This is a genomic window from Steroidobacter gossypii, from assembly GCF_016801985.1.
Classification (GTDB): Bacteria; Pseudomonadota; Gammaproteobacteria; order Steroidobacterales; family Steroidobacteraceae; genus Steroidobacter; species Steroidobacter gossypii.
Genome location: NZ_JAEVLS010000010.1, coordinates 1 through 57340 on the forward strand (window position 1 = coordinate 1; position 57340 = coordinate 57340).

The window sequence follows — 57340 nt, forward strand, 5'->3', positions numbered from 1 at the left end:
TTGCCTAGATCGATCCCCACTACGGTAATCTTGTTCATGGTCTGCTCCGCTTCCGATTGAGACGTAGGAATCCCAATCATTGGCCTTATCCGCCAAGTTGAGAAGCGGGGCGGACCATCCCATTAGCAGAAACGTCGAATGTTAAATGGCGCAGCCGTCCCTCGGATTGCACATCGACTGCCGCACGGCCGCGACTCGCTGGGATGGCGAGAGTTACGACCACGCAAGGGCGATCGAGTCGCTACTACACCGCTTGCGTAGCTGAGCTCGGGCGACCGAGGGGTGCGGGGCTTTCGACCGCCGCACCTTCTGGTCGTTGCGCAGTACTGCAAGCGATCTCCGATGGCTGCGCTTCAGCGACACACACTGCGCCGGGCGCTCGAACCTGGCGGCGGACTTACGACATGGGCTCCGGTTTCGGTGGCGGAGGATCTTCCGGCAACGGGATGAACTCCTGATCGTCGCCTACCGGCAGCTTGATCCGTCCCGCGCGCCAATCCGACTTGGCCTGCTCGATGCGCTCCTTGCTCGATGAAACGAAGTTCCACCAGATATGGCGCGGGCCGAGCGCCTCGCCACCGAGCAGCATCACGATGGCCGGCTCGATCGCAGTGATCGCAGGCATCGCGCCCGGCGACAGCACCGCCATCTGTCCCGTCTCATACTGCTCGCCATTGATGCGCACCGAACCTTTTGCGACATAGATGGCCCGTTCGCTGTAGCCGCCGCACACCTCGGTCGTGCGCCCGGCCGCCAGTTCGACATGCGCGTAGAACAGCGGCGAATGCGTCTGCACCGGGCTGGTCAATCCGTATGCAGAACCGGCGATCACCTTGACGCTCAAGCCCTGTTCCGAGTGTGAGGGCAAATCGGCCGCATCGAAATGCACGAAGCTCGGGGCCGTCTCCTCCTCGGATTCCGGCAGCGCGACCCACGCTTGGATGCCATGCAGAGGGCCACCGTGCTCGCGGATCGTATCGAAACGTTCCGAGTGGCTGATGCCGCTGCCGGCCGTCATCCAGTTGACCTCGCCGGGGCGAATCGTCTGATGAAAGCCGACGCTGTCCCGATGCACGATCTCGCCATCGTAGAGATAGGTGATGGTGGAGAGACCGATGTGAGGATGCGGCCTCACATCGGTTTTGCGCGACACATTGGCCGGGAAGTCCACCGGCCCCATGTGGTCGAAAAAGATAAACGGCCCAACCATGCGCCGCTTGGTCCAGGGCAGGACCCGGCCGACTTCGAAGCCGCCCAGGTCCTTGCGCCGCGATGGAATCATCAGCTCGATCATGACAGCCTCGCGCTCGTCGCTTTGAGATCGAACACTATCACTTCCGCACCCTGACCTTTACTCAGAGACAAGGACGGTGTGTCCGTCAGCGCGAGCGCGTCGCCGGCGTTGAGCACGTTGCCATTCGCCGTCACCGTGCCGCGCGCCACGTGCAAATACACCTGACGATCGGCAGCGATCGCGAGCTCGGCCTGCTCGTCACCGTCGAACAGCCCGGCATACACCTTCGCGTCCTGGTGGATGCGCACCGAGCCGTCGGCGCCATCGCGCGAAGCGATGAGGCGCAACTTGCCGCGCTTCTCCTCGGCCGGGAAGTTCTTCTGCTCGTAGCTCGGCTCCACGCCCCGCTGGTCCGGCTGGATCCAGATCTGCAGGAAATGCGCCGGCTTCTCGCTCGACGGATTGAACTCACTGTGCATCACACCGCGGCCCGCGCTCATGCGCTGGACATCGCCCGGGCGAATGGTCGCGCCCGTGCCCATCGAGTCCTTGTGGGCCAATTCGCCCTCGAGCACATAGCTGATGATTTCCATGTCCCGATGGCCGTGCGTACCGAAGCCAGCGCCGGCGGCGACGCGATCCTCGTTGATCACGCGCAAGGCGCCGAACTCGATGTGCCTCGGGTCGTAATAGTCGGCGAACGAGAACGTGTGGTACGACTTCAGCCAGCCGTGATCGGCGTACCCGCGTTCGTTACTGCGTCGGATGTTGAGCATGTTGCCTCCTTTTGGATGGAGCCAAGGTACGCCTCGCCGCCCGGCGGAAATAGCACGCGCGAGCCATAAATCTTATGCTCATAACCGCCAACGCCAGGACGACGCTGGCTTTTTGGCGTACGGGGGCAGATTTTCGCCCCCGGCCCGTCATAGACACTTGGATTCACCAGGACACCGCTCTCTTATGCCCTCGCCCGGCCGCAGTCAGCGTATCGCCGAATGGGCCCGCAGCTGGAATGCGGGCCTGACGCGTTACCTGCGCCGCCGCCTGCCCGGCCGCATCGACCCCGAAGACCTGGCGCAGGAGGTTTATGTCCGCCTGCTGCGGGTCGAGCAGCTGGAGCAGATCAAGGAGCCGCAGGCCTATCTGTACCGGGTCGCGAGCAATGTCGCGGCCGAGTGGCGCATGCGGGCGGTGAACGCCAAGCCTCACAGCGACGCCGAGCTGGATCACCTGGTGGCCTCGGCCACGCCGGACTCGTTACTGAACGACGCGCAGTTCGCGGCTCAGCTGGACGCGGCCCTGCAGACCATGACGCCCATGGTGCGGGCGGTGGTCTACCTGAAACTGCGTGAGGACCTGTCGCACGATGAAATCGCCGGCCATCTCGGCATCACGCCACGGATGGTGCGCCGATATCTGACCACTGGCTACGCGCATCTGCGCGAGCGCATCGAGCTCGATTGATCACTGTCATGGAATTCGATCACGACATCGCACGAGACCCTGCCACGACGCACGCCCGGCAATGCGCTGCGCATTGGTTGGCGGTGCTGTCCGATGAGAAATGCACGGAGGCGGAGCGGCGGCAATTCTTCGTTTGGTTGCGTGCGTCCGGGCAACATGTCCAGGAGTTTCTGCGCCTCAGCCGGCTCAATGGTCAGCTGAACAATCGGCAGCTGTGGCCGGATCGCAGCGTCGCTGAGCTCGTGGCTGCGGCCCGGGCCAGCAGTGAGGGGAACATTGCGACGCTGGATCGTCCGTTGGCTGTCGATCGCACGTCGCGAAAAACGGTTCGGTGGCCGTTGGCGGCAGTTGTGGCCTGCGCGTTTGTGGCTACAGGGTTGATTGCTGGTCGATCGCAGATCGAAGGTTGGCTGACGCCCGAGTACGTGACTGCGGTTGGGGAACAGCGTTCCATCACTTTGGAAGATGGCTCGGTGGTCGAACTCAACAGCCGCTCGCGGTTGCGGGCGCATCTCGAGGATGACCTGCGCGCGATTGAGTTGCTCGAGGGAGAAGCAATTTTCCGCGTGGCCAAGGATCCGGATCGGCCGTTTCGAGTTCGCACTGGCGTGACTGACATCGTTGCCGTTGGCACGGCGTTCAATGTGAAGGCCAGCGATTCGCGCACGGTCGTCACTGTGTTGGAAGGTCGGGTACGCGTGAACCAGCGCGCCGCCGCTGAACGCTCGGCCGCGCAGGCGGCGAAGGCAGTCAGCGAGTTCGAGCTGGCGATGGGCGATCAATTGATTCTCGCGAAAGCACAGCCGGCGATTCGGGTGTCGCTGCGAGATACCGAGAAAGTCACATCGTGGACCGAGCGGCGTCTGATTTTCGAAGACACCCCCCTGTCTTCCGCTGCGGCGGAGTTCGCTCGCTACAGCTCACGCACGATCCGCATCGAAGACCCCTCGGTCGGCGCCCGCAAAATCACCGGCGTCTTCGACGCCACCGACCCCGCCTCGCTCGCAGAATTCCTCAGCGGCGACGAAACCCTCCATGTCCGCTCGGACTCGGAGGGGTGGAGTGTGAGCTCTCGCTGAGATCTTTGCTCGCTCGCTCCAAGAGGTGTCGGTTGGTGTAAGCCTGCCTTTGCGGCGCTCGTTAGGTCACGCCGGAGGCGTCGGTGGTTAGCGCCGGCTGGGTGCAGCGGAGCCGGGAGGACACACCTGACCCTCCCGCTGCGAGCCACCAAGGCTTCTTCCTCGGTAAGCCACCGAGGCCTCTTCCTCAGTAAGCCATCGACGACTCTGACTCCGAGAAACGAAGCTTACTCGGCGAGCTTGGGATACATCGCCAACAGCTTCCGCAGAACGCCGTTGGTCCAGCCGAAGCCATCTTGGAGGGGATATTCACCGCCACCGCCGGCGCTATCTCCGACAACGTCGTATTTCTCTACCAGCTTGCCGGTGGCCTTGAAGACCTGGAGGTTCTTGCCGACCCATCGCTGAGCGATAGTGGACGCGAGTTGATCTTCGCCGTAGTTCTGGAAGCCCTTGATGGCGAGCCACTGCAGCGGCGCCCAACCATTGGGAGCATCCCACTGTTCGCCAGTGGCGAGCGTGGTGGTCGCCAACCCGTGGGGCTTCAGCAAAGTTGAGCGCACGGTGGCTGCGATGATCTTGCTTTGCTCTTTGCTCGCCACATTGAAGTACAGCGGGTAAACCGTCGCCGCCGTCACCTGCGCATTCAGCTGCTTCTTGCGCCAGTCAAAGTCGGTGAACGCGCCAGCCTTGGCATTCCAAAGATAACGAGTGATCGCCGCCTTCCGCGCCTCCGCCTTGGCGTTCATGTTCTTGGCGCAGGTAGCATCGGCTGTAACCGTGCAGCCTTTGGCAATGGTCAGCTCCAGCTGATAAAGCAAGCTATTCAGATCTGGCGGAATCAAGTCCGTCGTATGAATGGTCGCGAGCGTCTCCCCCGCGAACCAACGTGAGCTGAAATCCCAGCCACTCTCCGCGGCCGCCCGCAGATGCCGATAGATCTCGGGCGAGGCCGCGCCGGCCTGCCGAGCAGTGGCGACATCCTCCTTGTAAGCCTCCTCGCGAGGAACATTCCGATCGTCGTAATAACGATTCAACACCGTGCCGTCCGCGAGCTTCACAACGCGCCGATGCGCAGCCCCCGGCTTCAGCGCCTCGGCGCCATCCATCCAGAACTGATATTCCTTGACTAGCTGCGGCAGATATTTCTTATAGACGGAATCGCCTTCCTGGGACGCCGCCAACTCGATCATGGCCGCAAAGAACGGCGGCTGCGACCGGCTCAAGAAGTAGGAGCGATTGCCGTTGGGAATATGACCGTAGCGGTCGATCAGCCACGCGAAGTTGGCGATCATGTCCATGGTCAGATCGTGCCGCCCGCTCTCCTCCAGCCCCTGCATGGTGAAGTACGAGTCCCAGTAATAGATCTCGTTGAAGCGCCCGCCCGGCACGATGTACCGATACGGTAACGCCAGACGCGAGGTGTGCGGCCGCTGATCCTCGGGCTTGCGCTCGAGCACCTTCCACAACGCGTCGATGTGTTGCCTCACGTCCTGGCCGGCCACCGTCCGAAAATCGGCGGCCACATTCGGCGGCGCCTCGAAACGCTCCGCGACGAACTTCTTCAGGTCGAAGCCGGGCTGCTGCCGCAGCTGTCGGTACTCCTCGAGGATTTGCTCGGGAGCCCGTTTCGGCAAGGCGTCGACAAACGCCTTGCTGTCCGGGAATACCGCCTCGAGCTGCACCTGCTTGAACAGCTCGCCGTACACATCAGCCGGTGTAGGCACGGCTTCGTCGGCCGACGCGATCGCCGCGCCGGCCAGCAACACAGTCATGCAAACGACTCTGGAGATCCGCTGGAACATGGTGCGCAGGCTACCACCGATACGTCACGGATCCCATGAACGATCGCCCGAACAACGGTCGCACCATATAGATGTTGCCAATGCCGCCCGAACCCACGTCGGTGCGCGGGTTGCCTTCGGTCAGGCCGACCTCGTCGGTGAGGTTGTCGCCGGAGATCTGGAAGGTCCAGGCGTCGACATCGAACATCACGCCCGCGTCCAGCTTGTGATACTTGGGCAGCACGATGGAGTTCTCGTCGTTCGCATACCGCTTACCCGCATACGTGTATGTGAAGTACGCGCGAGCGGCGCCATCCATGAACTCATATGTCGGCGTGATGCGCGCCATGGTTTTCGGAATGCGCCGGATCACGTTGCCCGTGTTGCCGGCCGCCGAGCCCGAGAACCCTTCGTACGTCGGATCCTGCTGAGTGATGCTGAAGCGAATATTCAGCGCGTCGATGGGCTGGTACTCGCCTTCCAGCTCGATGCCGCGCGTCTTGGTCTCAGCACGACGCACAATGGTGTCGCCGCTGGACAGGATGTCCTGAAACGGCACATTGTCGAACTCGGTTTGGAACAAGGTCGCGAACACCACCAGCGATTCCAGCGAGGCTTTGTAGCCCACCTCGATATTGGTCACCTGGTCCTTCTGCAGCACGCCGTTACGGACATCGTCGAAGTGCGGCAGCTTGGCCGAGTCGGTGTAGTGACCGAAGATCGCTTGTTGCGGCGTGAACTCGTAGTTGAAGCCGATCGAGAACGCGGTGTTGTCGAAGTCCTCGTCGACGGTGCTGCGATTGGCGCCGATCACCGAAACCTCGTTGTCATAGGGAGTGGCGGGATTGCCGTCCAGATCGGTGGGATCGCCGTTGGGCAATTCGTCCGAGCCGGCGCGAACCGTGCCTTCGATGTCCTGCTTGTCGAAGCGCACGCCGAAGTCCAGGCGCAACGCATCCGTCACCTGCCATTCGTCCGCTGCGTACAGCGAGTACGTTTTCGCGTCGTAATCCGTGAGCAGGTTGAACGTCGAGTACTTGGTGAAGCCGCTCGCATCGGTCACGCCCGGCAGGAACAAGCGCCGCGGCCGGTCGCTCACATCCATCAACAGAAGATTGCCCAGGCTCCAGGCGTCTTTCATCGAGTAATCGGCGACATAGGCGCCAAACGTCACCGCGTGCGAGTCGAGCTCCAGGTTCAGGCGCAGATCGTCCTGGATGGCGTCGTACTCCTTGTTAACCACCCAGTGGCCATGGTTCTGCACCAGCTGATCGGCGCCGTACGCCGCCCCCGTAGAGATCACGCTGTAGTTCGCGGCAACGCCACGATCAGCGGCAAACTCCGTGCCCGACCTCGGCGGGGCATCGGAGAAGATGCCGTCGAAGCGCACTTCACCATCGGTGAAGCGCAACAGATTGGTCAGCGAGACCACGTCGTTGAATTCCCAATTGAGCTTGCCGCCGATGGTGGCGAGTTGCGGATGAATGCCGTCTTCCAAGTTCGAGCCGCGCAGCCCGACCTCGTCCGCGGTCACGGGCAGGCCGGCGCGGGCCAGATCTCTGCTGTGTAAAGAGTAAGTGCCGGGGTCGGCGCCGTTCACACCGCGAGGGTCGGAAGGATTGCCGGTCAACGGAATCGGCACCACGAACATGGAACGATCGTCGATGTACTTGCCGAAGAATTCGATGCTGCCGTTGTCGAACTTGCGACCGAGCTTGGCGCGGAACTGTCCGCCCTCGTCGGCGGTGTAGCCCGGATCGCGAATGCCATCGGATGTTCGGTAATAACCGCCGAGCGCGATGCCCCATTCATCGCCGATTGGCGCGCTCCAGGCGACGTCGCCGCGATACATGCCGTAGTCGCTGATCCCCAATTTCACAGCGCCACGCGGAGTGGCGCCGGCCGACTGAGTGACGAAATTCACCGTGCCGCCGACTGCGCCAGCGGTGAAGATGGGTGCGGTGCCACCGCGCAACGCTTCCACGCGATCGATGGTCTCGTCGACGCGCACGAATTGATCGGGGTTGTAGAACGACAGTTCGAACACGGGATAGATGGGAATGCCGTCTTCCATCAAGCCCACGTAGCGATAGCCGCCGTCTTGAATGATGCCGCGAGCAAACACGTTGCCCTGGGTGGTGCCGGCAGTGGATTCCACCCAGAAGCCGGGCACCGCCGAGATCAGATCGGCGGAGCTTGCGGGTGCTTGTTGGGCGATGTCCTCGGCATTGAAGGTAGAGATCGCCACGCTCGACTCGAATTTGGTTCGTTCCGCCACAGCGGTGCCGGTGACGATGACTTCTTCCACACCGAACAGGGAATCGCTGGCGGGTTGTTCAGTGCGGCCGCCGCCCTGCTCCTGCGCCTGTGCACGTGGAGCCGGTGGCGTGTCGGTCGCTTGCGCGAGGCGCAACGGCGCAGCCATCGATGTCCGTTGCAACGACGCTTGGGGCCGAGCGGGTGCATCGGCGCTGATGGCAACGGTTTTAGAATTGACGCGGCGATATTTTAGGCCAGTGTTTTCGAGCAGGCGGCGCAATGCTTCCTGTCGCGTGTAGGAACCGGCGACCGCCGGCGCTTCACGACCCTTGCCGATGTCGGAATAGAACACAACCTGGTCGCCGCTCTGTTGCGCATATTCGCGCAAGGCTTGCGACAGCGGTTGAGCGGCAATATTGAATTCCTGCAATGCCTGATCGGCGCTGGCAGTTTTGTTGGTGGTTGGTGTGGCGCTGTCCTGAGCCTGGGCCAGCGCAGAGCCGGCCGCAATGGCCAGCAGCGATGCAATCGTTGCACGCAGCATGGAATCCCCCGATTTTTTTCAGTGCCCGCCCGCATTGGCCGGCCAGTGCCAGCTATGAGGGGGTGACTGCCCAAACCTGCCCCTTGTTCCATTGAGGCCGGATCCGGGCAGCCTGCCCGGCCCCGCGTGACGATCCGCGCAAAAGGCCTCTCGTCCGCCGCTACGCGGCGGCTACATCCATGTACCTGGGGCGGCGCCGTGCAGGCATCAGCTCAATAGTGAGGTGGCTTTTCCTGCTCGGGCGTGTATACCGTCGCTTCGGTCATTGCGGCTTCCATTTTGCCGTTCAACACGGACAGCTCCGCCCGCAGCGCGTCGATCTGCTGTTGCTGGCGGTACACCACTTCGCTCAGATCGTTGTTGGCGCGCTCCAGGTAGGCGATCTTCAATTCGATACGTTCGACGACTTCATCATTCATGACTGCATCCTGGCGCGTCAGCCCACCGCCCGCAGCACTGGCTTGGGCAGCGAGAAGCTGAACGTGGCGCCTTTGTTGGGCTCGGCATGCGCCCACACTTCGCCGCCGTGCCGAGTAACGATTCGTTGCACGATGGCGAGCCCGACGCCCGAGCCCGGATACTCACGCGCGCCGTGCAGGCGGCGGAACACGCCGAACAAGTTGGAACTGAACGCGCTATCGAAACCGACGCCATTGTCGCGAATCTCATAAACCAGTCGTTCGGCTTCTTCTCGACCGGTCACGATGATGTGCGGACTCTCGACTTTGCTCGTGTATTTCACGGCGTTGTCGAGCAGGTTGATCCACACCTGCCGGATCAACGCTTCGTCGCCTCGCGCCAGCGGCAAACTGCCAATCTCGATGATCGGTGTCTTCGCCTCGTTCAAACTGGCAGAGCGCGCCTCCTCGGCGGCGTTGCGCGCCAGTTGTTCCATGTCGAGCCGGCCAAGATCCAGCGACTGACGCCCGCAGCGTGCAAACTCCAGCAGATCGTCGATGAGGGTCGCCATGTGCGACACGTTGGCGCGAATGCGTTGCAGATGATGACGAGTCTCGGCGCTGATCGACTGGTTCTTGTCGTCCATCAGCAATTGCGAGAACCCGTCGATCGCACGCAAGGGCGCGCGCAGATCATGCGATACCGAATATGAGAAACCTTCGAGGTCGCCGTTGGCCGTGCGCAGCTCGTGCGCCTGACGCTCCAGCTCGGTATTGAGATCGCGAATCCGCTGGGTCGAGCGCTTCTGTTCTTCGAGCTGCACTTCCAGCTCCAGGCGCGCCTGGTTGGCGCGATCGCGCTCCTGGCGCAACTGCTCGGCCAGCGATTCATTCTCGATGGCCAGGCGAATCTGACGTTCGAACGACTTGGTCTGCCGGCCGGCGATCACCAGCATCACCGGGATATAAAGCATGAACGCGAGCGCCACCACGACGCGATCGCCGCCAAGCAACAGCTGCGTCACGATGTACGGCGTCGCGAAAGGAATCAGCAAACACGCATAGGCGTGACGCACCGGCGCCTGGGAACCCATGCCCGAGGCCGTGCAGCCGATGAAGAACACTGACATCACGATCTCTCGGGTCGGATCCTGCGGGAGCAGGAATGAGCCGGCGATGGACCACACCGAGCCGCCGAGAATGGCGCCGCCCAACATGGCGGCACGCCAGCGCTTGGTCTCGGCCAGATCGCGCGGCTTGCGCAGATAGCCCGCCGCAATTCGCCAGCGCAGTAACAACACCAACAACAGCGCGATGTACCAGGTGAGCGAGGCGGTCCAGCCGTAATCGGGCGCGGTCAGCCAAGCCATCATGGCGCCGATGACCACGCTTGCCGTGAGCGGCGAAGTGGTAAGCCGGCACATCAGCGCGACCTGTTCACTCAGGACTCGCGCCTCGATGTGCTCGCGGTGGGCTTCGCGCTGCTCGATATTGACGGCCTCGGTCATTCGGACAGCTCCCTGGCCGCTCCTGTATTTAACCTTGCCTATTATCAGTGGGCGCAGCGGCAAGACAACTGGCCAGGCATCCGGATTAACCCCGGCCCCATTCCGAGTAAAATGCGCCACGGACAGCGCAGGGGATCGGCCCGGGCCGCCCGGAACCTTGGCCTCACCGCGCCATTGTCTAGTGTGTCTTGGCTACGATATCGAAGGAAGCAACATGACCCGATTCTCCCGCATCACCGCGCCCGCGCTGCTGGCCAGCCTCGGCCTCATGGCGACTGGCGCCGCGCTGGCCCAAGGCAAACCCAGCTTCGAGTCGCTCGACAAGAACGGCGACGGCAAGATCAGCCTGAACGAGGCCTCCACCGACGATGCGCTGTTCGTGGCCTTCAAGAACCTGGACACGAACAAGGATGGCGAGCTGACTCGCGAAGAATTCGCTAAATACAAATAATCTCCAACACGACGCGGCGGCCCCTGATCGCCCAGTGGGCCGCCTGCGCCGCACGGCCGGACACGGACGAGTTCGCGGCATGTCCTGGTGCTTGGCTCCCTCCTGTCCTGCCCCGCCTACCGCTGTCGGGTAGTATTTTTTGTCGTTCAACTCGGGGGATCGCACATGAAGAATGCTGATTTGAGTCCCGGTCGTGCGCGTGCCTGGTCGGTCCTGGCGTGTCTGCTGCTGGCAGGCGCACTCGCCGGCTGCGCCAAAGAGCCGCCTCCGGCGCCCAAGCCGCCGCCGACACCGGAAGAAAAATCCAAGAACACCATCAGCAAGGCGCCGTTCGGCACGCTGCCGGATGGCACCGCCGTTGACTTGTTCACCATGGTCAACGCCAACGGCATGGAGGTCCGCGCCACCAACTACGGCGGCATCATCACCGCGCTGCTGGTGCCCGACGGCTCCGGCAAAGTCAGCGATATCACTTTGGGCTTGCAATCGTTCGAGGACTATCTGAAGAACCCGCCGTACTTCGGCGCCATCATCGGCCGCTACGGCAATCGCATCGCCAAGGGCCAGTTCAAGATCGACGGCCAGACCTACAAGCTGCCCAAGAACGACGGCCCGAACACTCTGCACGGCGGCGTGAAAGGCTTCGACAAGGTGGTGTGGCAGGCCGAGCCGTTCGAAAAGGAAGATGCGGTGGGCGTGATCTTCACCTACACCAGCAAGGACGGCGAGGAAGGCTTCCCTGGCAACCTCCAGACGCGCGTGACCTACACGCTCACCGACAAGAACGAGCTGTCGTTCGACTATCACGCGACCACCGACAAACCGACCGTGGTCAATCTCACCCAGCACGCCTATTTCAATCTCGCCGGCGATGGCAACGGCGATGTGCTGGGCCACGAGTTCACGCTGTATGCGAACGAATATACGCCGGTCAATAAACAACTCATTCCCACCGGCAAGCTCGCGCCGGTCACCGACACGCCGTTCGACTTCCGCAACAAAGTCAAACTCGCCGACCGCGTCAACGCCGATCACGAACAGATCAAGTTCGCCGGCGGCATCGATCACAACTTCGTGCTGAACCGCAAACAGCCCGGCTTGATGCTCGCCGCTCGCGTGTCGGAGCCGACCACGCGTCGCGTGATGGAAGTGCACACCACTGAACCCGGCGTGCAGTTCTACACGGGCAATTTCCTGGACGACAAACTGGCCGCCAAACCCGGCAAGCCCTACGCCAAGCACAGCGGCTTCTGCCTGGAAACGCAGCACTACCCCGACTCCCCGAATCAGCCGGAATTTCCCAGCACGGTGCTGCGGCCAGGCGAGGAGTACAACAGCAAGACGGTCTATACATTCAGCGTGCGCTGAATGCACATCTCGCCCGGGCGCTGCCCGGGCGAGATCCCAACGTACCGAAGCGACATTTCCCCGCGGGACTCACCTTTTACTTCGGGCATTACCCCCACAGAGGGTAAAAAAATGATTCTTTTCTTCGCGAGGTAGCCCGCAGGGCGTACGAGCGCAGTCGCGCACAGCAGAACCTTCCGCGCCGATTTTTCTTGACACGGCGTTCATTGACACACCCCAGTGGCCCATTGTTTTATCGCTCGCGATAAACGATCCATCGGGGGATGCTTAGGATGACAAGCGTTTTGTCGCGCGCGATAGCAACGGCTCTCGCTGTCTGCGTTGCTACCGCCGCCGTCGCGGCCGAAAAGGGCCCGCGCACCAAGGACGGCAAGCCCGATCTGAACGGCATCTGGCAGGCCATGAACTCCGCGAACTACGATCTCGAACCACACGCCGCACGCGCCGCGATGGCGATGGTGCCTGGTCAGTTCGTTCCCGTGCCGGCACCGCAGGTCGTGGCGCTCGGTGCAGTGGGCTCGGTGCCCGCCGGCCTCGGCGTCGTCGAAGGCGACGCCATTCCATACACCCCCGCGGCGCTCGCCAAGAAACAAGAAAACCAGAAGAACTGGCTGGAGCTCGATCCGGAGATCAAGTGTTATCTGCCCGGCGTGCCGCGCGCCAACTACATGCCGTATCCGTTCCAGATCTTCCACAGCAAGAGCGCGGACGGCACGGAACACCTGTTCTTCGCTTACGAATACGCCGGCGCAGTTCGGAACATTTATATGAAAGATCCCGGCCCGCCGCCGGCCGATTCGTGGATGGGCCAGTCCGTGGGCAAGTGGGACGGCGACACGCTGGTGGTGGAAGTCACCGGCTTCAACGGCCAGACCTGGTTCGATCGCTCCGGCAATCACCACAGCGACAAGTTGAAAGTGACCGAGCGCTACTCCCAGCGCGGTCCGGATCACCTGTGGTACGAAGCGACCATCGAAGATCCCGAGACCTTCACCCGCCCGTGGAAGATCGCCATGCCGCTGTATCGCCGCGTGGACCCGAACGCCCAGCTGATGCAGTTCAAGTGCGTGGAGTTCGTCGAGGAGCTGATGTACGGCCATCTGCGCAAGAAGCCCGGGACCGAAGGCGCGCCGCCTGCGGTGAAGAAGTAGCTTCAGGCTCACTGGTTTTTAGAGGACAAACACTATGCGTACCAAACTTCTCATCGTCGCCGGCGCCGCGGCCTTCAGCACGCTGCTCGGTAGCGCCGTCGCCCTCGCCCATCACGCCTTCGCCGCCGAGTTCGACGCCAATCGCCCCGTCAATCTTCGCGGCCCCGTGACGCGCGTCGAATGGATCAATCCGCACGCGTGGATTCACATCGATCACAAGAAGGAAGACGGCACGACCGAGGCCTGGATGGTCGAAGGCGGCACGCCCAACACGCTGCTACGTCGTGGCATCACCAAGGACTCTTTGAAGATCGGCACGGAAATCGTGGTGCGCGGCTATCAGTCGAAAGATGCCCTCTGCAAACCCAAGTGCCGCGCCAACGGTCGCGACGTGACGTTCCCTGACGGCCGCAAACTGTTCATGGGGTCGTCGGGGACGGGTGCGCCGAAGGATGGCTCGGATGAGACTGAAAAGTGAGCTCGGCTGCTACTGCCCCGGTTGGTTCTTGAGCACTCGTGAAAAAATCGCGCTGGTCGTGTCTGGCGCGATTGTGCTTGCGTCCGTTGTTTATTGGGTCGTTCAGGTCGGCGACGTCATCGAGACGTTGCGGCTGGCGTACGGCTGATTTGTCTGCTTCGCGGCCTGCACTTCATTTGCATGCCGCGCTTTCGGAGCGTCGGTGGCTTGCGGAGGGCGGCGGGGGATCCTCCGCGCGAAAGGTCCACTGCACAGCAAAGAGATGCCGCGGAGGAAAAAACACGTTGCGCTTTCAGTTTGCCGCTCTTCGCACGTCGAAAGCGAGTTTAAGCTTTCGGCGGTGATGCTCGGGGGTATGTTCTCCCGGCAAATGGGACCGACAGGGATGTCGGCCCTTTAGCGCTACATGGATGTACAGGCAGCGCGCGAGCGATAGCGACGCGCGGCGGGTGCAGCGGTGCCGGGAGGACATACCCCCGAGCGTCACCGCGAGCCAACGAGGCCTCCGGCTCTTAGCGCACCAACCGAAGCACTCAGCCAGAGAATCCGATCCACCGCCCCGACGCGGCCACAAGAAACCACACCGACATCGACGCAACGGCCATCGACTTCAAGGTCACAGGCTTGAGCAAGGAGTGGTCACCCCGAAGCAAAGGCTGCTTCAGGGTAAATACAAACAACACGCCAACCAAGAGAGCAATCATCTTCGTCCAGTAGAACGGGTTGTGATAACACTTGGTAGCGACGCCAGCGAGCATCGGCACCCCGGTGAGCAGCAAAATCCACAGCCCCACCTTGAACCAGCGATGCCCCTGCTCCGTCACCACATTCGACGGCACATCCCGCAAGATCACATTGAGCAATCGCAAGTCCTGAGCGAGGACCGTGCCGCCGAGCAGGGCCAACCCCATCAGGTGCACCGCCTCGACGATGGCAAACGTCGCCGGCAGGTCTTTCATGAAGACGCCGAGCGCGGATGCTTCCAGCCATTCGAACAATGAGAGCAACATGGCCGATCCCCCGGATTATTCGCTGACGCAGCCGGCCGCCCAGTCGATGAAGGCGGGATTGTCGCCGCCGCAGTCGAACCAGTCGTACGCGATGAATCGGCCCGTGACGATGACGCCCGCCCACAACGTCAGTGACAACGCCGCCGCCACCCGCGCGCGGCGGGGGGCGACCGCGTCCAGGTCCCACGACTTCTTCGCCGCCAGCATGTAGCCACGAAACAGCCATGCATTGATCGCGGCAGCGATCAGCAGCAGTACCTTGATGCGGAACCAGATGCTCTGAGTGGTGCGCACCGGAATGGCGGTGTACAGCAGCAGGCCCGTGATGAACATGATCGTGAAGCCGATCAGCATCGGCCTATCCAGCCGCTCGGCAATGGTCGACGCGGGCACGTTGGCGAACGCCACGCCGAGCATGCGCAAGTCGATCACCGCCAGCATGCCGAGGCTGAGCATCAGCGTCATGACATGCGTGGTCTCGATCCAGTTGTAGAGATAAAAGGACTCGTGCAGCCCGATGCTGAAAGAGCTCGCGGCCAGCCACTCAGCGAATTGCAATAGCGCCGAATTCACTCGGTTGAACCCCCCCGATGAGGTCTGCATTCTAATCGGACGGGATCGGCGCAGGCAGACAAGAAGTATCAACACTGCAGGGGTTGACTGACAGGGGTTGCGGGTCGGCCAGGGTCACCTGACGCAACTTGTGCCACCCATACGCCGGCTGCATACCAGCGGTCCCCTGCAGTTCTTTGCGTCGATCTTGCACAGTGGATACAAACACGGCATCGTCCCCTTCATGAGCGCCTACGACACCCAGGCTCTGGAAGAACTGCGGCACTGGCAGCACGAGATGCAGCGCGGGCCCGGCCTCTGGAATCGCGCGACAAGCGGCGTTCAGCGCAAGATCAACAGTTATATTCCGGAGAAGGTCCACGCCAGCATCACGGCGGTGATCAAACAAATGACACAGGCCGTGCTGGGGGGCTCGAACTTCACCGCCTCGCCGCCCCTGACGGAAGGCGGCCTCGAAGATCGCGAAGCGCGCGTGCGCGCCACCATCGATAGGTATCGAAAAACGGCGGCGGTGGAAGGAGGCATTACTGGGGCAGGCGGATTTCTGCTCGGCCTAGCCGATTTTCCGCTGCTCCTGAGCATCAAGCTCAAGCTGCTGTTCGAGATCGCCGCGTTATACGGCTTCTCTGGCGACGATTACCGCGAACGTTTGTACCTGCTCTACATCTTCCAGCTCGCCTTCTCCAGCGATGAGCATCGCGCGGATGTGTATTGGAAGATGCAGCGCTGGCACGAGCAGAGTTCGGAACTGCCGAATTCTCTGGACGGCTTCGACTGGCGCAAGTTCCAGCAGCAATATCGCGACTACATCGATCTGGCGAAGCTGGCGCAGCTACTGCCTATCGTCGGCGCACCGGTGGGCGTGATTGTGAACAACCGGCTGCTGAAGAAACTCGGCCTCACCGCCATGAACGCGTATCGAATGCGCTGGTTCGAGCGACCAGCGCTCAGCAACGGTTCAAGCGTGCGCGAACAGGCGACACCATCGCACACCCCAAGCGGCACATAGCGCTGCCCTCAAAGTCGCACGCCCTCGAGCACGATCTCAGTCATCGCCCTCGCCTTCGCGCGCGCTTCATCGATGCTCGCGCCAAGGGCGAGCGACACACCCATGCGGCGATGGCCGTGAACTTCCGGTTTGCCGAACAAACGTAGCGCGGTATCCGGCTGGGTCAGCGCGCGATCCACATTCTCGAAACGCACATTGTTCGACTCGCCGTCGACCAGCAACGCGCACGACGCCGACGGCCCTCTCTGCCGAATGACCGGGATTGGCAATCCAAGAATCGCGCGCGCGTGCAGGGCGAACTCGGACAGATCCTGCGAGATCAGCGTGACCAGACCCGTGTCGTGCGGACGCGGAGATACCTCACTGAAATAAATCTCATCGCCGGCCACAAACAACTCGACACCGAAGATGCCGTTGCCCCCGAGATTCTCGGTCACGAGATGCGCAATGCGCTGTGACTCCTTCAAAGCCGTGTCGGTCATCGGCTGCGGCTGCCACGACTCGCGATAGTCGCCGTCGATCTGCAGATGACCGATAGGCGCGCAGAAGCTGGTCTGCCCGTTGTGACGCACCGTCAGCAGCGTGATCTCGAAATCGAACTTGACGAATCCCTCGACGATGATGCGCCCGCCGCCGGCACGGCCACCCTGCTGGGAATACTTCCAAGCGTGCGGAACATCCGCTTCGGTGCGCACCGTGCTCTGGCCTTTGCCGGAGGAGCTCATGACCGGCTTCACCACGCAAGGCATGCCGATGTCACGTACAGCTTGGAGATACTCCTGCTCCGTATCGGCGAATCGATACGGCGAGGTGCGGATCTGCAGCTGCTCGGCGGCAAGTCGCCGGATGCCTTCGCGATCCATGGTGAGCCGCGCCGCGCGCGCGGTCGGCACGACGGTGAAGCCTTCCTTCTCCAGCTCCAGCAACGCCGGCGTGGCGATCGCTTCGATCTCGGGCACGATGAGTTGCGGCCGCTCACGCTCCACCACCTGCCGCAGGGCTGCAGGATCGAGCATGTTGATCACATGGGAGCGATGCGCGACCTGCATCGCCGGCGCATTGGGATAGCGATCCACGGCGATGACTTCGCAGCCAAAGCGCTGCAGCTCGAGCACCACTTCCTTACCCAGCTCGCCGGAGCCGAGCAGCATGACGCGAGTGGCCGAGGGCGACAGGGGCGTACCTAAGGTAGTCACGGTGGCAGCTCGAAAAGCGAAATGGGAGGCCCGCCAGTATCGAACGGATGCGGATTGCATACAACCGTTGGCGCGACGACCCTTGCCGGTCGAAGCCTCGTCGCTGGCGATTCGATGATCATCCATCCCCCCGCTCCGCGGGGGATGAGACATGGTTGTCGAAGCTCGTTGCGGTCGATTCGATGATCATCCATCCCCCGCTCCGCGGGGGGATGAGACATGGTTGTCGAAGCTCGTTGCGGTCGAGTTATGATCATCCATCCCCCCGCTCCGCGGGGAGACATGGTTGTCGAAGCTCGTTGCGGTCGATTCATGATCATCCATCCCCCGCTCCGCGGGGGAATGAGACATGGTTGTCGAAGCTCACTGCGGTCGATTTGATGATCATTCATCCCCCGCGGAGCGGGGGAATGAGACGTGGTTGTCGAAGCTCATTGCGGCGGTGGCGGCAGCTCATTAGGCTTGCCTGTTTCGTCAGCAAAGGGATGATCATGTCTCGTTCACGCATACTGCTGGGAGCGTTGCTCGCCACGCTCGCGGCTGCCGCCAACGCGGCGGAACAAGCCAAGAAAACCTGGGACGTGAACGCGCCGCCCGGCGAGCGCCGCGAAATCCCCATCGATGTCCGCTCGGGCACCTGGATCAGTGTCGACGTGAGCCCCGATGGCAGCCACGTGCTGTTCGATCTGCTGGGCGATCTCTACGAGCTGCCGATCGCCGGCGGGGAGGCGAAGTCGCTCACCTCAGGTCTGGCTTGGGACATGCAGCCGCGCTACTCGCCCGACGGCAACACGATCGTGTTCACGTCCGATCGCGGCGGCGGCGACAACCTGTGGCTGATGGACCGCAACGGCAATGCGCTCCGCCAGCTCACCAAGGAAGATTTTCGCCTGTTGAACGACCCGGCCTGGCATCCGAACGGCCGCTACATCGCCGGCCGCAAACACTTCACCACGCGCCGCTCGCTGGGGACCGGAGAGATCTGGCTCTACAACCTCGATGGCGGCGACGGCGTGCAGCTGGTGAAGCGACCCAGCGAGGATTATCAGAAGGAGCTCGGCGAGCCGACCTTTTCGCCGGACGGCAAGTTTTTGTACTACACGCAAAACGCCACGCCGGGCGATCGTTTCATCTACGCCCAGGATGTGAATAGCGAGGTGTTCGCCATCAAGCGAGTCGAACTCGCGAGCGGCGAGACTTCTTCAGCCGTCACCGGCGCTGGAGGCGCCGTGCGGCCGACACCTTCGCCCGATGGACGTTACCTTGCGTTCATTCGTCGCCTGCGCACGCCGGAAGCACTGAAGACCGCGCTCTACACTCAGGACCTTCGTTCCGGTGAAATCCAACTGCGGTACGCCGATCTGGATCGGGACATGCAGGAAACATGGGCGGTGAACGGTTTGTATCCGCGCATGGACTGGACGCCGGACAGCAAATCCATCGTGTTCTGGGCCGGCGGCGGCATCAAGCGCCTGGACATCGCCACCCAAGCGGTGCAGGACATTCCGTTTCATGTCACGGGTTCGCGTGCGTCGATCGCTCCGCCTCGCTTTCAGGTCGAGGTCGCGCCGGATCAGGTGGAGGCGCGCATGGTTCGCTTCGCCACCGTATCGCCGAACGGTCAGCGCGTGGTCTATGAATCATTCGGTCGGCTCTGGATTCGCGACGTGAACGGCGGCACACCGCGGCAGCTCACCAGCGACGCCGGCGACGCATTCGAGTTGTTTCCTTCCTGGTCACGCGACGGCAAGCAGATCGTGTTCGTGCGCTGGACCGACGCGACGTTGGGTGCGATTCATGTTGTGGGCGCAGGCGGCGGCAAGTCACGCGCGGTGACCAAGCAACCCGGCCACTACTATCAGCCGCGCTTCACCCCGAGGGGAGACGCCATCGTCGTGCAGCGCTCCGCCGGCGGGGATCTCACCTCCCCGACCTGGACCAAGGAGCCTGGCCTCTATCGCGTGCCCTCAAGTGGTGGTGAGCTCGAGAAACTCACGGACAAAGGCCGCAACCCACACTTCGTCGACGGTTCGGACCGCATCTATTTCACGGAAGACGCCGATCAGGCGAAAGAAGCCGAGCCCGCGCACCAGTTCGTGAGCGTCGACGCTCGAGGCAAGGACCGCCGCGTGCATGCGCGTTCGAACTACGCCAGCCGCATCGAGATCTCGCCCAACGGCGAGTACCTCGCGTTCCGTGAAAACTTCAATGTTTACGTCGTGCCGATGCCGCCGGGCGGACAGTTGGATCTGTCGCCGAAGACCAAGTCGGTGCGCGTGCTGCGTGCATCTGAAATCGGCGGTGAATATTTGAACTGGACCGACGGCGACACGCTCACGTACACCCTCGGCCCCGATCTGTATCGCAGCGAGATGTCCGCGCTGTTCGCCAAACCGGCCGCCGCCAATGGCGAAGCAGCGCCGGTCTATGGTCAGCGCATCGCCAACCTCGGCAGCTCGCGTCCGGCAGACAAGCCGAGTGGAGTCGTTGCGCTCACTGGCGCTCGCATCGTCACCATGCAAGGCGATCAGGTCATCGACAATGGCGTGATCATCATTCGTGACAACCGCATCACGGCAGTGGGCGCCGCGAATTCAGTGCAGATTCCAGCCGAGGCAAAGAAGCTCGATCTCGCCGGGAAGACGGTGATGCCGGGATTGATAGACATTCACGCGCACGGCCCACAAGGCGTGGATGACATCATTCCTCAACAGAACTGGTCGGCCATCGCGCACCTCGGCCTGGGCGTCACCACCGTGCACGATCCATCCAACAACGCTACCGAGATTTTTGCGGCGGCCGAGTATCAACGCGCAGGACTCGTGTTTGCGCCGCGCACGTTCTCGACAGGCGACGTCGTATACGGCGCGCGATCGGAAGGACTGGCGCACATCGACACCATCGAGGATGCGCGTCATCACATCAAACGACTGAAAGCGCAAGGCGCGATCTCGGTCAAGAACTACAACCAGCCCCGTCGCGACCAGCGCCAGATGGTGGTCACCGCCGCGCGCGAGAACGGCATGATGGTGGTCGCCGAAGGCGGCTCGTTGTACCCGATGGACATGAACCTCATCGCCGATGGCAACACCGGCCTGGAGCACAACAATCCGCCGCAACGTTTCTATGACGACGTGTTGCAGTACTGGCCGCGCACAGGCGTAGCCTACACGCCGACGCTGGTGGTGACTTACGGCGGCCCAGGCGCCGAGTTCCTGTTTTATCAGGAGTCGGAGGTGTGGGCGCATCCGTTGCTGTCCAGGTACGTGCCGCCGCAGGTTGTGCAGCCTCGCTCGGTGCGTCGACAGATGGCGCCGAAGACGGATTACCAACCGGTATTCGACTCGGCCGCCAATGCCAAACGACTGATGGAACTGGGCGTGTCTGTGCACATCGGCGCGCATGGCCAGCGCGAAGGCCTGGGCTCGCACTGGGAGATGTGGGCCTTCGTGATGGGCGGCATGTCGCCGATGCAGGCGTTGCAGACGGCGACCATCAATCCGGCGCGCTACATGGGCATGGACAAGGATCTCGGCAGCATCGAACCCGGCAAGCTCGCCGATTTGCTGATTCTCGACGGCAACCCGCTCCAGGACATTCGCGTCACGGACGATATCGCTTACGTGATATTGAACGGCCGGATTTACGAGGGTGGCACGCTCGCGGAGCAACTCACCGGCAACCGTAAACTCGCACCGCTGTACTGGCAGAAATAACGTCGAACTGACCCGGTCGCAGCGCTCGCTGCGGCCGGGCCTTCGATGCGATCAACGAGGGCCCTTCTGTGGCACGTATGCGATGCATTCGAGCTCGACGCGCGCATTCATCGCCAGGCCGCTCGCGGCCAGCGCGCTGCGCGCCGGAAAAGGCTTCTTGAAAAACTCGCGATACACAGTGTTGAACGCCGGCCACTCGGCGATGTCCGCCAGGAACACGGTGCACTTCACCACGTCGTCCAGGCTCGCGCCGTTCGCTTCCAACACGCTTTTGACGTTTTTGAGAGTCTGACGCGCTTCGGGCTGGATGCCGCCGGCGGGCAGCTTGCCAGTAGCGGGATCCTCGCCGATGGCTCCGGAAAGAAACAGGAAATCGCCGGCGCGCACCGCTTCGGAGAACGGCCGATCGAGCTCCAGCGCGCGCGGCGAATTCAGGAACTGCGGCTTGTCGGCCGCTGCGCTACTCGCGGCAGCCAACACGGCCAGCACACCGACGACGGTTCGAAACCCCACCCGAGCTCGACTCAGCATACGTGTCCCCTGCAGGTCATCGTTGGAGAGGTCACAGCTTAGCCGATAAAATCCGCGCATGACGTCGGCCGCATTGAACAACCCCATCTGGTCCGCCCTGAGCTCGGCGCAAGCACATTTCGCCATCGGAGGGCCGCTCGCCAAACGCTATCCCGCGGAAGTGGCGCCGTTCATCGCCGTGCCCGAGCCGAGCGACGCTGCCGCTCGCGCCTCGACCGAACTGGTGGCGCCGGGCGAGATCGTGAACTTCGTCAGCATTGCGCCCGAACTCAAAGCAGGTTGGGAAGTGCTCGCCACCGGCAACATTGTGCAGATGGTGTGGCGGTCCGACGCCCGCGCACCCGAACCGGACATGACCGGCATCGTGCCGCTCACCGACGCCGACACGCCGGACATGCTCGCGCTTACCTCGCTGGTATTCCCGGGATACTTCCGGCCGCGCACGCCCGAGATGGGCGCGTACTTCGGTATTCGTCAGAACTCTCAGTTCGCCGCCATGGCCGGCGAGCGCATGAAGCTCGACGGCTTCGAAGAGATCAGCGCCGTCTGCACTCATCCGAACTTCACCGGCCGGGGTCTCGCCGCTCGCCTGATCAATCTGCTCGTCGCGAAACAACTCGAGCGCGGCATCACGCCGTTCCTGCACGTCAACGAAACGAACGCTCGCGCTCGGGCTTTGTATGCAAGACTGGGCTTCGAAGATCGAGCGACGCTGCCGCTGTGGCTGTTGAAGCGCACGTAAGTAACGTCGGCCGTTGTACACGGCGACCGAACGATCCGGCCGAACCATGCAGCGTTTCCCTTAAGCGCTCCACGAAGCCCACTGGCGGAAAGTTTTACACGCCTTACTTTCGGGATTCCGCAGATACTCCGGGGATCAAAGAGTTAACTCATCGGGCATGAGCCTTGCCTGCCTCCAGTGCGGATCGATCACTGGAGTTTCAATGACTGTCAAACCAACGAGTCTCGGCGCACTGTCCCTTGCGCTAGCGGCGTTTTCTTTTGCGGGATCGGCGGCAGCGGTGCCGCTTCTGTGCGAGGACGCGGCGGTCAATCACATGTACGTGGATACTTCGCAGGTATCCGAGTGCCTGGCCGGCGGCATCGGCAACATCAACGGCAATCCAGGGACGGACGCCTTCCTGACCGGCGACGGCGCGGCTTCGGGATTGGTCGGCATCGGCGCGGCGCACTTCACCCAAAGCGGCACGACCGGGACCTTCTCGCTGGACGCCGGCCTGTGGCAAGCCTGGGACGAGATCGCCATCGGCTTCAAGTTCGGCACCGGCAATCAGCCCGACGCGTGGTTCGTGTATCTGCTCAATCCGCAGGTCGCCAGCGGCAACTGGCAGTTCGTGAACGTGTTCGGTCGGGGCGGCGGCCTGTCGCACCTGCAGCTGTATGGCCGCTCGGCCGTCAGCAGCGTGCCCGAGCCCGGCACGCTGGCGCTGCTCGGCATCGGCCTGCTCGGCGCCGGCATCGCGCGTCGTCGCAAGGCCGTCTAAGACAACCCAACTGTTCGACCGATACAAGCCTCGCCCGCACCGTGGGCGGGGCTTTTTTATGTTCGGCTTTTTGCCGCAACCGATGCCGCTTTGTGTGGTCGCCGTCGCAGCCTGGGGTTGGCGCGCCGGCTAGTCTTCGCACCGCGCCGCTGGCGGGTATCGCGGCCGAACCATAACTCACAAAACAGGGACATCTCCATGCTTCGTAGATTTGGGGCGCGAAGCGCCATGCTGTGTTCGTTGCTGATGCTGGGCGGTCTGCCGCTGGCCCATGCCGAGCACGAGGGTTTCGGTTTCACCTTCGAAGCCGATCTGGAATACGGCGGCGACGATCTGGCCACCTTCGAGTTCACCGACGGCTCCACGCAAGACATCAAGACCGGCCAGGGCATCACGGCGGCGCTGGGCGGCCACTATCGCGCCACTGGGTCGCCGTTCTCGGTGCGTGGCACGGTCGGATACAAATATGTGACGACCAAGGCCAGCAACGCCGACATCAGCATCGGCCGCACCGTGCTCGAGTTGGCCGGCAACTATCTTTGGGACAACGGCTGGTGGGTGGGCGCCGGCATCACCCATCACAGCGGCATCAAGTACGACGCCGACGGCTTCGGCCCGGATGTCGATTTCGATGACGCCACCGGCCCGACCCTGGAAGTGGGCTGGCGCTGGATCGCGCTGACCTACACCGATCTGGATTACAAGGACGAGTTCGGCGGCGAGTGGGACGCGAGCAGCGTGGGCTTGAAGCTCACCACCAAGTTCTAACTTTCGCTTTGCGCTTACCGGCGCGCACGAAAACGCGCCGGTGAGCTTCGATGTTTCTTCCCAACTGACGCCGACGTTGTAAAAAACGCGCTGCTGGCGATTAGCACTTCGTAACTTTTGCAAGAGCACATTTTGCAGCGTGGCGAAGCGCTTTACAGATCGATGCTGTTCCCTGCAGCTTGTCTCCGCGGATCAAACAGTTATTTTTCCGGCATGGCGTTTGCCTGTCTCCAGAGGTACCAATGGCCACTGGAGAACTCCATGAATTTGATATCCAGGACTGTGGGCGCGGCACTCGGGCTCATGGCGTTTTGCTTCATCTCGGCGGCGAGCGCCGTGCCTCTGCTGTGCAAGGAAGCCGCGGCCAACCATGCCTTGACCGATGCTTCTCATGTCCGTTCCTGCCTGGCGGCGGATCTGGGCGACGTCGGCGAGCGAATCTTCTCGATCGACGCGGATCGCAACGAGCTCAGCATCGCGGTTCAACCCGTCGGCAGCGATAAGCTCGATCACTGGTTCGTGCAGTTCCTGAACCCCATGCTCGACAGCGGCGACTGGCGTTTCGCCAAAGTGCTCGATCACGACGGTCGTGTAACGCACATCAAGCTGTACGGCCGCGCCCCGGCGCAGAATGTGCCGGAGCCCGGTGCGCTGGCTTTGTTGAGCGTTGGCTTGCTTGGCGCTGCATTGCTGGGTCGTCGCAAACGGAGCCGAACTGCGTAACGCTTGCGACGCCGAGAACCACGTCACAAAAGTTGTAACTGCTTAGGCACGGTGGCTCTGGGCGCCGAGCCATTGCCATCTCAACGTCGCCCGATTCGGCGAATGGCGACAGCATCGCCGCATCGTTCCGACTGATAAAATTCGCCCCGTTCTTTTCATACCCCCTGGGGCGTCCATGTTCACCCGTCTGTTCAAGTCTGTTTGTGGCGCGCTGCTGTGCGCCTGCATCCTCGCCAGCGCGCCGGCGCTGAGCGATCCGCCCGATCATGCGAAGGCGCACGGTTGGCGCAAGAAACATGACCCGCGTTACATCGGCTACACCGGCCGCGAATGGGATCGTGACTACGGCGTGCTCGAAGGCTCCTGTCATCGCAAAGAGATCGGCACCGTGGTGGGCGCCGTCGCCGGCGGCGTGATCGGATCACAGATCGGCGATGGTAGCGGCCGCACTGTGGCCATCATCGCGGGCACAGTGCTCGGCGGCCTCATCGGCCGCGAGATCGGCAAAGAGCTGGACGAAGCGGATCGCGGTTGTTTCGGTCACGCATTGGAGCTGGTCGAACCCGGCCGCAGCGTGCGCTGGGTCAACGATCACACCCACGTGTCCTACGTGCTCACTCCGCTAGCCCTGAGCAGCAAGGATTCGAAGAACTGCCGGCGCTTCAAACTCAAGGCCAGCGAAGGCAAGAAGAGCAAGAGCTCCGAAGGCCGCGCCTGCCGCGACAGCAGCGGCGTGTGGCGCCTCGACTGAGTCGATTCGGATCGATCAATGGGAACGTTCCGCCGACGCGGGCATCTGTACCCAGGAATGTTTCCTCTCCTCGTAGACCGAGAACTTGGGCTCGGGAAAACTTGGATCCGCGAACGCACCAACGGGCACGGCGAACACATCGGGCGCCGTGCTCACTTGGTAGTACACCGTCGAGCCGCACTCCGGACAGAAATGCTGGATGCACTGATTGCCTGAATCGGTGATGCGCACCCACTGCTTGGCGGTGCCTTCGATTCTGACATTGGGCCGCTCGAACCGAGCCTGCATCGCGAACACGCTGCCGCTGCGACGCTGACACGCCAGGCAGTGGCACACGGAGATCCGGATCGGTTCGCCGGTGGCGTGCACCTTGAGCTGACCGCAGTTGCAGGTCGCGAGGCGAGTTGTCATGGCGGCTCCTGTGCAGTATCAATAGCGCTTACCGGGAGAATCCGCATGTCATGCGAACACATCGGCGGCGTCAAGCCACTGCCGCCGAAAGCACAGGGCTGTGAGGAATGTCTGAAGGTGGGCGGCCGATGGGTGCATCTGCGGCTGTGCTTGAGCTGCGGTCATGTCGGCTGCTGCGACAGCTCGCCCGGTCGACATGCGACCAAACACTTTCATGACACTCGACATCCAGTCATCGCATCGTTCGAGCCGGACGAGCGCTGGGCGTGGTGCTTCGTCGACGAAGAGGCGGTAGACCTGCCGCGCGCAGTGCTACCTTACCTGCGCTGATTCAAGCAGCGCGCAGCTCGGCGATCAGTCGATCCTTCTCACCCCAAAGTTCGTTCAGCCAGGCCTGCATCCGTTCGCGGAACGCCGGATCGTTCTGATAATTGCCACCGAGCAGTTCGGCCGGAATCGGTCGCTCGCGAATATTCACGCGCACTTCCCGCACGCGGTTGGCGAACAGATCGAGCATCGATGGACGACCGTCGGGATAAACGATGGTCACGTCCAGAATCGAATGCAAAGCGCCGCCCATCGCGTCGAGCACGAACGCGACGCCACCCGCCTTGGGCTTGAGCAAATGAGCAAACGGCGATGCCTGGTGCGCATGCTTGGCCGCCGTGAAGCGCGTGCCTTCCACGAAGTTCATGACCGCCACCGGAATGTGCATGAACTTGGCGCAGGCGCGCCGGGTGGCCGCGATGTCACGCCCGGCCAGCTCCGGCCGTTGCTCGAGTTGCTGCCGCGAATAGCGTTTCATGAACGGAAAATCCAGCGCCCACCACGCCAGCCCCAGCAGCGGCACCCAGAACAGCTGGCTTTTCAAGAAGAAACGCAGCAGTGGCACACGCCGGTTCAAGGCCGCCTGCAGCACCGGGATGTCCACCCAGGTCTGGTGATTGGCCAGCACGAGATAATGACCGTCCGGCCGCAAGCGGGCATCGATGTCCACCGTGAAGCGGGTGCGGGTGAACCAGCGAATCAAGGTGGTATTGATGCCGATCCAGTTCGCGGCGATCCCCATCAGCAGCGAGTCGCAACCCCGGCGGATCGCTCGCAGCGGCGCAATCGGCCGTAGTGGCGCAATCGCCTTGACCAGCGCCACCAGCAGCAGCGGCGGGACGTGTAAAAGCGTGTTCGTCGTCAGGAGCAGCGTACCGAATGCGATTCTTAACCAGCTCATCGCCAGACTCTTTTCGCCCCGTTGCAAGGCGCGCGCAGCATACAGAGCGACCCAGGATGTCGCCAATGTGGCGATTTTCCCGGCGCGCCCGCGCCCATCGCGATGCGTACTCATTGCCCCCCATTGCCAAGAGCGGGCGGTTGATGCCATGGTGCTTCGCATGAGCCGCCCTCCGCCGCCTCCCTGGTATCGGCGAGTTTTCCGGGCCTTCACCGGCCGGGATGCCGCCTGGCGGCTGCTCGCATTGATCGCTATTCCGGTGGTCGCGCTGAGCTCGGACTCCAGCCCCACCGAGGCGCTGCGCCCGCACGCCGAGTTCCAGTTCGTCCGTATGCAGTACATCGGCACCACGCTGTTCGGCGGCCGCGAGCGCTGGCTGACCGATTGGCCCGAAGCCGAACAGCACTTGATCCGCGGCATCAAGCGCCTGACGCGCATCGATACCGCCGAGGACGGCCATTATCTGGGCATCATGGACGAGTCGCTGTTCGACTATCCCTGGATCTACGCCGTCGAAGTCGGCCACTGGGCGCTGACCGATGAAGAGATCGCGCGCCTGCGTGAGTACCTGTTACGCGGCGGCTTTCTGATGGTGGACGATTTTCACGGCAGCCTCGAATGGGCCGGCTTCATCGAAGGCATGCACCGCATTTTCCCGGACCGCGCCATCGTCGACGTGCCGCCCGACGACGCCATCTTCCACGTGGCTTACGATCTGGACGAGCACGTGCAGGTTCCGGGCATTCAATCTTTGTATAGCGGCCGCAATTACGAGCGAGACGGTTTCACGCCTCACTGGCGCGGCATTTACGACGACGACGGCCGGCTGATGGTGATGATCAACTTCAACATGGACCTCGGCGATGCCTGGGAACACGCCGACGTGCCGGAGTACTCGCTGCTGTACACGACGCGAGCTTACAAATACGCCATCAACTATATCTTGTACGCGATGACGCACTAGCCCGCGCGAAGCGGCGCGGTTCAGTTCTCGACCGACTGCCCGATGGCCTGGGGCAGATGCAAATCCAGTTCTTCGATCTCGTCCGCCACACGGCGCGACCACGGCTTGATGCCGCCAAACGGCCGCTGGTAGGAAATGAACACGGAAGAGCCGAAGTTGTCTTCGAGCGAATGGCCGGCGCTCATCGACATCGTGCCGCGCCCCACGCCCATGCTTTGTTTTACGGCGATCAGATTGGTTCGCTCGCGCGCCCAGGTGGTCTGGGTGGCGTAAGCGACCGACAGGCTGGCGGTCTCGCTGACATTCACGCCGACGCTCGCCAGATCCCGCTGCATGATGCGATCGGTGACATCCATGCTGCCGATGTCACGAAACTCGCGGCTCTGAAAGCGAGAGCGCACCATCAGATTGAACATCGAATTGCTGTGATCGAAACCGATCTTGGACATCCAGCCCGTTGCGCCGCTCACGTCGTTACTCTGCGCGAACGCCACCGAGGCGGTACCGAGCGATCCGAACTGACGCGCCACGCCGAAGCCCAACGCAGTCACTTCGTCGGCGAGGTACTCACCGTGGCCTTCGATGGTGAAGCCGAGCGGAGCGCCGCAAGCCACCGTGGTGTTGGCGAACATCGGACCATAGGCGTTGCTGGTCAGCGCATAGTCTTCGCGCACTTTGCCGAAGCCGACGGAAAAGTCGGAGCAGCCTTCTTCAACCAGCCGCGTGCGAGCGATCATCGGCGCAGCGATGGATTGTGAGTGCCCGAGCGCGTCCTGCACGGCCAGGTTCCAACTCTGTCCGCCCGCCGGCAGCGAGCGGGCGACGGACAGATTCCGCTGGCTCAAGCTCGTGTCCGCATCGCTGGCTGAAGCAAACAACGCGTCCGCGACGGTGGGTAACACCGCCATGCCGGCGGTCGCCATCCGATTCGACGCAATCACATCCGCGCGCGTTTCGGAGCGGGTGCCAAATTGCATGCCGCCGTAACGGACCGAAGTCCCCCACATCCCCACGCTGCTGACCGTATCGCCGAGCCGCAGACTGTCTTCCCCGACCTGCTGGGTATACGAAGATTGCAGACGGGTGAGGGTCTGGATGCCGACCCCGGGGGCCAGCGACGCCGTGAAGCTGGAATCGATCTTTCCGGCATCGCTCAGGATCTGCGCGTTGACCGACGAATACGACGGGTTCAGCGACGTGGCGCGCACCGCCACAGTTTCGGGCTCGCTTACTTTGGGCACGGCGCAGGCGGTCAGAGCCAGTGCGGGGATCAGGATGAAGATAGTCCGTATCGTCGAAGTCATCAGCAGGTTGAGCTCTTATTCCGCGGCAATAAGGACACCGTGAGGGTCGGGCGGGCGACATTGCCCTGCAGTTAAGCGTGGAATTCTAAGAACCCTGCCTGGGCCTGACCATCAGCCACACCCTGTCGGGAGGCTCCTGACGCAGCGCCCCGGGACTGAGCTAACATCCGGTTGCTCCTGGTATTTTTCGGGCGCGCGGCGCTCCGTTCAGCAGCCTGTAACTTCCCGACTGGCGCGGTGTTCTGAAGCTAAACGACGACATCACCGTGGCAAGGCAACCCCCGGACACCCAGGCACAGGACGACTTCGCAAGCTTCATGCGTGCTTATCAGGACATGGTCTTCAGCACCGCCGCGCGGATCACCGGTCGCGACGGCCCGGCCGAGGACATTGCCCAGCAGGTGTTCCTGAAGGCATACGAGAACTTCGCGCAGTTGCGCACCAGCCCCGCCGCCGGCGGCTGGCTCAAGACCGTGGCTCGCAATCTGGCGCTCAACCATGCCACTCGCTATCGCAAGCGCTGGCGCTTTTTTTCCGAGATGCGCGATCGCGACGACGAAGACGACACCGAATTCGAGATCCCGCAGCCGGACGGGGCTGCCGTCGACATGGATGCGGACACCCGGCGCGCAATAGTCGCCGAGGCACTCGATCAACTGCCCGATCATCGCCGGCTGCCGCTGGTGCTGTATCACTTCGAGGAACTGTCCTACGAAGAGATCGCTCAGCATCTCGGCGTGTCGCTTGCCAAGGTGAAAATCGACATCCTGCGGGCGCGCGCCGCCATGGCGAAGAATCTCGCAGCCCGTGGCCTCACGGCGGAATGTTTCTAGAGGCCGCCACCATGAATACTCCCGTGAACTCAAACGAATCTCGCGAGCAACAGCTCGAACGCTTGATCGACACGGCGCTGCGCGATCAGCCCCTGCGACGGGCGCCCGCTGGCTTTGAAGACAAGGTGATGGCGGCGATCGCGAGCCGCGCAGCAGCTCCTTGGTGGCGCAGCAGCTTTGCCAGCTGGCCGGTCGCGGCCCGCGTGCTGTTCCTGATTGCATCCGTGGGCTTCGCAAAGCTCGGGCTGGAGGCTACCGCGCTGGTGATGGGGCCGCTCGATCCCACCGCCCGGAGCGCCGCACTGTTTGCCGAGGTCGCCTGGATTCCTTCGCTGTTCGGCACCTTCGAAGCCGTGTTCCGCGATTTGCCCTCGCTGTGGATTTACGGCGCGTTGGGCGTGATCGGAGTGTTGTATCTCACGTTGTTCGGCGTCAGCGCGGCTGCCTACCGAACCTTGTATGCGTCCCGTTGAGGGATTGGTGCTCTGTATGAAGCGTTTGTTTCACAAATGGTTGCTGATCGCGATGCTGGCCGGTATCGGCGGCGCGCACCTGGCCATGGCGCAGGAGCCACCCGCCCCACCGGCGCCGCCGGCCGAGCCCGCCGAGCCGCAGCTCGAAGTCGAGCGCGACGAAAGCGTGGAGCGAACCACCAGGCACCGCGACAGGCACCAGCACGAGTACGTCATCGTGCACGTCGGCGACGATTCGAGGCTGCCGGCGGGTGAATATGCGCATTCGGTGGTCTCCATCTTCGGCTCGGCCTCGTCCGCCGGCGAAGTGGAAGAAGCGGTCGTAGCCATCTTGGGCAATGCATCGGCCACCGGACCGGTGGGCGACGCCGTGGTCGCGATCTTTGGTGACGTGTATGTCGACGCCGAGGTCGGTCACGATGTCGTGGCGATGATGGGCAACGTGAAACTCGGTCCCAACGCAGTGGTGCATGGCGAGCTGGTGTCGGTGGGCGGCGCCATCACGCGCGATCCGGCCGCCGTCGTGCATGGGCCGCAACAGCAGATTTCGTTCGGTCAGCACTTCGGTCGTCTCGAATGGCTCAAGCCCTGGTTCGAGAGCGCCCTGCTGTATGGCCGGCCGCTGGCGTTCGAATCCAGCCTGGGCTGGGCATGGTGGCTCGCGGCGGGCTTTCTCGCTTTGTATGTAGTGCTGGCGCTGATGTTCGATCAGGGCATGCAGCGTTGTGTCACCACCTTGGAAGAAAAACCCGCTCAGACCGTGCTCGCCTCGGTGCTGGCGGTGCTGTTTACACCGGTGCTGATCATGATCCTGGCGGTGACGGTGATCGGCATTCCGATCCTGCCGTTCCTGCTGCTCGGTCTGTTCTGCGCCGGCCTGTTCGGCAAGGCCGCGGTGCTCGCGACGATCGGCCGACGCATCACTCGCTTCACCGGCATCGCCCCCTTCAGTCACGTCGCCTTCGCCACGCTGATCGGCGGCTTGATCGTGCTACTGTTGTATGTCGTGCCGGTGTTCGGCTTCATCGTGTTCAACTTGATCGGCGTGCTGGGACTGGGCGTGGTGGTCTACACGCTGATGCTCGCGATGCGCTCGAATCACGCGCCTGTGGCGGCACCGGCCGCCAGCATGCCTGGCGCACCTGGAGTCGTCAGTGAAGGTGTCGTCGGCGACGGCACGGTTCCGCCCTCTTCTCAGGCGCCTTCGCCGCCGCGCCCGAGCAATGTCGAGCTCGCCGCTCAGCCTCGTGCCGGCTTCTGGATCCGTGCAGGCGCGCTGGCGCTCGACGCACTGCTGGTCATCCTGATCGTCAACGTGCTCGAACCCGCCGATGATTTCTTCGCGCTGTTGCTGGCCACGTATGGCGCGGTGATGTGGAAGCTGCGAGGCACGACCATCGGCGGCATCATTTGCAACTTGCGCGTGGTGCGCACGGATGGGCAGGAGATCGGCTGGGAAACCGCCATCGTGCGCGCGCTCGGATGTTTCCTGTCGTTCATCCCGCTCGGCCTGGGCTTCATCTGGATGGTGTTCGACAACAACCGCCAGACCTGGCACGACAAGATCGCCGGCACCGTGGTGGTGCGCGTGCCGAGGAGCCAGCCGCTGACTTGAGCTGTACGCATTCAGCTGAGGCAAGGCTGGTTGTTTTCTCAGCTGGCGAGCCCGTGAAGGCGCGATTAGAGTGGCCACATCGCCGCCACTCGCTCCCTGAACAGCGCCTGCTGAATCGTCAATGCATCCTCCGCTGGCCGACACACCTGAACAGACCGTCCTCGGGGTGATCTCCGACACTCACGGTCTGCTGCGCCCCGAAGCGTTGAATCACTTGTTCGGCGTCGAGCGAATCATCCATGCCGGCGACATCGGCTCGCCCAACGTGCTGGAAAAACTGCAAAGCCTCGCCCCTGTCAGTGCCGTCCGCGGCAACAACGACAAGGGCGCCTGGGCCGAAGCGATTCCTGAATCGCTGCTGCTCGAGGTGCGCGGTCATTCCATTCATGTATTGCACGACCTGGCGCAGATCGACTTGAGCCCGGCGGCCGTGGGCATCGACGTGGTCATCAGCGGTCATTCGCACAAGCCGCTGCTGGAACAGCGCGAGGGTGTGTTGTTCCTGAATCCCGGCAGCATCGGCCCGCGCCGCTTTCGCTTGCCCACCACGCTGGCCAAGCTGTACGTGAGCGATACAGCCGTGCAGGCGGAGATCATCGAGTTGCGCCTGCCCGGCTGAAGCGCGCAATTCGCGTTGCAAACATTGTCAGTTGCGGTGCGAGGACCTCGATTCTCGATTCGGGATCGGTGAGATCGGCGATGTGTGAGCGATTCGTCATAGCCCCTCAGGCCGCGGTGGAACGCGAGTTCCCATTGCAGCACGCGTGGTGGCGTTTCGACGCCAGCTTCAATGTTTCCACGCGCAACAACGTGCCGGTGGTCCGCCTGCACGAGGGCGAGGCTGAAGGCGTGATGATGCGCTGGGGATTGATTCCCGATTGGGCGGAAGGCGATCCGCTCAAATCCTGCACGACTCATGCGGCCAGCGAGGAGCTCGACCGCAATAAAGCGTTCAGCGGCGCATGGTGGCGCGGCCAGCGCTGCATCGTGCCGCTGTCCGGCTTCTATGGCTGGCAACTCACTCCCCAGCAATATCTGCAGCCGTACTTCGCCCGACTGGTGAATCGTTCAGTGTTCGGTGTCGCTGCCCTCTGGGACCGCACCGTCAACAAGGACGAAGACGACGTGATCGAAGGCTGCGCGCTGCTGACAGTGCCGGCGAACGAACTGCTGGCCGACGTTCACAACACCTCGCCACAAATGCCAGCCATCCTGCATCGTGATGAATACGAGCCGTGGTTGCGCGGATCCACGGCTCGTGCGCGATCGTTATTGCGGACTTATCCGCCGGAAAGAATGGTGGCGCACGCCGTCAGCCCGCGCATCAACTCGCTCAAATACAACGACGAGCAGTTGATCCGGCCGGTGCTGTTCGGCTGAGTCACAGTCAGTTCACTGCAATCGGCGTGTAACCCAGGCCATCCGGCTCGCGCCCGGCCTTCAGGCGATCCACCACCTTGAGCGAAGTCAGATCGATCACCGTGATCGTGTCGGCATTGGTGTTGGCGACAAAGGCCAGCGACAGCGGCTCCGGCATCAGAATGCCCACGGGCACCGGCCCATCGCCGAATTGTGACACCATCGGGCGTGTTTCATTGTGCGGCAGCCGCTCGCCTTCGCTCTGCATCGGGATACTGGTGATCTTTTTCTTGGTTACCGTATCGAACACGGCAACATCGCCTGACTTGGCATTGGAGATCAGTGCACGCGTGCCGTCGGCTGTGAATTTGACGCGAATCGGCACCTGACCCGGCTCGACTGTCGCAGTGACCTTCAGCGTGGCCGGATCCACGATCGAGACCGTGTTGGCGTCGCGATTGGTCACCCACACTTCGCTGCCATCCGGCGCCACCGCAATGCCTTCGGCGCCGCGACCGGTTGCGACATCTGTGATGCGTTCGTGGGTCGACAGATCGATCGCTGTGGTCGTGCCCGAACCGATGTTGGCCGTGAATGCGCGCCGATGTTTCGGGCTCACCGCCACCATGTGTGAGCCGACCTGGTCGGTCGGAATTGCATGCTTCACCTTGCCCTGGTTCACGCTGACCACGAGCAGCGCCTTGCTCGCTTCCACCGTCACCGCCACTTCATCGCCCTGCAGCCACACGATGCCATGCGGCCGGCTGTAATCGCCGAGATCGATGGTTCGCACCACTTTCTTGCCGGGCACATCGACGACAGTGAGCGTTTTGCCCGGCTTGGCCGAGTCGCCGTAGTTCGCGATCACGGCCGTCTTGCCATCCGCCGACACCGCCACTTCGTGCGGACCGTCGCCGGTGGGCACCGTCGCCTTGACCTTGTTGGTCGCAAGATCGATGAACGAGACCGTGTCGTCGGACTTGTTGAGCACCAGCAGCGTGCCGGTGGGCGCGGCGGCAGCGACGCCCCCAGACCACGACGACGACAACGACAACAGCAATAACAACCGGGCCAGATGTTTCATATTGTCTCCAGCATCGCCGCCCTCAGGGGACGGCACGACGCATCAGGGTGCTTTTGCCGAACAGCGATTCGATCAGGTCCACCGCCAGCAGCGCGGTCTTGTTGCGCACGTCCAGCGCCGGGTTCAATTCCATCACGTCCAGCGAGCTCAAGCGACCGGTGTCCGCGATCATTTCCATGCACAGCTGCGCCTCGCGATACGACGGCCCGCCCGGAATGGTCGTGCCCACGCCGGGCGCGATCTCCGGATCCAGGAAGTCGACATCGAAGCTCACGTGCAAATGGGTGTCCTCGTCCAGCCCGAGCAGCGCCTGCTCCATGGTCTGACGCATGCCCACCTCGTCGATATAGCGCATATCGAAGACTTCCAGGCCTTGCTCGTGCACGAAACGTTTTTCCGGCGGATCGACGCTGCGGATGCCGATCTGTCGAATGACGGAAGGTTCGATGGCCGGTTTCTGGCCGCTCAGCTCGGACAATTGCGCCGGGCCGAAGCCACACAGGCACGCCACCGGCATGCCGTGGATGTTACCGCTGGGGGACAGCTCGCGAGTGTTGAAGTCCGCATGCGCGTCGAGCCAGAACACACGCAGCTTCTTGCCGCGCTCGCGACAGTGACGCGCAACGGCGCTGATCGAGCCGATGGCCAGGCAATGATCGCCGCCGAGCAGAATGGGCAGATGTCCTTCGCGGAGCGCTGCATACATTGCATCGTGCACCAGACGATTCCATTCGATGACTTCCGTCAGATGCCGATAACCCTCGACCGGCAGTTGCCAGGGATTGCCCGGACCGTTGAGATTGCCGCGATCGTGCACTTGCAGACCGCGCGCTGCCAGCGCTTCACGCAGGCCGGCGACGCGCAGCGCTTCGGGCCCCATCGACGAGCCGCGATCGGCTGCGCCCGCATCGGTGGGTGCACCAATCAGCGCGACCGACTTTTTCTCGCCGGGCCGAGCCATCGCCAATGACGAACCTGCCGACGCGAATTGCGTGCTCATGCCGTTGCTCCTCTCATTAGAATCGCAGCTCGTCTGTTGCTCACGGCCGCGCCGCGATTGTACTCCACCCCATGAACGCCACTGCCGCAGCTGCGCGGCGCGAATTGTTGACCGGCATGATGCTGGCCGCCGCCGGCGCCATCGCATTTTCCTGCAAGGCCATCATCGTCAAGCTGGCGTATCGCTACCACGTCGATGCGACCACAACGATCATGTATCGCATGTTGTTCGCGCTGCCGCTGTTTTTATGCCTGGCGTGGTGGTCGGGGCGCGCCCAGCCGCCGCTCAGCGGCCGCGACTGGCGCGCGCTGTCGGGCTTGGGCTTTTGTGGTTATTACCTGGCGAGCTATCTGGATTTCGCGGGTCTGCAATACATCAACGCCAATCTGGAACGGCTGATTCTCTACTTGAATCCCACCATCGTGCTGCTGGCCGGCAAGCTGCTGTTCAAAACCAGCGTGACGCGCGCTCAGTGGCTGGCGCTGAGCGTCAGCTATCTCGGCGTGCTGCTGGTGTTCGGGCACGACGTGCAAACCGGCCCCGATATCGTCCTCGGCTCGGTGCTGGTGCTCGGCAGCGCCATCAGCTACGCCATCTATCTGGTATACAGCGGCGCGACGGTGCGGAGACTCGGTGCGTTACGCGTCACGGGGACGGCGACCACCATTGCATGCATTCTGTGTATCGCGCAGTTCTTCATCTTGAAACCGCCCGCCGCCATGGTGGTGGCCGCGCCGGTGATCTGGCTGTCCGTGCTCAACGCGGTGCTTTGCACATTCGTGCCCGTGTTGATCACCATGATGGCGCTGGAGCGCATCGGCGCCGGTCTCACCGCGCAGATCGGCATGATCGGGCCGATGTCGACGGTGGCGCTGAGCGTGCTGATTCTGCACGAGCCGTTCAATGCGTGGATCGCGGCGGGCACGGCCCTGGTGGTGGCCGGCGTATGGATGTTGGCGAGGTTCCGGCAGCCTTCGGCGACGAAAAGTTGAACGAGGTCCGTGCGGGCCGGGGGCGGTTCGGCCTGCCCCGGGCATTCGTGAAGAAGCGGAAATTGCGCCGTGCACCGGCAGCCACGCCGAACTCTTTATAATGCCGCGTTCGTTTCGAGCCCAAGCCTTGGAGCCTGCGTGCAACCCATCATCTCGGTTCACAATCTGGTCAAAACCTACGCCTCGGGGTTCCAGGCCCTGAAGGGCGTGGACCTGGAGATCCGCCGCGGTGAAATCTTTGCACTGCTCGGTCCGAACGGCGCCGGCAAGACCACGCTGATCAGCATCATATGCGGCATCGTCAACGCCACCTCCGGCACGGTCACCGCCGACGGCCATGACATTCGCAAGGACTATCGCGCCGCCCGCGCCAAGATCGGGCTGGTGCCGCAGGAGCTCACCAGCGACGCGTTCGAAAGCGTCTGGGCCACCGTGAACTTCAGTCGCGGGCTGTTCGGCAAGCCGCCCAATCCCGCTTACCTCGAAAAGGTGTTGAAAGACCTGTCGCTGTGGGACAAGAAGGACAGCACCATTCTGTCCCTGTCCGGCGGCATGAAACGTCGCGTGATGATCGCGAAGGCGCTGTCGCACGAACCGCAGATCCTGTTTCTGGACGAGCCGACCGCCGGCGTCGACGTGGAGTTGCGCCGTGACATGTGGGAGATGGTGCGCGCCCTGCGCGCCAGCGGCGTCACCATCATTCTTACCACTCACTACATCGAAGAAGCCGAAGAGATGGCCGATCGCATCGGCGTCATCAGCAAGGGCGAGATCATTCTGGTCGAAGACAAGAGCGTGCTGATGCGCAAGCTGGGCCGCAAGCAGCTGACGCTGCACTTGCAGGCTCCGCTGCAGCAGATTCCCTCGCAGCTTGCCAATCGTCAGCTGGAACTCTCGGCCGACGGCAACGAGCTGATCTACACCTTCGACACTCAAGCCGACGCCACCGGCATCGCCAGCCTGTTACGACAGCTGAACGAGCTCGGCATCGACTTCAAGGACCTGCATACGAGCGAAAGCTCGCTGGAAGAAATTTTCGTCAGTCTGGTGCACAAACGATGAACACGTACGGTATCAGCGCCATCTACCGCTTCGAACTGGCCCGCTGGTTCCGCACGCTGGTGCAGAGCCTGTTGTCGCCGGTGATTTCCACCTCGCTGTATTTCGTCGTGTTCGGCGCAGCCATCGGCTCGCGCATGGCAGAGATCGAAGGCGTGAGCTATGGCGCGTTCATCGTGCCCGGGCTGATCATGCTGTCGGTGCTCACCGAGAGCATTTCCAACGCGTCGTTCGGCATCTACATGCCGCGCTACTCCGGCACGATCTATGAAGTGCTGTCGGCGCCGATCTCGGCGATGGAAATCGTCATCGGTTACGTGGGCGCGGCCGCGACCAAGTCGATGATGCTTGGCCTGGTGATCCTGGCGACGGCGCGGCTCTTCGTGGATTTCAGCATCGAACATCCGTTGTGGATGGTGTCGTTCCTGGTGCTCACCTCGATCACCTTCAGTCTGTTCGGCTTCATCATCGGCGTGTGGGCCAGCGGCTGGGAGAAGCTGCAGATCGTGCCCATCATGATCGTCACCCCGCTGGCGTTCCTGGGCGGCAGCTTCTACTCCATCTCCATGCTGCCGGAGATCTGGCAGAAGGTCGCGCTGTTCAATCCGGTGGTGTATCTGATCAGCGGCTTCCGCTGGAGTTTTTACGGCGTGTCCGACGTGGCGGTCGGCCTGAGCCTGTTCATGACCCTGCTGTTCATGACCGCGTGCCTGGTCGCGATCTGGTGGATCTTCAAAACCGGTTATCGCCTGAAGAACTGAACTCGAAGGAACTGCAGACATGGCCGCACCGACTCGGATTCGTCGCGCCACCGCGCAGGATGCGAGGACGCTTGCTGTGCTCGCGGAGAAGACATTCCGCGATACGTACACGCGCTTCAACACGCCCGAGAACATGCAGGCGCATTGTGAGAAGTCTTTCGGCGAGCCGCTCCAACGATCGGAGATCGAGGATGCGGGTCGTGAGACCTGGGTGGTCGAGCTCGATGGCCAGCTCGTCGCTTACGCGCAGCTGATTCTCGATGCGCCGTGCCCGTCCATGACGCAAGCGCGCGGTATCGAGCTCCTGCGTTTCTATGTCGATGCGAGCCAGCAAGGCACTGGCCTTGCCTATCGACTGATGGATGAGCTGGTCACGCGCGGCGCCGCACTTGGCGCGAATATTCTGTGGCTGGGCGTGTGGAATCAGAATGAAAGAGCCATCGCCTTCTACAAGAAGTGCGGCTTCAAGCACGTCGCCGACAAGACCTTCACGGTGGGTGAGGACGTGCAACAGGATTTCGTGATGGGTCGCGAATTGCATTGAGCCCCGGTTTCCTGCCAACCTTGGATCGACTCGCCGCCGCGCGAGCCCGCCCATTCCGAGGAACTGCGCATGACCCTGCCCACCCTGTCCCGGCGTGCCCTGTTGATGGCCGGTGGCGCTGCACTCACGTTGCCGATGAGCCGGGCGCAGGCCGCGTCATGGAATGGCTATCGCGATGCCATCGTGATCGACGGGCTGGGTGGACCGGGCGACATGACCATGGAACCGGGCAAGCCACTCACCGATGCACACATCAAAGATGTGCACGAGAGCGGTCTGACGGCAGTTCTGCTCACGGTGGGGCCGGTCGGCACCGCGCCGCCGGATAGCGCATTCAAAGCCACGGTTCGCGACATGCTCCTGACCGAGCGCGGCATCGCTCGTCGACCCAAGACATTCGCCAGCGTGCGCACCGGTGCAGATATCACGGCAGCGAAGAAAGCCCAGCGCACCGGCTTGATCTACGGCGTGCAGGACGGCGTGGCGTTCGAGACCGACCTGAGTCTGCTCGAAGATCTTCATCAACTCGGTCTGCGCGTGGTGCAGCCGACCTACAATCGCCGCAATCTGCTCGGCGACGGCTGCATGGAGCCGGCCAACGCCGGCTTGAGCCGCACCGGGTTCGAAGCCGTCGAACGGCTCAATGCGCTGAACATTCTGATCGATCTCAGTCACTGCGGCAGGCAGACATCGGCGGATGCGATCAAGGCATCCAAACAACCCGTCGCATTCACCCACACCGGGTGCGCGGCGCTGATCGATCATCCTCGCCATCGCACCGATGCAGAGTTGCGCGCCGTCGCGGACAAGGGTGGGGTTTCCGGCGTGTTCTTCATGCCGTATCTGACCGGCGGCAAACAGCCCACGGCGGCCGATATCATCCGCCATCTCGAGCATATGATTCAGGTGGCCGGCGAAGATCATGTTTCCATCGGCACCGACGGTTACATTTCGCCGACCGTGCTGGATCAGAAATACAAGGAGATGTTCGCCGTCAACACGCGCGAGCGCAAAGCGGCCGGCATCGCCGCCCCCGGCGAGACGGAGGACGGCTATCTCTTCGCCAATGACCTCAACACGCCGCGCCGCCTGGAAACGTTGGGCCAGATGCTCGCCGACCGCGGCCACAGCGCCACGCGCATCGAAAAGATCCTCGGCCGCAATCTGCTCCGCGTGTTCTCCGAAGTGTGGCGCGGCTGAGTATCACAGCCCGAACAGCACGCTGAGCGAGGCCTGGTCCAGGCGGCTTTCGCCCATGCTGCCGTTCGACTTCAGATCGTCGGTGCGCTGGTATTCGAGCCTCGCCGTCCAGCGCGGCAAGAACGCCCATTGCAGGCCCGCGCCCACGCTGACGACTTCATCGCTGTAATCTTGATCGCGGCGCCCCGCGCTGGAACCCGTGCTACCGGTAATGGTCGTTGTCGATTCGACTTCCTGACTGGCAAACAGCACGCCGCCGCGGATGAACGCTTCCCATCGCTCGCTGAACGGCAAGGAGCCGAGCACCGACACGGCAGGGCCGCGCGTACGCACCCGATAACTCATCTCGATCGCACTGGCGGCGGTCGGGACCGACGCCGGGAAACGAAATCGTTGGGTCAATGAAGCTTCGCCCCCGTCCACGTAGGCCAGCTCCGCCGCGAAATATTTGTTGACGCGGTAGCCCAGCGCGAGATTCCAGCCGACATCCACTTCATCGGCGGATGTCTCGGGGTCAATCAACGGGATGGGCACGAAGATGACATCTGTGCCGAAAGCCGGCGGAATCGGCCGCGGCACGGGCGTGATGCTGGGTGGCTGCGTCAGCACGACCGGCACCGCCGCGACGCCAGCCGCCTTGTCCAGTCGCTGCTCGCTGCGAGCGCCGGCGGCGCCAACATAGAACCCCGGGTCGGCCGCTTCAGAGATTTCACAATGCAGCGAAGTAACAAACGCCGCCGACGCCACCGCTGCGTATCGAACCATTCCACGATTCATTTGTTTGCTTCCTGACAAGCGATTGCACCCGCTCCAGCCGGGTGCAATCGTACGACAGGTCGACGCGCGGCGGTTCGAGACTTTACTTAGGTCCCTTCGCTGGCGGCGGGCGCGGTCCAGGGCGGGCCGGAGAACTCCGTTTCGATGATGACATTCACCGCGTCGCTCACGCCCATCGTGGTGCCCGGCGCGGGGATGCCGTACGAGATGCCGAAGTCGGAGCGCTTGAGCACACCGGTCGCGGAGAAACCAATGCGCGCATTCGGGTCCATCGGATGGCCGGAATAGCCACCGTTGAATCTCGCATCCAGCACCATCGGCTTGGTGACACCGCGCATGGTGAGCTCGCCGTTGATACGCATGGTGCGTGCACCGGTGGGCTCGACGCTGAGCGAACGGAATGTGATGTCCGGATATTTCGCGGCGTCCAACCATCCTTCACCGGTCAGCTCGGCGTTGAAATCCACCTTGGTGTCGGGATAGTCCGTTTCCAACGACTTCGCATCCACCGTGACCGTGACGCTCGAGGCCGCGAGGTCGTTCGGGTCGAACTGCAACTGCGCGGTCGCCTTTTTGAAACGCGCCGTGTAATTGGAAAAGCCCAGGTGATCGACTCGGAACAGAATGCTGGTGTGCCCCAGATCCATCGTGTAAGCGCCCGCCGGAACATCCACCGGCTGCTCCGCCGCCGCGGCCGGTGTCGGCTGCGGCTCGGAGGCCGGGGCGGGTTCCTGCTTTGGAGCGCAGGCCGCCAGCGCGGCGAGCAGACTGAGTACGAGCAAACGGTTCATCGATGGTCCCTCGCAGTTGATCCGGAATGATGACTTGAAGACGCGCCAGCGCCCGCCGGCCCGACAGCAGCACTTGAGGATTTTTCGAGTCAGCCAACTGTGCCGCCGACCTGCGCCGAAACTGGCGCTTGGCGACCACCCCGGGCCCGGCGGATGATCGCCCCATGCCCAGTGTGCCCGTGAATCTTCAGGAAAAGTTCGCCCGCTTCAGCGAGCCCTGGAGCCCCAGGGTGATCGCCGAAATGAACGACTACCAGTTCAAGCTGGTGCGTCTGCTCGGCGAGTTCGTCTGGCACCAGCACGCGGACACCGACGAAGTCTTCATCGTTATCGAAGGCGAGATGGTGCTGCGCTTCCGGGATCGCGAAGTCCCGCTGCGCGCCGGTGAGCTCTACGTCGTCCCCAAAGGCGTCGAGCACCAGCCCTTCGCCCCGGCCGAGTGCAAAGTCATGCTGGTCGAGCCCAAAGGCGTCATCAACACCGGCGATGCCGGCGGCTCTCTCACCGCCCAGAACGACGTCTGGATCTAGCGATCCAGGCGCCGGATCTGAAATGCCTCCAAATCCGGCGGGGGCGCGAATCACCTGCCGATGGAGTGTTTCAGGTGGGTCTCATGATCAGGCATGCGCTGCTGGCTACCGCGTTGTTGTTGACTGGGTGCGCCTCGCACGAGGGCCGGCCGAGCAATGCCCGGATCGGGTCGGTGGGGCCGGTGGCGGTGACCGTCACCCGGGATTTCGTCTACACCCCGGCGCACTGGCCGCAGCCATTGAAGGCGGATTTGTATAAGCCGGCGGGCAACGGGCCGTTTCCGGCGGTGGTGATGATCCATGGCGGCGGCTGGGAGGGCCGTTCGCGGGACGACATGAACGACATTTCGCAGCGGGTGGCCGAGCGCGGCTACGTCGTTCTGAACATGTCGTACCGCTTCGCCCCGCAATGGCACTTCCCGGCGCAGCTCCAGGATGTGCAACAGGCGATCATCTGGCTGCGGGAGCACGCCTCGGATTTGAACGTGCTCAAGAACCGCATCGGCGCCTGGGGTTACTCGGCCGGCGCGCACCTGGCGGCGCTGGCGGGCGTCACCAGCCCCGACGACAAATGGTTCGTGGAAGGCACCCGCGTCCAGGCGGTGGTGGCCGGCGGCACTCCGGTGGACCTGCGCTATTACAAGAACGGTCCGTTGACCAACGGTTTGATCGGCGCCTCCTACGAGCGGAATCCCGACCTGTGGCGCGAAGCTTCGCCGCTGGCGCTGGTGAGCGGCGACGATCCGCCGATGTTCCTGTATCACGGCACCTTCGACATTACCGTCGGCGACAACAACGCCCATGCCATGTACCAGGCGCTGAACGCCAACGGCATCCCGGCCGAGCTGTACCTGATGCGCGGCCTGGAGCATCTGAGCACGTTCATCGTCGACCGGCCGGTGGACAACGGCATCGATTTCCTCGACCTGTACCTGCGCACGGCGCAACCGAAACTGACCGGGCGAAGCGACGAGGCTGGCTCCATCCGGCGCTGATCTGGGCTACCATCGCGCCCATGTCCGGGCGCAGAACAAGCATCAACGACGTTGCCAAGGCGGCCGGCGTCGCGATCAAAACAGTGTCGCGGGTTCTGAACAACGAACCCAACGTTCGCGAAGAAACCCGCGCGCAGGTGCTTGCTGCCGTCAAACGGCTCAATTATCACCCCAGCCTGTCGGCCCGCAGTCTCGCCAGCCGCCGCTCGTATCTGGTCGGCCTGGTCTACGACAATCCGAGCGCCAACTACACCATCGAAGTGCAACGCGGCGCCCTGGCGCGCTGTCGCGAGGCCAAGTTCCTGCTGTTGTTGCATGAGGTGGCCGGCCGCAGTGAAGAGGTGATCCAGGACATCCTGACCTTCGCCAACCAGACCCACCTGGACGGCCTGATCGTGGCCCCGCCGCTGAGCGAATCGGCCGAGCTGATCCGGGCGCTGGACGCGCAGGCGCTGCCGTTCGTGCGCATCGCCCCGAACGAAATCAAACATCGCTCGCCCTATGTCGATATCGACGACGAAGCGGCGGCGCGCGAAATGACCGAGTACCTGATCGGCCTCGGCCATCGCAGCATCGGCTTCATCATCGGCCGACCCGGTCACTTCGCCAGCGGCGAGCGGCTGCGCGGGTACAAGGCCGCTCTGAAGAACCACAAGATTCCGTATGTGCCGGAATACGTGCGCCAGGGCGACTTCCTGTTCGATTCGGGGCTGGAAATGACCCGGCAGCTGCTGGCACTACCCAAACGACCGACGGCGATTTTCGCGGGCAACGACGACATGGCCGCCGGCGCGCTCATGGCCGCCCACGAAATGGGAGTCGCCGTGCCTCAGCAACTGTCGGTGGCCGGCTTCGACGACGCAGCCATTGCCCGCACGGTGTGGCCGCCGCTGACCACCATCTGTCAGCCGACCTATCAACTGGCGTATCGAGCCGCCGATTTGCTGCTCGAGATGCTGCTGTCCAGTTCGACCCCCAAGCCGGCGCGGCTGGCGCACACGCTGGTGCGTCGGGATTCGACCGCCGTGGCGCCCAACGGAAGAGTCAAGTAACGTCCCACCCAGTGTGGAACGCATGTCCAGGCCTCTTCCCGGCGGACCTCGGGACCGGGTCCACGGAATCACGGATCGCTTCGATGCCAAGCCGCCCGGGCGCTAACTTGCTGTCGATGATCGCGCTCGGCGCGATCTCGAGCATTGGAACCGCGCACGCGCAGGAAGGCGCGCCACTGACCGATCCGCCGCCGCAGCTCACTCCCGATCGGGTCTATGCACTCGATATCGCGATGGAGAGCATCCTGCAGGAATTTGCGATTCCAGGGCTGGCCATCGGCATCGTCGAGGACGGCGAGCCCGTGTACATCCGCGGCTTCGGCGTGCGCGACAAGAAGACCGATGAGCCGGTGAATGCGCACACGTTGTTTCACGTGGCCTCGATCACCAAGTCGTTCACCGCCACGGCGATCATGCAGTTGGCCGAGCGCGACCAGCTCGGCCTTGAAGAGACGATGGCCGATTCCTCCAGCACCGTCGCGCAACTGCTGACGCGACAAGACGCCGCATTCAACGCGCTCGGCGCGATGATCGAATCGACGACCCAGCAGAAGTATCTGCACTACATGCACTCGAAGATATTGCGACCGGCGGGGCTGATGGAAAGCACCTTCGAAGTGCCCATAGTGAACTCCAACGTCGCGTGGCCTCACGTCGGCCGGGTCTTCGTTCGTCGCGCGACGCGTTATCCGCGGGACGAAGCTTCGCTACCGAGCACCGGCCTCAGCGCGAGCATCGCCGATATCACTCGCTGGGCCGCGCTGCATGTGAGTCGCGATCCTGCGCTGCTCGAGCGCGATTCGTATGAGGCGCTGATCAGACATCGGCGCGATGGCGAGCGGGCAGACACGGCTGTGGCCTTGGGTTGGCGACTGGAACGTCGGGACGACGATTGGTTGCCACATCACGCCGTCAAAGCTCGCGGCTTCTCGGCGCTGCTCACGTTGTATCCGAAGCAGCAGCGCGCCATTGTGATCTTGTCCAACGGCGAGACTACGCCCAGCAAAGAGATTCGTCGCGTTATCGAATCGGTGCTGGCGGGTGAATCGTTTCTGGCTCCCAAGCCTTCGCTGCTATTGCGGAGCGATGTCCAGTGGGCGCTCGGAGCACTCGTGGCAATGTCGCTATTGTTGTTCGCCGTGAGCGTGCACTATCGGCGCCGCCGCCAACCGGATTGAATGTTTCTACCCGTCCGCAGCTCCCAGCTGCCCGAGACGTCAAAGACGCGCGCCGAAAAATTTCCGGCGCGCGCCTTCGAGTCTCACCCTGCGCGACTCAATTGGTGACCGACTGAACGATCGGATCAAGGAACGGTGCGAGCACTTCGTACTGGCCGTTCCAATCGCTATCGTTCCATACACGACCATCGGAGGCGGTGGCCGTTTGGGTGCCGGCGCGGACCGCGACGATATCCAGGCTTGGAATCACCACGATCAGACTGTCGCCCAGACCCCATGCCCAGTACGCATCACGCGGCACGTTCGGCAGCTGTCCGGTCGCATTGGTCCACCACAACAGGCCATAGTTGGTGGTCGCCAGCGGGAAATTCGCTTCGTCCGGATTGCTCAACGACGCATTCGCCGCCACCGGCGTGCGCACTGTGTCCACGAACGACTGGGACAGGATGCGTTGGCCGTTCGCCCACTCACCATTGCGCAGGAACAGCAGGCCAACGCGCGCCATCGCATTGACGTTGGCGAAGATGCCGGACGCGAGCTCGCGCTTGTGAGGAACGGCGCCCCCCTGCGGCCGCTGTACGTTGTCTCGCCAAAACACATCGCTGTTGGACGGCGCCGCAACCGGATCGGGGCCGGCCGCGGCGTTCAGTCCCAGCGCGCTCCACACTCGAGTATTCAACACCGTCGCGAGATCTTCGTTGAAGACGGTGGTCAGCACTTCGGACAGCCAGTTCAAGCCGCCGTCCGAATAGAACCACGTGGTGCCGGGTTGGTACACCAGGGTCGGGTTCAACTCATTCGGCGACGGTAGAGTGTACGAGCCTTCTTTCAGAAAGCCTGCCGTATGGGTCGCCAGCTGCTGGATGGTGATGACTGCGAGCCGGGCAGGATCGTTCGAGGCCGGTGTCGTACCCATGCTCGGCATGTGGGTCTGCGCAGTATCGGTGAGCGCAAGATTGCCACCATCGATGGCAAGGCCCAGCGCGATACCGCCCATCGACTTGGTGGTCGACTTCATATCGTAGCGGAAATCGTCGAACCGGCCCCACTTGTGCACCACCCGGCCACGACGCACGATCATGCCGGCGTTGTTGGCATTCACAGTACCAGCGGTCGACGCGTATGTGGCCGCGGCATTCAACCCGTCCTGGTTCATGCCGACGTCGGCCGCGTTGGCAGGCGTCCAACCATGATTGTTCGTATCGCTGTTGTCGACATCGGAAGCCGGATACACCGCCGGGTTCACGGTGACCGACACGGCGTCGGTGCCGGTCAAGGAGCCATCGCTCACCGACAGCGTCAGCTCATAAGTGCCGGCTGAAGGAAATGTCACACTCGTGGCCGCGGCATTGGCAGAACCGAAAGTGACACCGCTCGGCCCGCTCCACGTATACGTGAGCGTGCTGGTGGTTGAATCGTCGGTGGCCGAGCCAGACAGCTGAGCTGTGTTGACCGGCCACTCGATCGCCTGATCGGCGCCCGCCTGCACAGTCGGAGCGACATTGGTGGTGCCACCACCGCCGCCGCCTCCGCCGCCACCGCCTCCACCACCACCGCCGCCACCACTATCACCGCCACCGCCACCACCACCGCCACCACACGCGGCGATAGCCAGCACGGACGTGACACTGATCGCTACCAGCCGGCAGCGGCGAAAAAAATCTGAACGAGAGTTCGCTGGCTCTCGCGACATGACGCGCATTCGTTTATCCCCTCGCATGGTTCTCGCGCTCCACCTGGTGCGCGATGCAAACAACGCTTGTTGCGTTCGGAAAGGTCCGAGCCCTCGTAAGAAAAACGACTGGGAAGGATATGCAGCTCGCGTGCCGATCGCGGAGCGCGCTGGATTGCTCGGGGACGGAATGTTTCTATTGTATTTTCTGCAACGAACCCGGCTGTGCTTGGTAATGTTTGCGATACCAGCCGCAGTTTGCGGCCCGCAAAGGGGAGACCTCAGCTGTGAGGGCCTTAACACTTGTCGTTAACGGCAACGCATTGGCTCGCGCTTCTGTTGGACGACCGGCCAAGGTGGGCCAGCCAAGCTCCGCCGCTTACGCACTCGCATCATGGTGGTCGTCGTCGCCCTGCTGCCGCTGGTGCAGATGGTTGCGTAGGGCGTGGTCAGCTCGGCCAATTGGATCAACGCGCAAGACAAGATCGACGCCGAGCTGGCAGTGGGAGAGCGCGTCTTCGACCGCCTGCGCCTGTTCGATTGCGATCAGGCGCAGGGTTTAGTTCATGAGCCGGCCGATCCCAGCGAAGGAACTCGAGGAATGACTACATCACTTTGCGTGGAACATGGCGCCGAAACGCGCCATGCCCACTGAAGAGATGTCTAGCAAAGTGACGGTGCTACGTACCGGATCGTTTCGAAAGATCTAGCGACGCGCGGTCAATGGCTCTGCTTGATCGCCGAGCCCGCCGCCCACAGCCAACGCGAGATCGACCGCGTTCAGCAGCGCATCGCGTTGAGCTGCCACCAGATCGATCTGCGCCTGATAGAGCCCACGACGCACGTCGAGCAACTCCAGGTAAGCGATGTCGCCCTGGTCGTAACGCAACTCGGCCAACTCCGTCGCGCGGCTCAGCGCAGCCACTTGCTGATCGTTTGCTTCACGCACGCCGGCGATGAGCGTCTGCCCTTGCAACGTATCCAGCACTTCACGGAAAGCTTGTTGCACCGTCCGCGCGTACTCGGCCTTGCGCTGTTCTCTCACAGCTTCGGCGCGAGAAACATTGGCTCGCAACCGGCCACCCTGAAACAGCGGTTGCAGGATGCCACCGGTCGCCGTCCAGGCTTTCGACGGTCCAGTGAACAGATCGTCGAGTTCCGGACTGATCGAGCCGAAAGCGCCCGTGATGCTGATGCTGGGGAACAACTGCGCACGCGCGACACCGATATCCGCCGCCGACGCATTGAGCGCCGCCTCAGCCGCGCCAATGTCGGGACGTTGCGCCATCACCGACGAGGGCAACGCGGCCGGCAATTGCACCGGTGCGGGCAGGCTCACGCCTTGCACACTGACGGCCTCGTCGACCAGCGCCTTGGGCGAACGGCCGAGCAACACGCCAAGCGCGTTGGTGAGCTGAACCACCTGCAATTCCAGCTGACGCGTGGAGACCCGCGTAGCGGCGGCGTCGGCTTCAGCGCGCTTGAATGTGAACTCGTCGCTCTCGCCCGAATCGAAACGCAGCTTTTCGAGATCCATCGACTCTTCGCGCGATCGCAACGTATCGCGCCCTCGCGCGAGCTGCTCGGCTGCAGCGATCAATGAGAAATACACACGAGCCACTTCACCCGTGAGGCTGAGCTTGGTGGCTTCGCGACCGTACTCGCTGTTCAGCAACTGCGCCCGGGCCGACTCGGACGCCCGCTGATACTTGCCCCACAGGTCGAGCTCGTACGCCACGGTGCCCTGGACCGTGTACAGCGTCTGGTGCGTCGGGAAACCAGGAATGTTTCCGAAGCCCTGCTGCGCCAACGAGGCTTCGCTCTGCTTACTGCGCGTCGCATTGCCTTCGAGATTCACCGTCGGCACGCGATCGGCGTTGGCGATACGCAGAAACGAACGCGCCTCCATCACACGAGCCGCGGCGATCTGCGCGTCGGGGTTGTGCCCCAGCGCTTCCACCATGAGCTCGTTGAGCCGGGCGTCATTGAACAACGTCCACCACGGATTCGGCAGCGGACTGGTCTCCGCCGCCTGCGCCGGCAGCGCATCGGGCAACGGCAACTCAGGCTTCTGCGAATCCACCTTGGAAACAAAACACCCGCCGAGGACGGCGGCAATCGCCACCGTCAAGCTCACTCGAACCGTCGTTTTTATGACTTGCCTGTTCATTCCCAACGCATCCTCAATTCGACTCTCGAGGCGCCGCCGGCTTGGGCTCGACACCGCCGCCCTGGCCGTGGTGCTTGCCATGCTCTTCGTCATACGCCTCGCCACCCTTCGCGCCCGCGATCCATTTGAAGAACAGCGGCACGAACAAGGTGGCGATGAAGGTCGCCGCCAGCATGCCGCCGATCACGCTCGTGCCGAGCGAGTGACGGCTGTTGGCGCCCGCGCCGGTGCTGATGGCCAACGGCAGCACGCCGAAGATCAGCGCCAGCGAAGTCATGATAATGGGACGAAAGCGCAGCTTCGCGCCTTCGATGGCCGCATCCATCAGCTTCATGCCTTCGTGATACTTCATCAGCGCGAACTCGACGATCAGAATGGCGTTCTTGGCCGCCAGGCCGATCAGCGTGAGCATGCCGATCTGGAAGTAGATGTCGTTGGCCAGGCCGCGCACGAACACCGCGAGGAACGCGCCGAATGCCGCGAACGGCACCGCCAGAATCACCGCCACCGGCAACGTCCAGCGCTCGAACTGCGCCGCCAGAATCAGGAACACCATCAGCACGCCGAGCAGATACACGCCCTGCGAAGCGCCGCCGCTGACCTTCTCCTGATACGCGGTGCCGGTGAACGCCAGCGCATAGCCTTGCGGCAATGTCTGCGCGGCCACTTCTTCGATCGCGCGCAAGGCGTCGCCCGAGCTGTAGCCCGGCGCCGCGCCGCCCATGATCTTCGCCGAAGTGAACGCGTTGAAGCGCTCGACGATTTCCGCACCGGTCACTTCACGAATGCTGGCCAGCGCGGTGAGCGGCACGAGATCGCCCCGCTTCGAACGCACGTACACGTTGCGAATATCTTCCGGATAAGCGCGGAAGCGCGGCTCCGACTGCAACTGCACCTGATACACACGGCCGTTGCGATTGAAGTCGTTCACGTACAGCGCACCGAACGTGCTCTGCAATGTTTCGAACACCTGGCCCACTTCGACGCCGAGCGTCATCGCCTTCTCGCGATCCAGATCGATGCGCATCTGGGGCACGCTGGCGCTGAACGTGGTCTGCGTACCGGCAAGCTCCGGACGCTGATTGGCCGCGGCCACCAGCTTCTGCGTGACGCCTTCAAGATCCTTGATCGAGCCACTGCCACGCTGCTGGATGTACGCCTCGAAACCGCCGGTCATCGACAGACCTTCGATGGGCGGCGGCTCGACCGCGAAGAAGAAGCCGTCCTTCACTTGCGCACCCGCGCCGAAGACAGCGCCAACCAATGCGCTTGGCGACAGATCGTCGCTCTTACGCTCATCCCACGGCTTCATTGGCAGCCAGATGATGCCGCTGTTGGTCTTCATCGCCTGGGTCAGCGGATCCATGCCGGACACGGCGACGGCATTCGCCACCGCGGGATGGTCGCGCACGCCAGCGGCAACGGTCTCGATGGCCTTCACCGTGCGATCCAACGACGCTGCGTCCTGCAGGAAGCCGATCGCGAACACATAGCCCTGGTCTTCCGACGGAGCCAGCGAAGTCGGCAGCGCACGGAACAACCCGACCACTGCAATCAGCATCACCACGAAGATGCCGGCCGCAAGCGCTGCACGTCTCATGATGAAGCGCACTCCGCGCTCGTAACGATGCGTTACACGCTCGAACCACTTGTTGAAGCCAAGCAGGAAGCGGTTCTGCACCGTGTGATCGTGCTTCAACAACAGCGCGCACAGCGCCGGTGTCAGCGTCAGCGCGACGAAGCCGGAGATCACCACCGACACTGAAATGGTCACGGCGAACTGTTTATACATTTCACCGACCAGACCGCCCAGGAACGCCACGGGCAGGAACACCGCGGTCAGCACCAGCACGATCGCGATCACCGGCCGGGTCACCTCTTCCATCGCCTTTTCAGTGGCCTGCGGCGCGGGCAAGTTTTCGGTGGTCATGATGCGCTCGACGTTCTCGAGCACCACGATGGCGTCGTCGACCACGATACCGATGGCCAGCACCATGCCGAACAAGGTCAGCATGTTGATGGAGAAGCCGAACATATGCATGGCTGCGAACGTGCCGACCAGCGACACCGGCACCGCCAGCATCGGAATGATGGTGGCGCGCCAGTTCTGCAGGAACAGCAGCACCACGAAGAACACCAGCACCATCGCTTCCAGCAGGGTCTTGACCACTTCCTTGATCGACACCTTCACGTATTGGATGGTGTCGTACGGAATGGAATAGGTCATGCCCTTGGGGAAGTCCTGGGACAACTCCGCGAGACGTTCCTGCACGGCGTTGCCGGTTTCCAGCGCGTTGGCGCCGGGCTGCAGCACCAGTGCCATCATCACCGCGCGCTTGCCGTTGATGGTGGCCTGATTGTTGTACATCTGCGCGCCGAGCTCGACGCGAGCCACGTCCTTCAAACGCACGATGCCGCCGGCTTCGGTGGTGTGCACCACGATCTGCTCGAACTCCTCCGGCTCCTGCATGCGCCCCTGCGCGGTCACGGCATAGGTGAAGTCGACCTGCTCGCTGATCGGCTCGACGCCCACCTGGCCCGCCGCGTACTGCGAGTTCTGCTGACGAACTGCGGCCGCGATATCAGACGGCGTCAGACCCAGCTGCGCGAGCTTGTCAGGCTGCATCCAGATGCGGATGGAGTAATCCTGGCCCCACATCTGCACGTCGCCGATGCCGGGGATACGGCGCAACTCGTCCACTACGTTCAACGTGACATAGCTGCTGAGCGTGAGCATGTCGACGCTGTTGTCCGGCGAATGCACCGACACGATCTGCAGGAAGGTGGTCGAGGCCTTGCGCACCACCACGCCCTGACGCCGCACTTCCTCGGGCAGGCGCGGCACCGCCGCCTGAATGCGATTGTTGACGTTGACCGCGTTCATATCGGCATCGGTGCCGATGTTGAACGTCACCGTGATCATCAGCGTGCCGTTGCCCGAATTGACCGAGCTCATGTACAGCATGCCTTCGACGCCGTTGATTTCCTTTTCCAGCGGCGCGGCCACGGTATCGGCGATGGTCTCGGCGGTCGCGCCCGGATAGGTCGCAGCCACCGTCACCGACGGCGGAATGATGTCGGGATAGGCGGAAATGGGCAGCGAGATCATGCCGCCCAAGCCGGCGATCACGATGAACGCCGAGATGACGCAGGCAAAGATCGGCCGCGTGATAAAGAACTTGGAAATCATGCAGTCTCCTTGCTCGCGCCTCGAGCCATCGGCTGCGCGGCCGGCTGCTGCTCAGCCTGCTGAGACGCAGCGTCCACCGACACGGCGCTCACCTGGATGCCGGGCTGCACCTTCAGCACGCCTTCGACAACGTAACGATCGCCGGGCGCAAGGCCCTCGGTGACGATGATGTTGTTGCCCATGGAGCGACCGAGCTGCACCGGGCGGAACTCGATCTTCTGCTCGCCGTTGACGATCCAGATGAACTGCCCCTGGGCGCTCGACATGATCGCCTTGCGCGGCACGGCGACCACGTTGCTCAACAACACACCATCTACGCGCGCGCGAATGAACTGGCCCGGAATCAACTCGGCTTGCGGATTGCTCAGCACGGCGCGCACGCGCACGGTGCCGGAATTCACATCCACCGCGTTGTCGACGAACGTGACCTTGGCGGTCTCCTTATATTCCTGGCCGTTTTCCAGCAGCAGCCGCACCGTCGGCGCGTTGGATTTGTTGGCCGGCGCCAATGAGGCGCGAATCAGGGCCGCCTCGGCTTCCGGCACCGAGAACTCCACATACAAAGGATCCACCTGCACGATCTTGGTCAGCAGGCTGGAGCTCTGCTCGGTGGACACCAGGCTGCCTTCGGACATGACTTCGCGGCTGGACAAGCCGGAAATCGGCGCGCGCACGTCGGTGTACTCCAGATCGAGCTCGGCCATGCGCTGCGCGGCTTCGGCGGCCGCGAGGCTGGCCTGCGCCACTTCGAACGTCGACACGACTTCGTCGCGACGGCTCTGGCTGACCGCGTTCTTATCGAACAACGGCAGCACGCGATCGCGCTCACGACGCGCTTCTTCGAAGCGAGCCTTGGCGACAGCAACTTCGGCGCGCGCCGAAGCCAGGCGTGCACGCACCGGCTCCGGATCGATCAGAAACAACGGCTGGCCCTGCTTCACCGGGCCGCCTTCCTGATAACGGCGCTTCAGCAGAATGCCGCCGACGCGGGCGCGCACTTCCACTTCACGCGAACCGACGGTGCGCGCGGTGTAAGTGAGATCCAGGGGCACTGGATTGCGCTCCACCGTCTGCACGGTGACTTCCGGCGGCGGCGGCGCATGTTGCTGCTGCTCGCCCCCGCCGCAGCCGGCGAGCAACGCCGCGGTGACAGCGATGGCAACCAAAGATCTCACGAATGACGGACGAATGACGTTCATATGCGTCTACCTGACACGAAACGAATACCTGGCCGCGAGCGAACCGTCGCTCGGGATCAAAATGGGTGGCTTCTGGACGGGAGTCCGGCTTACCGGGTCAAATCAAGGCTGTTGCTCGGCGACTCGTCTTCAGCGATAGGCTTCATCGGCGATCTTCAACAACTGCTGAACTACGCGCTCACGCTGCTCCTCGGTGAAACACGAAATGCGCAGCGACTCGCGCATTATCAGTCCATCGATCGCCAGCGTGACCACTGCGGCCCGTGCGAAATCCACATCGCTCCTTTCCAGCTGCTTGGTGTACTGCGCGATCCGCTCCCGAATGACTTCGAGCAGAGTCAGATCGTTGGCGGCCGCCGCGAACAGCGCCGCGCCCATGCCGACAATCTTGGCGCGCGGCTGTTGTTCGAGAATGCCCAGGATGCAGGCTTTCAAGTCTCGGTCGCCGGTTTCGCCGGTGGCGTTCTTGGCCTGCTCCACGCAGTCGGCCATGCTTTCCACATAGCGCTTGGCCAGCGCGCTCAGCAACGATTCCTTGGAAGGAAAATGGTAGAGCAGCCCACCCTTGCTCACACCCGCCGCCTGCGCCACGCCGTCGAGCGTCATGCGAGCTGCGCCGACCTCACCGACAACCCGTTCGGCGGCCTCGAGGATCCGCTCGCGCGCCGGACTGATTGTGTTGGCGGCCAACTCGACCATCGTACCCAACCTCGCTGTACCGACTGGACGGTGAATATACCGTCCAGCCGGTACAGTTTGTAATAACTTTCTGGCATGCCGTGCAGGCCGTTTCATACCTGCAATGCTCTTACGGCGTGCCGCGCGGGCCCGGTCGCAATCCTTGCTTCGTTTAGAAAATTGAATACAGAGCCTTGTCATGACTATGCAATGGTAAGATTTCGCCAGTTTTTCTAAACGTCCGAACAGCGAAACCGGGCTGCGTAAAGTACCAGTTCGCAAGCGCCGAAAGCCGGTCGCACAGTCCGAGGGCTTGCGTAATTGCCGGATCGATCCGGCTCCGGCCGGGCTGCGCATTGAATGTCGAAATGAAGACGAACCAGGTCATGCTTTTGCGACAGTCGCGCCGCAAATTTCTTAACATGTAGGAGCACGCATGCCCGACACCGGGTCCTGGTTTAGCGGCGAACAATTCCTGCCACACGGACACTGCTATATGTGGAGCCCGGGCATCCTGTGGATGCACGTCATTGCCGACATCCTGATCGCGATGGCGTACTTTGCGATTCCCTTGGTGCTGTGGCATGTGGCCCGCCGCCGGCGCGACCTGCCGTTCAACTGGCTGCTGATGTGCTTCGGGGTGTTCATCGTCGCTTCCGGGCTGACCCACGTCATGGACGTGTGGAATGTCTGGCACGCCGATTATTGGCTGGAAGGCGTGCTCAAGGTGATCACCGCCGCCGCGTCGGTGCCGACGGCCATCCTGCTGTGGCGTGCGCTGCCGGCGATCTTGTCGGTGCCGAGCCAGCGCCAGCTGCGCGACGCCAACGAGCAACTCGCCCGCGCCAATCGAGAGCTCGAGGCGTTCACCGCCTCTGTGTCTCATGATCTACGTTCGCCTTTGACGACCATCGCGGGCCAGGCCGGCCTGCTCGAGTTGTCGCTGTCCAATGCGACGGAGGAGCAGCGGCGACGTCTCACTCGCATTCAAGGCAGCGTGAGACAGATGTCGGAGCTCATCGATGCGTTGCTGGTGCTGTCGCGCATCTCGCGACACACCTTGCATCGGGAGATCATCGATGTGAGCGCGCTGGCGGAAAGCATCGTTCAGGATCTGCGGCAGAAGGATCCGTCGCGCGCCGTCGAAGTGGAGATTCAGCCCGGCATGACGGTGCATGGCGACCGCCGGCTGATCAACGATCTGTTCATCAACCTGCTCGCCAATGCCTGGAAGTTCACCTCGCGGACCGAGAACGCTCGCATCGAGGTTGGCCAGACGCAGCACGGCTCCATGGCCACCCTGTTCGTTCGCGACAATGGCGCCGGCTTCGACATGGCGCACGAACAGAAACTGTTCAAACCTTTCCAACGCCTGCACGGCGCTGCCGAATTCGAGGGCACCGGCGTAGGCCTCGCCACCGTCGCCCGCATCATCGATCGCCACGGCGGCCGCATCTGGGCCGAAGGCAAACCCGGCAACGGCGCGGTGTTCTTCTTCACCATGCCCACCATGCCGATCACCGAACAATTCCTGGTGATGCAGCGGGCGCTGGCCTAACCCAGCCAACGTATCGTATTGCTTCCAGTCCCTGGCGGGCGCTGGCCTAATCCAGCGAACGTATCGTATTGCTTCCATCCCTGGCAGGCGCTGGCCTAATCCTGCGAACGTATCGTATTGCTTCCACCCCTGGCGGGCGCTGGCCTAACCCAGCGAACGTATCGTATTGCTTCCATCCCTGGCGGGCGCTGGCCAGTCCGGACATATCCTATTCGTTCATGCTTGCGAGCGACGATCTAGCCCGGTTGGACGTATGTGGTGCCTTCATCCTGGCGGGCGCTGGCGGCAGCCCGCGGCCGCATTGTTTCTACTTTTGTTCCCCTCTCCCAACGGCATAGGGGCTAGGGGTGAGGGTTCTTCAATCCGTTCTGAGCGCGTCGACGGGTTCTAGTCCCGCCGCTCGCACCGCAGGCAAGATTCCCGCGAGCAAGCCAACGGCCACAGCAAGCGACTCCGCCGCAATAATAAACATCGGCGAATAACTCACCGGCAGCGCCGGCACGGCGATATCCAACGCGGCCGCGATGCCAAGCCCGGCGAGCAGGCCGGCGATACCGCCGAGCGCCGACAACACCACCGCCTCGGAAAGAAACACGCGAAGCACCTGCTCCTTCCGCGCCCCCAACGCACGCAGCAACCCGATCTCCGCCGTCCGCTCGCTGACCCCGATGGTCATGATGGTGAATATCCCCACCCCGCCGACCAGCAACGAAATGCTTCCCAGCGCCCCCACCGCGAACGTCAGCACACTCAACACCGACCCCAGCGTATCCAGCATCTGCTGCTGAGTCGTGATCGTGAAGTCCTCATCGCCGTGACGCGCGATCATGATCCTCTGTACGCCAGCAACTACTTCCTCGACGGACACGCCCGCCGCATGATGCAGCTGAATCTCGAACACACTGTCGCGGTCGAACAGCTCCAGCGACTTCGCCGTCGGGATATAAACCGTGTCGTCGAGATCGAATCCGAGCGTGGTGCCCTTCGGCTTCATCACTCCCGCAACTCGATAGCGCTGCCCGCCCACGCGGATCGCTTTGCCCAGCGGGCTCTCGCCTCGAAACAACTCCTCATTCATCTTGCTGCCGAGCACGGCAAGGCTGCGCGGCGCGCGCGGATCGTCCGGCGGCAGAAACTCACCGACCGCCACTTCGAAACGAAATGCTTCGGCGAACGACGAGCCCACTCCATAAACAGTGGTCCGCCGCTTGCGTCCGAGCGCC

Annotated in this window: 54 protein-coding genes and 1 pseudogene (1 of these 55 cut by a window edge); 32 read left to right on the plus strand and 23 right to left on the minus strand. The window is 62.7% G+C overall.

Going from position 1 to position 57340, the window contains the following annotated elements:
* Positions 1-397 precede the first annotated feature (397 nt).
* Both JM946_RS28985 and JM946_RS28990 read right to left on the minus strand, forming a co-directional pair.
* Entirely contained in the window at positions 398-1294 is an 897-nt protein-coding gene (locus tag JM946_RS28985) for a pirin family protein (protein WP_203170954.1), read from the minus strand.
* Positions 1291-2010, minus strand: coding sequence for a pirin family protein (locus JM946_RS28990; RefSeq protein ID WP_203170955.1), 720 nt, complete (start codon positions 2008-2010; stop codon positions 1291-1293). The genes JM946_RS28985 and JM946_RS28990 overlap by 4 nt, the downstream gene beginning before the upstream one ends.
* Before the next feature lie 184 nt (positions 2011-2194).
* Here JM946_RS28990 and JM946_RS28995 point away from each other — a divergent pair, with 184 nt between their 5' ends.
* Both JM946_RS28995 and JM946_RS29000 read left to right on the plus strand, forming a co-directional pair.
* A complete protein-coding gene (locus JM946_RS28995; protein WP_203170956.1) occupies positions 2195-2698 on the plus strand; it encodes an RNA polymerase sigma factor in 504 nt (167 codons plus the stop codon).
* Between the two features lie 8 nt (positions 2699-2706).
* Positions 2707-3777 carry a FecR family protein gene (locus tag JM946_RS29000; protein WP_203170957.1) on the plus strand — a complete coding sequence of 357 codons (1071 nt, stop codon included), beginning with the start codon at positions 2707-2709 and terminating at the stop codon, positions 3775-3777.
* 227 nt (positions 3778-4004) lie between these two features.
* Here JM946_RS29000 and treF read toward each other — a convergent pair whose 3' ends face one another.
* From treF to JM946_RS29020, 4 genes are all read right to left on the minus strand, one after another.
* Positions 4005-5552 (minus strand): alpha,alpha-trehalase TreF, encoded by a 1548-nt coding sequence (gene treF, locus JM946_RS29005; RefSeq protein WP_203170958.1) that lies wholly within the window; start codon positions 5550-5552, stop codon positions 4005-4007.
* Between the two features lie 40 nt (positions 5553-5592).
* Positions 5593-8364 carry a TonB-dependent receptor domain-containing protein gene (locus JM946_RS29010; protein ID WP_203170959.1) on the minus strand — a complete coding sequence of 924 codons (2772 nt, stop codon included), beginning with the start codon at positions 8362-8364 and terminating at the stop codon, positions 5593-5595.
* A 212-nt stretch (positions 8365-8576) separates the two neighbouring features.
* On the minus strand, positions 8577-8783 hold the full coding sequence (locus JM946_RS29015) for a SlyX family protein (RefSeq protein ID WP_203170960.1): 207 nt from the start codon (positions 8781-8783) through the stop codon (positions 8577-8579).
* 17 nt (positions 8784-8800) lie between these two features.
* Entirely contained in the window at positions 8801-10270 is a 1470-nt protein-coding gene (locus JM946_RS29020) for a sensor histidine kinase (protein ID WP_218043184.1), read from the minus strand.
* Between the two features lie 214 nt (positions 10271-10484).
* Between JM946_RS29020 and JM946_RS29025 the strand changes: the two genes are divergently transcribed.
* The 5 genes from JM946_RS29025 (at position 10485) to JM946_RS29045 (ending at position 13866) form a co-directional block, all read left to right on the plus strand.
* Positions 10485-10721, plus strand: coding sequence for an EF-hand domain-containing protein (locus JM946_RS29025; protein ID WP_203170962.1), 237 nt, complete (start codon positions 10485-10487; stop codon positions 10719-10721).
* Between the two features lie 165 nt (positions 10722-10886).
* Positions 10887-12089 (plus strand): aldose epimerase family protein, encoded by a 1203-nt coding sequence (locus JM946_RS29030; RefSeq protein ID WP_203170963.1) that lies wholly within the window; start codon positions 10887-10889, stop codon positions 12087-12089.
* 272 nt (positions 12090-12361) lie between these two features.
* On the plus strand, positions 12362-13240 hold the full coding sequence (locus JM946_RS29035) for a hypothetical protein (protein ID WP_203170964.1): 879 nt from the start codon (positions 12362-12364) through the stop codon (positions 13238-13240).
* A 34-nt stretch (positions 13241-13274) separates the two neighbouring features.
* Positions 13275-13718, plus strand: a complete 444-nt coding sequence (locus JM946_RS29040) for a DUF6152 family protein (RefSeq protein WP_203170965.1) — start codon at positions 13275-13277, stop codon at positions 13716-13718.
* Positions 13702-13866, plus strand: a complete 165-nt coding sequence (locus tag JM946_RS29045) for a hypothetical protein (protein WP_203170966.1) — start codon at positions 13702-13704, stop codon at positions 13864-13866. The genes JM946_RS29040 and JM946_RS29045 overlap by 17 nt, the downstream gene beginning before the upstream one ends.
* 385 nt (positions 13867-14251) lie before the next feature.
* Here JM946_RS29045 and JM946_RS29050 read toward each other — a convergent pair whose 3' ends face one another.
* Both JM946_RS29050 and JM946_RS29055 read right to left on the minus strand, forming a co-directional pair.
* Positions 14252-14716, minus strand: coding sequence for a DUF6644 family protein (locus tag JM946_RS29050; RefSeq protein ID WP_203170967.1), 465 nt, complete (start codon positions 14714-14716; stop codon positions 14252-14254).
* A 27-nt stretch (positions 14717-14743) separates the two neighbouring features.
* The gene (locus tag JM946_RS29055) at positions 14744-15301 is read right to left on the minus strand and encodes a DUF6644 family protein (protein WP_203170968.1); all 558 of its coding nucleotides are present in this window, start codon (positions 15299-15301) and stop codon (positions 14744-14746) included.
* Between the two features lie 223 nt (positions 15302-15524).
* On the opposite strand from JM946_RS29055, the gene JM946_RS29060 reads away from it, so the two are divergent.
* Positions 15525-16310: an EcsC family protein gene (locus JM946_RS29060; protein ID WP_203170969.1), complete on the plus strand. Its 786-nt coding sequence runs from the start codon at positions 15525-15527 to the stop codon at positions 16308-16310.
* Between the two features lie 8 nt (positions 16311-16318).
* Here JM946_RS29060 and purT read toward each other — a convergent pair whose 3' ends face one another.
* A complete protein-coding gene (gene purT, locus JM946_RS29065; RefSeq protein WP_322110997.1) occupies positions 16319-17506 on the minus strand; it encodes a formate-dependent phosphoribosylglycinamide formyltransferase in 1188 nt (395 codons plus the stop codon).
* Positions 17507-17997: 491 nt separating this feature from the next.
* Between purT and JM946_RS29070 the strand changes: the two genes are divergently transcribed.
* Complete coding sequence (locus JM946_RS29070; protein WP_203170970.1) at positions 17998-21222, plus strand: amidohydrolase family protein; 3225 nt, start codon at positions 17998-18000, stop codon at positions 21220-21222.
* A gap of 51 nt (positions 21223-21273) precedes the next feature.
* Here the strand turns inward: JM946_RS29070 and JM946_RS29075 are convergent, their stop codons facing one another.
* Positions 21274-21753, minus strand: coding sequence for a RidA family protein (locus JM946_RS29075; RefSeq protein WP_203170971.1), 480 nt, complete (start codon positions 21751-21753; stop codon positions 21274-21276).
* Positions 21754-21811: 58 nt separating this feature from the next.
* Here JM946_RS29075 and JM946_RS29080 point away from each other — a divergent pair, with 58 nt between their 5' ends.
* From JM946_RS29080 to JM946_RS29100, 5 genes and pseudogenes are all read left to right on the plus strand, one after another.
* Positions 21812-22495 carry a GNAT family N-acetyltransferase gene (locus JM946_RS29080; RefSeq protein ID WP_203170972.1) on the plus strand — a complete coding sequence of 228 codons (684 nt, stop codon included), beginning with the start codon at positions 21812-21814 and terminating at the stop codon, positions 22493-22495.
* 673 nt (positions 22496-23168) lie between these two features.
* A pseudogene (locus JM946_RS31865) lies at positions 23169-23258 on the plus strand (PEP-CTERM sorting domain-containing protein); the annotation flags it as partial.
* Between the two features lie 198 nt (positions 23259-23456).
* Positions 23457-24026: a hypothetical protein gene (locus tag JM946_RS29090; RefSeq protein WP_218043186.1), complete on the plus strand. Its 570-nt coding sequence runs from the start codon at positions 23457-23459 to the stop codon at positions 24024-24026.
* Positions 24027-24287: 261 nt separating this feature from the next.
* Positions 24288-24749 (plus strand): PEP-CTERM sorting domain-containing protein, encoded by a 462-nt coding sequence (locus JM946_RS29095; RefSeq protein ID WP_203170975.1) that lies wholly within the window; start codon positions 24288-24290, stop codon positions 24747-24749.
* A 175-nt stretch (positions 24750-24924) separates the two neighbouring features.
* Complete coding sequence (locus tag JM946_RS29100; RefSeq protein WP_203170976.1) at positions 24925-25500, plus strand: RT0821/Lpp0805 family surface protein; 576 nt, start codon at positions 24925-24927, stop codon at positions 25498-25500.
* Between the two features lie 15 nt (positions 25501-25515).
* On the opposite strand, the gene JM946_RS29105 is transcribed toward JM946_RS29100, so the two are convergent.
* Positions 25516-25911, minus strand: a complete 396-nt coding sequence (locus tag JM946_RS29105; RefSeq protein ID WP_203170977.1) for a GFA family protein — start codon at positions 25909-25911, stop codon at positions 25516-25518.
* A gap of 45 nt (positions 25912-25956) precedes the next feature.
* Between JM946_RS29105 and JM946_RS29110 the strand changes: the two genes are divergently transcribed.
* A complete protein-coding gene (locus JM946_RS29110; protein ID WP_203170978.1) occupies positions 25957-26241 on the plus strand; it encodes a ubiquitin carboxyl-terminal hydrolase 14 in 285 nt (94 codons plus the stop codon).
* Between the two features lies 1 nt (position 26242).
* Here JM946_RS29110 and JM946_RS29115 read toward each other — a convergent pair whose 3' ends face one another.
* On the minus strand, positions 26243-27139 hold the full coding sequence (locus JM946_RS29115) for an acyltransferase (RefSeq protein WP_203170979.1): 897 nt from the start codon (positions 27137-27139) through the stop codon (positions 26243-26245).
* 160 nt (positions 27140-27299) lie between these two features.
* Here JM946_RS29115 and JM946_RS29120 point away from each other — a divergent pair, with 160 nt between their 5' ends.
* Positions 27300-28103, plus strand: a complete 804-nt coding sequence (locus JM946_RS29120) for a DUF4159 domain-containing protein (RefSeq protein WP_203170980.1) — start codon at positions 27300-27302, stop codon at positions 28101-28103.
* Between the two features lie 20 nt (positions 28104-28123).
* Here JM946_RS29120 and JM946_RS29125 read toward each other — a convergent pair whose 3' ends face one another.
* Positions 28124-29344 (minus strand): fimbria/pilus outer membrane usher protein, encoded by a 1221-nt coding sequence (locus JM946_RS29125; RefSeq protein ID WP_218043188.1) that lies wholly within the window; start codon positions 29342-29344, stop codon positions 28124-28126.
* A gap of 329 nt (positions 29345-29673) precedes the next feature.
* Between JM946_RS29125 and JM946_RS29130 the strand changes: the two genes are divergently transcribed.
* The 5 genes from JM946_RS29130 to JM946_RS29150 all read left to right on the plus strand — a co-directional run bounded on the left by JM946_RS29130 (position 29674) and on the right by JM946_RS29150 (position 33708).
* The gene (locus tag JM946_RS29130) at positions 29674-30240 is read left to right on the plus strand and encodes an RNA polymerase sigma factor (RefSeq protein ID WP_203170982.1); all 567 of its coding nucleotides are present in this window, start codon (positions 29674-29676) and stop codon (positions 30238-30240) included.
* Between the two features lie 11 nt (positions 30241-30251).
* Positions 30252-30713, plus strand: a complete 462-nt coding sequence (locus JM946_RS29135) for a hypothetical protein (RefSeq protein WP_203170983.1) — start codon at positions 30252-30254, stop codon at positions 30711-30713.
* 16 nt (positions 30714-30729) lie between these two features.
* Positions 30730-32328, plus strand: coding sequence for an RDD family protein (locus JM946_RS29140; protein WP_203170984.1), 1599 nt, complete (start codon positions 30730-30732; stop codon positions 32326-32328).
* Between the two features lie 121 nt (positions 32329-32449).
* Positions 32450-32947: a metallophosphoesterase family protein gene (locus JM946_RS29145; RefSeq protein ID WP_203170985.1), complete on the plus strand. Its 498-nt coding sequence runs from the start codon at positions 32450-32452 to the stop codon at positions 32945-32947.
* 80 nt (positions 32948-33027) lie between these two features.
* Positions 33028-33708 carry an SOS response-associated peptidase gene (locus JM946_RS29150; protein ID WP_203170986.1) on the plus strand — a complete coding sequence of 227 codons (681 nt, stop codon included), beginning with the start codon at positions 33028-33030 and terminating at the stop codon, positions 33706-33708.
* A gap of 7 nt (positions 33709-33715) precedes the next feature.
* Here the strand turns inward: JM946_RS29150 and JM946_RS29155 are convergent, their stop codons facing one another.
* Entirely contained in the window at positions 33716-34771 is a 1056-nt protein-coding gene (locus JM946_RS29155) for a YVTN family beta-propeller repeat protein (RefSeq protein WP_203170987.1), read from the minus strand.
* Positions 34772-34793: 22 nt separating this feature from the next.
* Complete coding sequence (gene rocF / locus JM946_RS29160; RefSeq protein WP_407700617.1) at positions 34794-35732, minus strand: arginase; 939 nt, start codon at positions 35730-35732, stop codon at positions 34794-34796.
* Between the two features lie 110 nt (positions 35733-35842).
* Between rocF and JM946_RS29165 the strand changes: the two genes are divergently transcribed.
* The 5 genes from JM946_RS29165 (at position 35843) to JM946_RS29185 (ending at position 40327) form a co-directional block, all read left to right on the plus strand.
* Positions 35843-36763, plus strand: coding sequence for a DMT family transporter (locus JM946_RS29165; protein ID WP_203170989.1), 921 nt, complete (start codon positions 35843-35845; stop codon positions 36761-36763).
* A 138-nt stretch (positions 36764-36901) separates the two neighbouring features.
* Positions 36902-37825, plus strand: coding sequence for an ABC transporter ATP-binding protein (locus JM946_RS29170; protein ID WP_203170990.1), 924 nt, complete (start codon positions 36902-36904; stop codon positions 37823-37825).
* The gene (locus JM946_RS29175; RefSeq protein WP_203170991.1) at positions 37822-38583 is read left to right on the plus strand and encodes an ABC transporter permease; all 762 of its coding nucleotides are present in this window, start codon (positions 37822-37824) and stop codon (positions 38581-38583) included. The genes JM946_RS29170 and JM946_RS29175 overlap by 4 nt, the downstream gene beginning before the upstream one ends.
* Positions 38584-38602: 19 nt before the next feature.
* Complete coding sequence (locus tag JM946_RS29180; RefSeq protein ID WP_203170992.1) at positions 38603-39127, plus strand: GNAT family N-acetyltransferase; 525 nt, start codon at positions 38603-38605, stop codon at positions 39125-39127.
* Between the two features lie 69 nt (positions 39128-39196).
* Positions 39197-40327 (plus strand): dipeptidase, encoded by a 1131-nt coding sequence (locus JM946_RS29185; protein ID WP_203170993.1) that lies wholly within the window; start codon positions 39197-39199, stop codon positions 40325-40327.
* Between the two features lie 3 nt (positions 40328-40330).
* On the opposite strand, the gene JM946_RS29190 is transcribed toward JM946_RS29185, so the two are convergent.
* Entirely contained in the window at positions 40331-41092 is a 762-nt protein-coding gene (locus JM946_RS29190; protein WP_203170994.1) for an outer membrane beta-barrel protein, read from the minus strand.
* A gap of 98 nt (positions 41093-41190) precedes the next feature.
* Positions 41191-41895 carry a YceI family protein gene (locus JM946_RS29195; protein WP_203170995.1) on the minus strand — a complete coding sequence of 235 codons (705 nt, stop codon included), beginning with the start codon at positions 41893-41895 and terminating at the stop codon, positions 41191-41193.
* A gap of 164 nt (positions 41896-42059) precedes the next feature.
* Between JM946_RS29195 and JM946_RS29200 the strand changes: the two genes are divergently transcribed.
* The 4 genes from JM946_RS29200 (at position 42060) to JM946_RS29215 (ending at position 45650) form a co-directional block, all read left to right on the plus strand.
* Entirely contained in the window at positions 42060-42425 is a 366-nt protein-coding gene (locus JM946_RS29200; RefSeq protein WP_203170996.1) for a cupin domain-containing protein, read from the plus strand.
* A gap of 83 nt (positions 42426-42508) precedes the next feature.
* Positions 42509-43420, plus strand: coding sequence for an alpha/beta hydrolase (locus tag JM946_RS29205; protein ID WP_203170997.1), 912 nt, complete (start codon positions 42509-42511; stop codon positions 43418-43420).
* 20 nt (positions 43421-43440) lie between these two features.
* Positions 43441-44472, plus strand: coding sequence for a LacI family DNA-binding transcriptional regulator (locus JM946_RS29210; protein WP_203170998.1), 1032 nt, complete (start codon positions 43441-43443; stop codon positions 44470-44472).
* 83 nt (positions 44473-44555) lie between these two features.
* Positions 44556-45650, plus strand: a complete 1095-nt coding sequence (locus JM946_RS29215; RefSeq protein WP_203170999.1) for a serine hydrolase domain-containing protein — start codon at positions 44556-44558, stop codon at positions 45648-45650.
* 97 nt (positions 45651-45747) lie between these two features.
* Here JM946_RS29215 and JM946_RS29220 read toward each other — a convergent pair whose 3' ends face one another.
* Positions 45748-47268, minus strand: a complete 1521-nt coding sequence (locus JM946_RS29220; protein ID WP_218043189.1) for a serine hydrolase — start codon at positions 47266-47268, stop codon at positions 45748-45750.
* 499 nt (positions 47269-47767) lie between these two features.
* Between JM946_RS29220 and JM946_RS29225 the strand changes: the two genes are divergently transcribed.
* Complete coding sequence (locus tag JM946_RS29225) at positions 47768-47977, plus strand: hypothetical protein (protein WP_203171001.1); 210 nt, start codon at positions 47768-47770, stop codon at positions 47975-47977.
* 51 nt (positions 47978-48028) lie between these two features.
* Here the strand turns inward: JM946_RS29225 and JM946_RS29230 are convergent, their stop codons facing one another.
* The 4 genes from JM946_RS29230 to JM946_RS29245 form a co-directional block, all read right to left on the minus strand.
* Positions 48029-49492: an efflux transporter outer membrane subunit gene (locus JM946_RS29230; RefSeq protein WP_203171002.1), complete on the minus strand. Its 1464-nt coding sequence runs from the start codon at positions 49490-49492 to the stop codon at positions 48029-48031.
* 13 nt (positions 49493-49505) lie between these two features.
* The gene (locus JM946_RS29235; protein WP_203171003.1) at positions 49506-52682 is read right to left on the minus strand and encodes an efflux RND transporter permease subunit; all 3177 of its coding nucleotides are present in this window, start codon (positions 52680-52682) and stop codon (positions 49506-49508) included.
* Positions 52679-53881, minus strand: coding sequence for an efflux RND transporter periplasmic adaptor subunit (locus JM946_RS29240; protein WP_203171004.1), 1203 nt, complete (start codon positions 53879-53881; stop codon positions 52679-52681). Before JM946_RS29240 ends, JM946_RS29235 begins: the two co-directional genes overlap by 4 nt.
* Positions 53882-54010: 129 nt before the next feature.
* A complete protein-coding gene (locus JM946_RS29245) occupies positions 54011-54916 on the minus strand; it encodes a TetR/AcrR family transcriptional regulator (protein WP_203171005.1) in 906 nt (301 codons plus the stop codon).
* Positions 54917-54995: 79 nt separating this feature from the next.
* On the opposite strand from JM946_RS29245, the gene JM946_RS29250 reads away from it, so the two are divergent.
* Entirely contained in the window at positions 54996-56117 is a 1122-nt protein-coding gene (locus tag JM946_RS29250; RefSeq protein ID WP_203171006.1) for a sensor histidine kinase, read from the plus strand.
* A gap of 358 nt (positions 56118-56475) precedes the next feature.
* Here the strand turns inward: JM946_RS29250 and JM946_RS29255 are convergent, their stop codons facing one another.
* Positions 56476-57340, minus strand: partial view of an ABC transporter permease gene (locus tag JM946_RS29255; protein ID WP_203171007.1) — the 3' portion only. It continues 335 nt past the right edge of the window; only the last 865 of its 1200 coding nucleotides appear in the window; its start codon lies beyond the right edge, outside the window — the gene reads right to left on this strand; the stop codon is at positions 56476-56478.

What these genes read in the sequence shown, in the direction of transcription:
- JM946_RS28985 (WP_203170954.1), bottom strand. Translation starts at nt 1,294, where the DNA reads ATGATCGAGCTGATGATTCCATCGCGGCGCAAGGACCTGGGCGGCTTC.
- JM946_RS28990 (WP_203170955.1), bottom strand. Translation starts at nt 2,010, where the DNA reads ATGCTCAACATCCGACGCAGTAACGAACGCGGGTACGCCGATCACGGC.
- JM946_RS28995 (WP_203170956.1), top strand. Translation starts at nt 2,195, where the DNA reads ATGCCCTCGCCCGGCCGCAGTCAGCGTATCGCCGAATGGGCCCGCAGC.
- JM946_RS29000 (WP_203170957.1), top strand. Translation starts at nt 2,707, where the DNA reads ATGGAATTCGATCACGACATCGCACGAGACCCTGCCACGACGCACGCC.
- treF (WP_203170958.1), bottom strand. Translation starts at nt 5,552, where the DNA reads ATGACTGTGTTGCTGGCCGGCGCGGCGATCGCGTCGGCCGACGAAGCC.
- JM946_RS29010 (WP_203170959.1), bottom strand. Translation starts at nt 8,364, where the DNA reads ATGCTGCGTGCAACGATTGCATCGCTGCTGGCCATTGCGGCCGGCTCT.
- JM946_RS29015 (WP_203170960.1), bottom strand. Translation starts at nt 8,783, where the DNA reads ATGAATGATGAAGTCGTCGAACGTATCGAATTGAAGATCGCCTACCTG.
- JM946_RS29020 (WP_218043184.1), bottom strand. Translation starts at nt 10,270, where the DNA reads ATGACCGAGGCCGTCAATATCGAGCAGCGCGAAGCCCACCGCGAGCAC.
- JM946_RS29025 (WP_203170962.1), top strand. Translation starts at nt 10,485, where the DNA reads ATGACCCGATTCTCCCGCATCACCGCGCCCGCGCTGCTGGCCAGCCTC.
- JM946_RS29030 (WP_203170963.1), top strand. Translation starts at nt 10,887, where the DNA reads ATGAAGAATGCTGATTTGAGTCCCGGTCGTGCGCGTGCCTGGTCGGTC.
- JM946_RS29035 (WP_203170964.1), top strand. Translation starts at nt 12,362, where the DNA reads ATGACAAGCGTTTTGTCGCGCGCGATAGCAACGGCTCTCGCTGTCTGC.
- JM946_RS29040 (WP_203170965.1), top strand. Translation starts at nt 13,275, where the DNA reads ATGCGTACCAAACTTCTCATCGTCGCCGGCGCCGCGGCCTTCAGCACG.
- JM946_RS29045 (WP_203170966.1), top strand. Translation starts at nt 13,702, where the DNA reads ATGAGACTGAAAAGTGAGCTCGGCTGCTACTGCCCCGGTTGGTTCTTG.
- JM946_RS29060 (WP_203170969.1), top strand. Translation starts at nt 15,525, where the DNA reads ATGAGCGCCTACGACACCCAGGCTCTGGAAGAACTGCGGCACTGGCAG.
- JM946_RS29070 (WP_203170970.1), top strand. Translation starts at nt 17,998, where the DNA reads ATGTCTCGTTCACGCATACTGCTGGGAGCGTTGCTCGCCACGCTCGCG.
- JM946_RS29075 (WP_203170971.1), bottom strand. Translation starts at nt 21,753, where the DNA reads ATGCTGAGTCGAGCTCGGGTGGGGTTTCGAACCGTCGTCGGTGTGCTG.
- JM946_RS29080 (WP_203170972.1), top strand. Translation starts at nt 21,812, where the DNA reads ATGACGTCGGCCGCATTGAACAACCCCATCTGGTCCGCCCTGAGCTCG.
- JM946_RS29090 (WP_218043186.1), top strand. Translation starts at nt 23,457, where the DNA reads ATGCTTCGTAGATTTGGGGCGCGAAGCGCCATGCTGTGTTCGTTGCTG.
- JM946_RS29095 (WP_203170975.1), top strand. Translation starts at nt 24,288, where the DNA reads ATGAATTTGATATCCAGGACTGTGGGCGCGGCACTCGGGCTCATGGCG.
- JM946_RS29100 (WP_203170976.1), top strand. Translation starts at nt 24,925, where the DNA reads ATGTTCACCCGTCTGTTCAAGTCTGTTTGTGGCGCGCTGCTGTGCGCC.
- JM946_RS29105 (WP_203170977.1), bottom strand. Translation starts at nt 25,911, where the DNA reads ATGACAACTCGCCTCGCGACCTGCAACTGCGGTCAGCTCAAGGTGCAC.
- JM946_RS29110 (WP_203170978.1), top strand. Translation starts at nt 25,957, where the DNA reads ATGTCATGCGAACACATCGGCGGCGTCAAGCCACTGCCGCCGAAAGCA.
- JM946_RS29115 (WP_203170979.1), bottom strand. Translation starts at nt 27,139, where the DNA reads ATGAGCTGGTTAAGAATCGCATTCGGTACGCTGCTCCTGACGACGAAC.
- JM946_RS29120 (WP_203170980.1), top strand. Translation starts at nt 27,300, where the DNA reads ATGAGCCGCCCTCCGCCGCCTCCCTGGTATCGGCGAGTTTTCCGGGCC.
- JM946_RS29135 (WP_203170983.1), top strand. Translation starts at nt 30,252, where the DNA reads ATGAATACTCCCGTGAACTCAAACGAATCTCGCGAGCAACAGCTCGAA.
- JM946_RS29140 (WP_203170984.1), top strand. Translation starts at nt 30,730, where the DNA reads ATGAAGCGTTTGTTTCACAAATGGTTGCTGATCGCGATGCTGGCCGGT.
- JM946_RS29145 (WP_203170985.1), top strand. Translation starts at nt 32,450, where the DNA reads ATGCATCCTCCGCTGGCCGACACACCTGAACAGACCGTCCTCGGGGTG.
- JM946_RS29150 (WP_203170986.1), top strand. Translation starts at nt 33,028, where the DNA reads ATGTGTGAGCGATTCGTCATAGCCCCTCAGGCCGCGGTGGAACGCGAG.
- JM946_RS29155 (WP_203170987.1), bottom strand. Translation starts at nt 34,771, where the DNA reads ATGAAACATCTGGCCCGGTTGTTATTGCTGTTGTCGTTGTCGTCGTCG.
- rocF (WP_407700617.1), bottom strand. Translation starts at nt 35,732, where the DNA reads ATGGCTCGGCCCGGCGAGAAAAAGTCGGTCGCGCTGATTGGTGCACCC.
- JM946_RS29165 (WP_203170989.1), top strand. Translation starts at nt 35,843, where the DNA reads ATGAACGCCACTGCCGCAGCTGCGCGGCGCGAATTGTTGACCGGCATG.
- JM946_RS29175 (WP_203170991.1), top strand. Translation starts at nt 37,822, where the DNA reads ATGAACACGTACGGTATCAGCGCCATCTACCGCTTCGAACTGGCCCGC.
- JM946_RS29180 (WP_203170992.1), top strand. Translation starts at nt 38,603, where the DNA reads ATGGCCGCACCGACTCGGATTCGTCGCGCCACCGCGCAGGATGCGAGG.
- JM946_RS29185 (WP_203170993.1), top strand. Translation starts at nt 39,197, where the DNA reads ATGACCCTGCCCACCCTGTCCCGGCGTGCCCTGTTGATGGCCGGTGGC.
- JM946_RS29190 (WP_203170994.1), bottom strand. Translation starts at nt 41,092, where the DNA reads ATGGTTCGATACGCAGCGGTGGCGTCGGCGGCGTTTGTTACTTCGCTG.
- JM946_RS29195 (WP_203170995.1), bottom strand. Translation starts at nt 41,895, where the DNA reads ATGAACCGTTTGCTCGTACTCAGTCTGCTCGCCGCGCTGGCGGCCTGC.
- JM946_RS29200 (WP_203170996.1), top strand. Translation starts at nt 42,060, where the DNA reads ATGCCCAGTGTGCCCGTGAATCTTCAGGAAAAGTTCGCCCGCTTCAGC.
- JM946_RS29205 (WP_203170997.1), top strand. Translation starts at nt 42,509, where the DNA reads ATGATCAGGCATGCGCTGCTGGCTACCGCGTTGTTGTTGACTGGGTGC.
- JM946_RS29210 (WP_203170998.1), top strand. Translation starts at nt 43,441, where the DNA reads ATGTCCGGGCGCAGAACAAGCATCAACGACGTTGCCAAGGCGGCCGGC.
- JM946_RS29215 (WP_203170999.1), top strand. Translation starts at nt 44,556, where the DNA reads ATGCCAAGCCGCCCGGGCGCTAACTTGCTGTCGATGATCGCGCTCGGC.
- JM946_RS29230 (WP_203171002.1), bottom strand. Translation starts at nt 49,492, where the DNA reads ATGAACAGGCAAGTCATAAAAACGACGGTTCGAGTGAGCTTGACGGTG.
- JM946_RS29235 (WP_203171003.1), bottom strand. Translation starts at nt 52,682, where the DNA reads ATGATTTCCAAGTTCTTTATCACGCGGCCGATCTTTGCCTGCGTCATC.
- JM946_RS29240 (WP_203171004.1), bottom strand. Translation starts at nt 53,881, where the DNA reads ATGAACGTCATTCGTCCGTCATTCGTGAGATCTTTGGTTGCCATCGCT.
- JM946_RS29245 (WP_203171005.1), bottom strand. Translation starts at nt 54,916, where the DNA reads ATGCGCAGCCCGGCCGGAGCCGGATCGATCCGGCAATTACGCAAGCCC.
- JM946_RS29250 (WP_203171006.1), top strand. Translation starts at nt 54,996, where the DNA reads ATGCCCGACACCGGGTCCTGGTTTAGCGGCGAACAATTCCTGCCACAC.